At 60.0% G+C, this 57671-nt stretch carries 48 protein-coding genes, 1 pseudogene, 1 CRISPR repeat array and 1 riboswitch (1 of these 51 running past the window's edge); of the genes and pseudogenes, 29 read left to right on the plus strand and 20 right to left on the minus strand.

The features are described 5' to 3' along the window. Positions 1–133: 133 nt before the first annotated feature. The gene (locus B5F98_RS03375) at positions 134–1327 is read right to left on the minus strand and encodes an acetate kinase (protein WP_087234115.1); all 1194 of its coding nucleotides are present in this window, start codon (positions 1325–1327) and stop codon (positions 134–136) included. A gap of 427 nt (positions 1328–1754) precedes the next feature. Between B5F98_RS03375 and B5F98_RS03380 the strand changes: the two genes are divergently transcribed. The 7 genes from B5F98_RS03380 (at position 1755) to B5F98_RS03410 (ending at position 10468) form a co-directional block, all read left to right on the plus strand. Beyond that, the gene (locus B5F98_RS03380; RefSeq protein ID WP_087369613.1) at positions 1755–2888 is read left to right on the plus strand and encodes a nucleotidyltransferase family protein; all 1134 of its coding nucleotides are present in this window, start codon (positions 1755–1757) and stop codon (positions 2886–2888) included. A gap of 79 nt (positions 2889–2967) precedes the next feature. Continuing rightward, a complete protein-coding gene (locus B5F98_RS03385; protein WP_158099768.1) occupies positions 2968–3972 on the plus strand; it encodes an acyltransferase family protein in 1005 nt (334 codons plus the stop codon). Positions 3973–4021: 49 nt separating this feature from the next. Beyond that, positions 4022–5257 (plus strand): peptidase T, encoded by a 1236-nt coding sequence (gene pepT / locus B5F98_RS03390; RefSeq protein ID WP_087369615.1) that lies wholly within the window; start codon positions 4022–4024, stop codon positions 5255–5257. Between the two features lie 90 nt (positions 5258–5347). Then, positions 5348–6235: a rhomboid family intramembrane serine protease gene (locus B5F98_RS03395; protein WP_242961585.1), complete on the plus strand. Its 888-nt coding sequence runs from the start codon at positions 5348–5350 to the stop codon at positions 6233–6235. Between the two features lie 124 nt (positions 6236–6359). Next, a complete protein-coding gene (locus tag B5F98_RS03400; RefSeq protein WP_242961586.1) occupies positions 6360–8249 on the plus strand; it encodes a bifunctional UDP-sugar hydrolase/5'-nucleotidase in 1890 nt (629 codons plus the stop codon). A gap of 152 nt (positions 8250–8401) precedes the next feature. Continuing rightward, positions 8402–8653 carry a FeoA family protein gene (locus B5F98_RS03405; protein ID WP_087234105.1) on the plus strand — a complete coding sequence of 84 codons (252 nt, stop codon included), beginning with the start codon at positions 8402–8404 and terminating at the stop codon, positions 8651–8653. A gap of 3 nt (positions 8654–8656) precedes the next feature. Continuing rightward, positions 8657–10468, plus strand: coding sequence for a ferrous iron transporter B (locus B5F98_RS03410; RefSeq protein ID WP_087369617.1), 1812 nt, complete (start codon positions 8657–8659; stop codon positions 10466–10468). Between the two features lie 63 nt (positions 10469–10531). On the opposite strand, the gene B5F98_RS12660 is transcribed toward B5F98_RS03410, so the two are convergent. Continuing rightward, entirely contained in the window at positions 10532–10936 is a 405-nt protein-coding gene (locus B5F98_RS12660) for a DUF1273 domain-containing protein (protein ID WP_143482726.1), read from the minus strand. A gap of 228 nt (positions 10937–11164) precedes the next feature. On the opposite strand from B5F98_RS12660, the gene B5F98_RS03420 reads away from it, so the two are divergent. Further along, positions 11165–11416, plus strand: coding sequence for a helix-turn-helix transcriptional regulator (locus B5F98_RS03420; RefSeq protein ID WP_087369619.1), 252 nt, complete (start codon positions 11165–11167; stop codon positions 11414–11416). A 124-nt stretch (positions 11417–11540) separates the two neighbouring features. Here B5F98_RS03420 and metK read toward each other — a convergent pair whose 3' ends face one another. The 3 genes from metK to spoVAD all read right to left on the minus strand — a co-directional run bounded on the left by metK (position 11541) and on the right by spoVAD (position 14356). Continuing rightward, on the minus strand, positions 11541–12728 hold the full coding sequence (gene metK / locus B5F98_RS03425) for a methionine adenosyltransferase (protein WP_087369620.1): 1188 nt from the start codon (positions 12726–12728) through the stop codon (positions 11541–11543). A 79-nt stretch (positions 12729–12807) separates the two neighbouring features. Continuing rightward, positions 12808–12921: riboswitch (SAM riboswitch) on the minus strand. Between the two features lie 68 nt (positions 12922–12989). Then, complete coding sequence (gene spoVAE, locus B5F98_RS03430) at positions 12990–13346, minus strand: stage V sporulation protein AE (RefSeq protein WP_087229157.1); 357 nt, start codon at positions 13344–13346, stop codon at positions 12990–12992. Next, a complete protein-coding gene (spoVAD, locus tag B5F98_RS03435) occupies positions 13346–14356 on the minus strand; it encodes a stage V sporulation protein AD (RefSeq protein ID WP_087369621.1) in 1011 nt (336 codons plus the stop codon). Before spoVAD ends, spoVAE begins: the two co-directional genes overlap by 1 nt. A 158-nt stretch (positions 14357–14514) precedes the next feature. Between spoVAD and B5F98_RS03440 the strand changes: the two genes are divergently transcribed. The 3 genes from B5F98_RS03440 to B5F98_RS03450 are packed head-to-tail and all read left to right on the plus strand — an operon-like array spanning position 14515 to position 18325. Beyond that, the gene (locus tag B5F98_RS03440) at positions 14515–15132 is read left to right on the plus strand and encodes a hypothetical protein (protein WP_087229150.1); all 618 of its coding nucleotides are present in this window, start codon (positions 14515–14517) and stop codon (positions 15130–15132) included. After that, positions 15133–15879, plus strand: a complete 747-nt coding sequence (locus B5F98_RS03445; RefSeq protein WP_087369622.1) for an acyl-ACP thioesterase domain-containing protein — start codon at positions 15133–15135, stop codon at positions 15877–15879. A 1-nt stretch (position 15880) separates the two neighbouring features. Beyond that, entirely contained in the window at positions 15881–18325 is a 2445-nt protein-coding gene (locus B5F98_RS03450; RefSeq protein ID WP_087369623.1) for an HAD-IC family P-type ATPase, read from the plus strand. Positions 18326–18361: 36 nt separating this feature from the next. On the opposite strand, the gene B5F98_RS03455 is transcribed toward B5F98_RS03450, so the two are convergent. Further along, entirely contained in the window at positions 18362–19009 is a 648-nt protein-coding gene (locus B5F98_RS03455; protein ID WP_087369624.1) for an HAD family hydrolase, read from the minus strand. 137 nt (positions 19010–19146) lie between these two features. Here B5F98_RS03455 and B5F98_RS03460 point away from each other — a divergent pair, with 137 nt between their 5' ends. From B5F98_RS03460 to csn2, 7 genes and pseudogenes are all read left to right on the plus strand, one after another. Then, positions 19147–19917, plus strand: a complete 771-nt coding sequence (locus tag B5F98_RS03460; RefSeq protein WP_087369625.1) for an MBL fold metallo-hydrolase — start codon at positions 19147–19149, stop codon at positions 19915–19917. Positions 19918–19938: 21 nt separating this feature from the next. After that, entirely contained in the window at positions 19939–20400 is a 462-nt protein-coding gene (locus B5F98_RS03465; protein ID WP_087369626.1) for a GNAT family N-acetyltransferase, read from the plus strand. Positions 20401–20504: 104 nt separating this feature from the next. Further along, positions 20505–21093, plus strand: a pseudogene (locus tag B5F98_RS03470) (hypothetical protein). A 146-nt stretch (positions 21094–21239) separates the two neighbouring features. Then, on the plus strand, positions 21240–22439 hold the full coding sequence (locus tag B5F98_RS03475) for an NADP-dependent isocitrate dehydrogenase (RefSeq protein ID WP_087369627.1): 1200 nt from the start codon (positions 21240–21242) through the stop codon (positions 22437–22439). A gap of 358 nt (positions 22440–22797) precedes the next feature. After that, complete coding sequence (cas9, locus tag B5F98_RS03480) at positions 22798–26844, plus strand: type II CRISPR RNA-guided endonuclease Cas9 (RefSeq protein WP_087369628.1); 4047 nt, start codon at positions 22798–22800, stop codon at positions 26842–26844. Beyond that, complete coding sequence (locus B5F98_RS03485; protein ID WP_087369629.1) at positions 26841–27050, plus strand: hypothetical protein; 210 nt, start codon at positions 26841–26843, stop codon at positions 27048–27050. Before cas9 ends, B5F98_RS03485 begins: the two co-directional genes overlap by 4 nt. Before the next feature lie 93 nt (positions 27051–27143). Beyond that, positions 27144–27836, plus strand: coding sequence for a type II-A CRISPR-associated protein Csn2 (gene csn2 / locus B5F98_RS03490; RefSeq protein WP_087369630.1), 693 nt, complete (start codon positions 27144–27146; stop codon positions 27834–27836). A 71-nt stretch (positions 27837–27907) separates the two neighbouring features. Then, positions 27908–28669: direct repeats of the CRISPR family, unit length 36 nt; unit sequence GTTTGAGAGTCGTGTTGTTTTAGATGGTAGTCAAAC. A gap of 41 nt (positions 28670–28710) precedes the next feature. Here csn2 and B5F98_RS03495 read toward each other — a convergent pair. From B5F98_RS03495 to pheS, 11 genes are all read right to left on the minus strand, one after another. Continuing rightward, on the minus strand, positions 28711–31245 hold the full coding sequence (locus B5F98_RS03495) for an ATP-dependent Clp protease ATP-binding subunit (RefSeq protein ID WP_087369631.1): 2535 nt from the start codon (positions 31243–31245) through the stop codon (positions 28711–28713). Positions 31246–31335: 90 nt separating this feature from the next. After that, positions 31336–32058 (minus strand): CvpA family protein, encoded by a 723-nt coding sequence (locus B5F98_RS03500; RefSeq protein ID WP_087369632.1) that lies wholly within the window; start codon positions 32056–32058, stop codon positions 31336–31338. Positions 32059–32102: 44 nt separating this feature from the next. After that, complete coding sequence (locus B5F98_RS03505; RefSeq protein WP_087369633.1) at positions 32103–33281, minus strand: DUF5711 family protein; 1179 nt, start codon at positions 33279–33281, stop codon at positions 32103–32105. Between the two features lie 48 nt (positions 33282–33329). Beyond that, positions 33330–34085, minus strand: coding sequence for a tRNA pseudouridine(38-40) synthase TruA (gene truA / locus B5F98_RS03510; RefSeq protein WP_087369634.1), 756 nt, complete (start codon positions 34083–34085; stop codon positions 33330–33332). A 31-nt stretch (positions 34086–34116) separates the two neighbouring features. Beyond that, a complete protein-coding gene (locus tag B5F98_RS03515; RefSeq protein ID WP_087369635.1) occupies positions 34117–34923 on the minus strand; it encodes an energy-coupling factor transporter transmembrane component T in 807 nt (268 codons plus the stop codon). Next, entirely contained in the window at positions 34920–35783 is an 864-nt protein-coding gene (locus tag B5F98_RS03520) for an energy-coupling factor transporter ATPase (RefSeq protein WP_087369636.1), read from the minus strand. Before B5F98_RS03520 ends, B5F98_RS03515 begins: the two co-directional genes overlap by 4 nt. 15 nt (positions 35784–35798) lie before the next feature. Continuing rightward, positions 35799–36647 (minus strand): energy-coupling factor transporter ATPase, encoded by an 849-nt coding sequence (locus B5F98_RS03525; RefSeq protein WP_087369637.1) that lies wholly within the window; start codon positions 36645–36647, stop codon positions 35799–35801. Next, positions 36640–37527 carry a class I SAM-dependent methyltransferase gene (locus tag B5F98_RS03530; protein ID WP_087229100.1) on the minus strand — a complete coding sequence of 296 codons (888 nt, stop codon included), beginning with the start codon at positions 37525–37527 and terminating at the stop codon, positions 36640–36642. Before B5F98_RS03530 ends, B5F98_RS03525 begins: the two co-directional genes overlap by 8 nt. A gap of 119 nt (positions 37528–37646) precedes the next feature. Next, on the minus strand, positions 37647–39011 hold the full coding sequence (purF, locus tag B5F98_RS03535) for an amidophosphoribosyltransferase (RefSeq protein ID WP_087369638.1): 1365 nt from the start codon (positions 39009–39011) through the stop codon (positions 37647–37649). Between the two features lie 133 nt (positions 39012–39144). Then, positions 39145–41841: a phenylalanine--tRNA ligase subunit beta gene (gene pheT, locus B5F98_RS03540; protein ID WP_087369639.1), complete on the minus strand. Its 2697-nt coding sequence runs from the start codon at positions 41839–41841 to the stop codon at positions 39145–39147. Positions 41842–41861: 20 nt separating this feature from the next. Further along, positions 41862–42887, minus strand: coding sequence for a phenylalanine--tRNA ligase subunit alpha (gene pheS, locus B5F98_RS03545; protein WP_087369640.1), 1026 nt, complete (start codon positions 42885–42887; stop codon positions 41862–41864). A 422-nt stretch (positions 42888–43309) separates the two neighbouring features. Here pheS and B5F98_RS03550 point away from each other — a divergent pair, with 422 nt between their 5' ends. From B5F98_RS03550 to B5F98_RS03570, 5 genes are all read left to right on the plus strand, one after another. Further along, a complete protein-coding gene (locus tag B5F98_RS03550; RefSeq protein WP_143482727.1) occupies positions 43310–43966 on the plus strand; it encodes a hypothetical protein in 657 nt (218 codons plus the stop codon). Beyond that, a complete protein-coding gene (gene alr, locus B5F98_RS03555) occupies positions 43908–45038 on the plus strand; it encodes an alanine racemase (RefSeq protein ID WP_087369642.1) in 1131 nt (376 codons plus the stop codon). Before B5F98_RS03550 ends, alr begins: the two co-directional genes overlap by 59 nt. Positions 45039–45207: 169 nt before the next feature. Further along, positions 45208–45573 (plus strand): type II toxin-antitoxin system PemK/MazF family toxin, encoded by a 366-nt coding sequence (locus B5F98_RS03560; RefSeq protein ID WP_087229084.1) that lies wholly within the window; start codon positions 45208–45210, stop codon positions 45571–45573. Between the two features lie 687 nt (positions 45574–46260). Beyond that, the gene (locus B5F98_RS03565; RefSeq protein ID WP_087369643.1) at positions 46261–46662 is read left to right on the plus strand and encodes a ribonuclease III domain-containing protein; all 402 of its coding nucleotides are present in this window, start codon (positions 46261–46263) and stop codon (positions 46660–46662) included. A 3-nt stretch (positions 46663–46665) separates the two neighbouring features. Next, a complete protein-coding gene (locus tag B5F98_RS03570; RefSeq protein WP_087369644.1) occupies positions 46666–48405 on the plus strand; it encodes an NFACT RNA binding domain-containing protein in 1740 nt (579 codons plus the stop codon). A gap of 643 nt (positions 48406–49048) precedes the next feature. Here the strand turns inward: B5F98_RS03570 and gltX are convergent. Continuing rightward, entirely contained in the window at positions 49049–50557 is a 1509-nt protein-coding gene (gene gltX, locus B5F98_RS03575; RefSeq protein WP_087369645.1) for a glutamate--tRNA ligase, read from the minus strand. Positions 50558–50763: 206 nt separating this feature from the next. On the opposite strand from gltX, the gene B5F98_RS03580 reads away from it, so the two are divergent. The 5 genes from B5F98_RS03580 to tuf all read left to right on the plus strand — a co-directional run bounded on the left by B5F98_RS03580 (position 50764) and on the right by tuf (position 55609). Further along, positions 50764–51003, plus strand: a complete 240-nt coding sequence (locus B5F98_RS03580; RefSeq protein WP_087229075.1) for a ribosomal L7Ae/L30e/S12e/Gadd45 family protein — start codon at positions 50764–50766, stop codon at positions 51001–51003. Between the two features lie 70 nt (positions 51004–51073). Continuing rightward, a complete protein-coding gene (rpsL, locus tag B5F98_RS03585; protein WP_087229072.1) occupies positions 51074–51508 on the plus strand; it encodes a 30S ribosomal protein S12 in 435 nt (144 codons plus the stop codon). 178 nt (positions 51509–51686) lie between these two features. Beyond that, entirely contained in the window at positions 51687–52157 is a 471-nt protein-coding gene (gene rpsG, locus B5F98_RS03590; RefSeq protein WP_087229069.1) for a 30S ribosomal protein S7, read from the plus strand. Between the two features lie 18 nt (positions 52158–52175). Beyond that, positions 52176–54284: an elongation factor G gene (fusA, locus tag B5F98_RS03595; protein WP_087369646.1), complete on the plus strand. Its 2109-nt coding sequence runs from the start codon at positions 52176–52178 to the stop codon at positions 54282–54284. Between the two features lie 119 nt (positions 54285–54403). Next, positions 54404–55609: an elongation factor Tu gene (tuf, locus tag B5F98_RS03600; RefSeq protein WP_087229063.1), complete on the plus strand. Its 1206-nt coding sequence runs from the start codon at positions 54404–54406 to the stop codon at positions 55607–55609. Positions 55610–55781: 172 nt separating this feature from the next. On the opposite strand, the gene B5F98_RS12665 is transcribed toward tuf, so the two are convergent. Further along, entirely contained in the window at positions 55782–56297 is a 516-nt protein-coding gene (locus B5F98_RS12665; protein ID WP_143482151.1) for a hypothetical protein, read from the minus strand. A 32-nt stretch (positions 56298–56329) separates the two neighbouring features. Next, positions 56330–56785, minus strand: a complete 456-nt coding sequence (locus tag B5F98_RS12670; RefSeq protein WP_143482728.1) for a hypothetical protein — start codon at positions 56783–56785, stop codon at positions 56330–56332. Between the two features lie 200 nt (positions 56786–56985). Between B5F98_RS12670 and B5F98_RS03605 the strand changes: the two genes are divergently transcribed. Next, positions 56986–57671, plus strand: partial view of a mechanosensitive ion channel family protein gene (locus tag B5F98_RS03605; protein ID WP_087369647.1) — the 5' portion only. The gene runs 127 nt beyond the window's last position; the window shows 686 of its 813 coding nt (coding positions 1–686); the start codon lies at positions 56986–56988; its stop codon lies off the right edge, out of view.

Genomic DNA, 57671 nt, shown 5'->3' on the forward strand with positions numbered 1-57671 from the left:
TCTTGCTTGTTATAATTTGTCTTCACAAACAAATTGTAAAGCAAATGAAACGAGAGGCCAACCCCCAAAAAGGTTAGCCTCTCGTTTTGTTGTTCTGGCCTATTTTGCAACAGCCCCTTTGTATCTCTGGAATTTAGGCCAGCTCGGCGGTGTCCAGGGCGATCATCAGCTCCTCGTTGGTGGGGATGAGCAGCACCTTGACGGGGGAGTCGGGGGTGGAGACCACGGTCTCCTTGCCGCGGACGTTGTTGGCCTCGGGGTCCATGTGAATGCCCATGAACTCCAGGCCGGAGGCAATGGACATACGCTCGGCAGCGGAGTTCTCACCCACGCCGGCGGTGAAGATCACGGCATCCACGCCACCCATGGCGGCGGCATAAGCGCCGATGTACTTCTTCACGGAGTAGCAGAACATGTCCAGAGCCAGAGCGGCGCGCTCGTTGCCCTGCTCGGCAGCGGCGGTGAGGTCACGGAAGTCGGAGGACACGCCGGACACGCCCAGCACGCCGGACTTCTTGTTGAGCACGTTCATCATCTCTGCCATGCTCATGTTGTGCTTGTTCATCAGGTACTCCAGGATACCGGCGTCCAGGTCGCCGGAGCGGGTGCCCATGGGAACGCCGGCCAGGGGAGTGAAGCCCATGGTGGTGTCCACGCTCTTGCCGCCGTCGATGGCGGTGATGGAGGAGCCGTTGCCCAGGTGGCAGGAGATGAGCTTCAGCTCTTCCAGGGGCTTGCCCAGCATGGCGGCGGCCCGCTGAGCCACATACTTGTGGCTGGTGCCGTGGAAGCCGTAGCGGCGCACCTTGTCCTGCTCATAGTACTCGTAGGGCAGAGCATAGGTGTAGGCCTTGGCGGGCATGGTCTGGTGGAAGGCGGTGTCGAACACGCCCACCTGGGGCACGTCCTTGCCCATGACGGCCTCGCAGGCCTTGATGCCGGTGATGTTGGCGGGGTTGTGCAGGGGGGCCAGGGGGATGCACTCCTCCAGGGCGGCCATGACCTTCTCGTCGATCTTCACGGAGCAGGCGAAGGTCTCACCGCCGTGCACCACACGGTGGCCCACTGCCTCAATTTCCTTCATGGAGGAGATCACACCGTTTTTCTCGTCCACCAGGGCGTTGAGCACGGCCTGAATGGCCTCAGAGTGGGTGGGCATGGCCACGTCGGCGGCGTCGATGGTCTCCTTGCCGGGGGCCTTGTAGGTGAACTTGCCGTCGATGCCGATGCGCTCGCACAGGCCCTTGGCCAGAACTTCCTGGTTGTCGGTGTCCAGCAGCTGGTACTTCAGGGAAGAGCTGCCGGCGTTGATCACGAGAACTTTCATGATTGACACTCCTTCATATTGTGTAAGATAAAATTGTGTTTGCTTCTCTGGGAGAAGTATAATACAATTACTAGAAAACCGCATTTATTATAATGCGTACAGAACAAAGCCGCAAGGGTGAAATACCAAGACTTGAAAGGTCAGTTGGCTTTGTTCATGTTCACGGGTCTCGGGCAATCCGGCCCGAAACCCGTGAACCTTCCACTGGAACGTCCCAGAGTTCCAGTGGAAATACGCATTGTAACAATGTCCAAATTTCACAAAAAGCACTGCTTTTGTGAAATTGTGCGGCCTTCGCCGCACGAATAAACCGCTCAGCGGTTTATTCAGCAGACATTATTATAATGCCGGAAATAGGAATAAGCAAGGGCTTTTCTGACAGTTTGGTAAGATATGTGTAAAAATACACCCTGGGAGGGGATGAAGCATGGAAATTGTGGGCATCGTGGCAGAGTATAACCCCTTCCACAACGGGCACCGCCACCAAATCGCCCAGGCCAGGGCTCTGGCAGGGGCGGGGGCCGTGGTGTGCGCCATGAGCGGAAACTTTGTCCAGCGGGGGGACTGCGCCGTCACCGACAAGTGGACCCGGGCCCGGATGGCCCTGGAGGGTGGCGCAGACCTCATCTTGGAGCTGCCCACGGTGTGGGCCTCCTCCTCCGCTGAGACCTTCGCCCGGGGCAGTGTGGAAATCCTCCACGCTGCCGGGGCCACCGCTTTGTCCTTTGGCAGTGAGACGGGGGACGGGGCAGCCCTGGCGCAGGTGGCCCAGGTCCTGGACGACCCCGCCTTTTCTCAGGCCCTCCAGCCCTTTTTGAGCCGTGGCCTGCCCTTTGCCCAGTGCCGCCATCGGGCGGTCCAGGAGCTGCTGGGGGAGGAGGTGGCCTCCTGCCTTGGAAACGCCAACGACAATCTGGGGGTGGAGTACCTGCGGGCCGCCCGCCGCCTGGGGTGGAGCCCCAAGGTCTATCCCGTCCTCCGGGTGGGGGCGGGCCACGACGGGGGAGATCACCCCCAGTACCCCTCGGCCTCCCATGTGCGGGGAGAAATTCGCGCCGGGGCGGTGGCCATGGACAACCCCGCCTTTCTCTCCTATAACCAGCGGGGTATGTTGGCCCGGCTGCGCTGCTTGGAGCTGGAGGACTGGGAGCGCATCCCCGACTGCGGCGAGGGATTGGCCCAGCGGCTGTACCGGGCGGTGCGCCAGGGCACCAGCTTGGAGGAGATTTACGACCTGGCCAAGACCAAGCGTTACGCCCACGCCCGCATCCGCCGGGCGGTGCTGTGGGGGGCCCTGGGGCTGCGGGAGCAGGACCGTCCTGCCCAGGTGCCCTATCTGCGGGTGCTGGGGTCCAATGAGCGGGGGCTGGGTGTGTTGCGCAACCTGGACGGCTCTGTCCCTGTCATTACCAAGCCCACCCACGGAAAAGGCATCCCCCTCATGGAGCTGGAGGCCAGATGCACCGACTTCTACGCCCTGTGCCGGGAGACCGTCACCCCCTGCGGGGCGGAGTGGAGCACCAGCCCGGTGATCTTGCAAAAGAGCGGCAATCATGTATAATGGGGAGGATGCCAGAGAAAGGGGAGAGAAGATGGACAGCCGAGGAGAGGGGAGAGAACGCTCATTCTTTCTCACATTTATGACGGTGATCTCCTGTGTGGCCGTGGTGATTCTCCACGCCAACGGGGTGTTCTGGAGCTTTTCCTATGAACGGGTGTGGCTCACCGCCAATGCGTTGGAATCCGTGTTCTACTTTGCGGTGCCGGTGTTCTTCATGATCTCCGGGTCCACCCTGTTGGACTACCGGGACCACTACGACACCCGGACCTATGCCATCAAACGGGTGAAAAAGACGGTCATTCCCTTTCTGGTGTGGAGCCTGGTGGCCCTGGCCTTTCAGCTGATTTTGAAGGGCTATACCTTTGAAAGGGTGACGGTGTACACCGTGGTGGACACCATCCTCAACTCCCGACACTGGGGAGTATACTGGTTCTTTATGCCCTTGTTTGGGGCCTATCTGGCCATCCCGGTGTTCAGCCTCATCCCCAAGGAGCGGCGCAAGAGCATCTTCCCCTACATCATTGCCGTGGGCTATCTCTTCAATGAGCTGATTCCCTTTGTCAACCGCCTGTGGGGCAACGTCATTCCCGTCAGCGGGGAATTGGGCTTCCCCATCAGCCGCGGCTACCTGCTCTACCTCTTTGTGGGCTACTACATTTATCACTACCAAGTGCCCCTGTGGCTGAGACGGCTCACCTATGTGCTGGGTGCGGCGGGATTGGCGGTGCATATGGTGGGGACATGGTACTGCTCGTACCAGGCGGGGGAGATCGTCACCCTGTTCAAAGGCTATATGAATCTACCCTGCTTTTTCTATTCCACCGCCCTGTTCCTCTTTTTCCGCAACGTGAACTATCAAAAGTGGAACCGCCGGGTGACGGCTGCCCTCAACTACCTCAGCACCGAGACCTTCAACGTCTACCTGATTCACATGTTTGTCATCACCGGCGTGTCGGTGGTGTTCAAGGTCAGCTGGACCAGTTTTGTAAGCCGAACGGTGGGGGCCGTGGCGGTGTTTCTGGTGGTCACCCTCATCTGTAAACAAGTAAAAAAGCTTCCCCTGGTGCGGATCGTGCTCCCGTGAGCAGCCCGCACAGGTGAAACCATAAACCAATGAGAAAGGAAGAACCGTTATGCGTGCCTATGAACGCTTTTTGACCTATGCTAAAATCCATACCCAGTCCAGCGAGGACACCGGGGTCACCCCCTCCACCCCCATCCAGTGGGACCTGGCCCGGGTGCTGGAGCAGGAGCTCCGCGACCTGGGGGTGCAGGACGTGAAGCTGGATGAGCAGTGGTGCATCGTCACCGGCCACATCCCCGCCACCCCCGGCCTGGAGCAGGTCCCCGCCCTGGGCTTCCTGGCCCACATGGACACCGCCCCCGCCTTCTCCGGGGAGAACGTCAACCCTGTGTTCCATGAAAACTACGACGGCGGCGACGTGGCTCTGCCCCGGGAGGACCGAGTCATCCGGGCCGAGGAGTTCCCCTTCCTGGCGGACCTGAAGGGCAAGACCCTCATCACCGCCGACGGCACCACCCTGCTGGGCGCCGACGACAAGGCGGGCATCGCCGAGATCATGACCCTGTGCCAGCGGCTGCTGGCCGGAGAGATTGCCCACGGCCCTATCTGCGTGGCCTTCACCCCCGACGAGGAGATCGGAGAGGGCCCCAACCACTTTGACGTGGCGGGCTTCGGGGCCCAGTACGCCTACACCGTGGACGGCGGTGCCGCTGGCTCCATTGAGTACGAGAACTTCAACGCCGCCTCCGCCAAGGTGGACATCACCGGCGTGTCCGTCCACCCTGGCTCGGCCAAGGACATCATGGTCAACGCCATTTTGTTGGCCCAGCAGCTCAACGCCCTGCTCCCCGCCCAGGAGACTCCTGCCCACACCGAGGGGTATGAGGGCTTCTACCACCTGGACCGCCTGGAGGGTACCGCCGCCGCCGTGCGCATGGAGTACATCATCCGGGACCATGACCGGGCCAAGTTTGAGCAGCGCAAGGAGACCATGCGCCAGGCTGTGGCCACCATCCAGGCCCAGTATCCCACCGCCCATGTGGAACTGACCATGCAGGACAGCTACTACAATATGAAGGAGAAGCTCACCGACTGCATGTTCCTCATTGAAAACGCCAAGAAGGCCGCCCAGGCCGCAGGGGTTACCCCGGAGGTGGAGCCCATCCGAGGCGGTACCGACGGAGCCCGCCTGTCCTTTATGGGCCTGCCCTGTCCCAACTTGGGCACCGGCGGCTACAACTTCCACGGCCCCCTGGAGTGCATCACCGTGGAGGACATGGACGCCGTGGTGGACATCCTGGTGCACCTGGCAGACATCCACGGGAAAACATTTACAAATTGTTGATGTAATTTTCATTTGATCCGTTAGAATGGAGAGGTGCATCGGGCGCAGCGGCGCCCTAAGAAAAATCCCCTGCGGGGAGGAGGACTTTCGTTGATCTATCGAAATCGTGGCTATGGGCCCATTGATCGGTTCTGTGCCAAGCATCCCAATTTTGGCATTCCCAATCTGATGAAAATCATCGTCTTCGGCCAGATTGCCGTGTACCTGGTGAATATGCTCACCTATGTGATGTTCGCCCAGAACTTTGTGGGTTATTTGCAGTTTGTGCCCGCTTTGATTCTGAATGGTCAGGTGTGGCGTCTGGTGACCTGGGTGGTGGTGCCCAACGCATCCAGCCCGTTTATGTTGCTGCTGACCTGCTATTTCTACTACTGGATTGCCGCCATGTTGGAGCGGGAGTGGGGCACCGCACGGTTTACCCTCTTTTACTTGGGCGGTATGGTGTTGTCTGTGGTGCTGGGTATGGCGCTGGGCTTGGGCCAGATGAACCTGACCCATACCATTGCATCCCTGAACCTGAGCTACTACCTGAACCTGTCCATCTTCCTGGTGCTGGCGGTGCTGTACGGAGAGATGCAGGTGCTGCTCTTCTTTGTGGTCCCGGTGAAGATGAAGTGGATGGCCCTCATTGATGTGGTGCTGGTCATCGTGGATATGGTGGACTTGTTTAAGCTGGGCTATTGGATGTTGGCCTTGGTGCCTCTGGCCAGCTTTATCAACTTCTTCATTTTCACCTGGCCCTTCTGGCAGGCCAAGCTGGGAATTGTGCGCCACAAGACGGACCCCAAGGTCATCCACTTCAAGCAGGCCCAGAAACAGGCTCAGGAGACGAAGGGGTATCACCACAAGTGCGCCGTGTGTGGCATCACCGATGCCGACGACCCGGATATGGAGTTCCGCTACTGCTCCAAGTGCGACGGCTACTACTGCTACTGCGCCAATCACATCAACAACCACGTGCACATTCACAAAAATTGATCGTCTGCATGTCCAGTGGGCGGACGGCGGAGGAGAGACCCTCTGCCGCCCGCCCACTTGTGTTCTGTGCCAATTTCAGGTATACTAAGGAAAATCAAAACAGTTGAGTCAGGAGGAATGTCCCGTGAGACGACTTCTTTGTCTGGTGATGCTGCTGGCGCTGGCTCTGTCTCTCAGCGTGTCCCAGGTGTGGGCCGCCGACGAGACGGCGGAGGAAATCACCATTTTATATACCCACGATATGCACTCCAGCTTCCTGCCCAAGGAGGGGCCGGACGGGCACTCCAGAGGAGGCTATGCCCGGCTGAAAACCCTCATTGATGAGCAGAAGGAGGAGCACCCCAACGCCCTGGTTCTGGACGGAGGCGACTTCTCTATGGGCAGCCTGTTTCAGACGGCCTATTCCACTTCCGCTCTGGAGCTGCGGGCCATGGGCCAGATGGGGTACGATGTCACCACCTTTGGCAACCATGAGTTTGACTACCGCGCCTCCGGCCTGGCCGATATGCTCTACGCCGCTGTGGACAGCGGGGACCCTCTGCCCGCCATTGTGGACGCCAACTATCTGCCCCCCCAGGAGGATGAAGAGACCTGGGATGCTCTGTACACCTACGGGGTGCAGGATTACCGAATCCTGGAGCGGGGCGGCGTGCCCTACGTGATCTTTGGCATCACCGGGGTGGACTCCGATGAGTGCGCGCCCATGTCGGGAATGGAACTCCATGACCCAGTGGAGACCGCCAAGCGTGTGGTGAAGGAGGCCACGGAGCAGTGCCAGACTGCCTACGGGGCGGACCCGGTGGTGATCTGCCTGTCCCACTCGGGCACCGAGAAGGGGAAGGGGGAGGACTACGAGCTGGCCCGGAAGGTGGACGGCATCGACGTCATCATCTCCGGCCACACCCACACCACCCTGGAGCAGCCCATTGAGGTCAATGATACCTACATCGTCTCCGCTGGAGAGAACAGCAAAAATCTGGGTGTACTCACCCTGACCCGCACCCAGGAGGGGGTGGAGCTGAAGGACAGCCGCCTGGTGCCTGTGGACGAGCGCGTGCCCGAGGACCCGGAGATGGCGGCGTGGATTGAAGAGGCCAAGAGCCAAGTGGAGCAGGACTACCTGGCGGACTTTGATCTGGAGTTTGACCAGGTGCTGGTGAACAATCCCTACCAGTTCGACACGGTGGATGAGGTGTACGACACCCAGCACGAGTCCACCCTGGGCAATCTGCTGGCCGACGCCTACTACTGGGCGGGGAACCAGGCCAGCCAGGACCCGGTGGACGTGGCCCTCACCGCCTCCGGCGTCATCCGGGATACCTTCCCCAAGGGGCCCATCACCGTCTCCCAGGTGTTCAACGTGGCTTCTCTGGGCATTGGTGCCGATGGAGTGCCCGGCTATCCCCTGATCTCGGTGTATCTGACGGGCAAGGATTTGAAAAACGCCATTGAGGTGGACGCCTCGGTGCCGCCTCTTATGTCGGCGGCCCAGCTGTTCTACTCCGGGGTTGGATACTCCTTTAACACCAACCGGATGATCTTCGACAAGGTGGACTACGCTGTGCTCATGCGAGAGGGCGGGATCACCGAGCCCATTGTGGATGACCAGCTCTATCACGTGGTCACGGGGCTGTACATCGGGCAGATGCTGGGAGCGGTTGAGAGCTCTACCTTTAACATCCTCACCGTGACCCCTCGGGATGCCCAGGGCAATCCCATTGATATCTCCCAGCTGGAGGACTACATCCTCCACAACGACGAGGGCAACGAGGTCAAGGAGTGGTACGCCATCGCCTCCTACCTGCAATCCATGGGTGGCGAGATGGACCAGAAGTACGGACAGACCGACGGGCGCAAGCTGGTGTACTCCAGCTGGAACCCGGTGAGCCTGCTGAAAAATGCGGGGCTGCCCACCTCCTTGGCCATTCTGGCCCTGGTCATTGTGGTGGTGCTGCTGGTCCTAATGGTGGTGCTGGTGAGAAAATTCATTCTCCGCCGCATGAGAAGAAACTGAGACCTCACAGGAAGAAAGATGAAAAAGAGAAGGCCCCGTGCCCAGAGACAACCTCTGAGCACGGGGCCTTTTTGGTGAACCCTGGGGGTGTGCACCCCATAGGATGGAGTGCCGGATTCCCACCAGGGGAGCCGGGAAAGGAGAGAACTTCGATGGACCGACAATGGAATTTAGCGGCGCTGGCCGAGGGGGAGAGCGGATACGTGCAGTCCGTGTCCACCCACCTGGCCCTCAAGCACCGTCTGGAAGATTTGGGACTCATCCCGGGCACCCGGGTGACCTGTATGGCCCGCAGCCCGGCGGGGGACCCCTGTGCCTACCTCATCCGAGGGGCACTCATCGCCCTGCGTCAGGCAGACGCCCGCCAGATCGCCCTGTGCCCGGCCCACCAGCGGGGGGCGTGAGACATGGGCTCCTGTGTTGCCCTGGTGGGCAACCCCAATGTGGGCAAGTCCACGGTGTTCAACGCCCTCACCGGGCTACACCAACACACGGGAAACTGGGCGGGGAAGACGGTGGATGTGGCCACCGGGACCTTTACATGGCAGGGCAGCGAGGTGACGGTGGTGGACCTGCCCGGCACCTACTCCCTACAGACCTCCTCCCCGGAGGAGGACATCGCCTTGGACTACCTGCTCCACTCTCAGGCCAACGGGGTGGTGGTGGTGTGCGACGCCACCTGTTTGGAACGCAATCTCATTTTAGCCCTCCAGGTGCTGGAGGTGACAGGAAATGTGGTGGTGTGCGTCAACCTCATGGATGAGGCCCAGCGGCTGGGGGTGCAGGTGGACCTCGCAGCCTTGGCCGACGCCCTGGGCGTGACCGTGGTGGGGGTGTCTGCGGGCACTGGGGCGGGGCTGGATACCCTGCGGGAGGTAATGGCCGGGCTGGCCAAGGGGGAAGTCACCGGGCCTGTCCGCCCCGCTCAGCCCCCCATGGAGCGGGTGCACACGGCCCAGGCCTACGCCCGTCAGGCGGTGGACACCACCCCCACCCCCCAGGCTCGCCGTCAAGCGGTGTGGAACAAGCGGATGGTGAGTGGGTTTACCGCCATCCCTCTGATGCTGGTGCTCCTGGCCGGGGTGATGTGGCTGACGGTGGCGGGGGCCAACCTGCCCTCGTCTCTGCTGTCCCAGGGCTTTGACTGGCTGGGGCAGCAGTTGGAGGGGTGGATGGGGGACTGGGACCCCGCCCTTCGGGCCTTCCTCCTGGACGGAGTATACGGGGTGACCACCTGGGTGGTGTCGGTGATGCTGCCCCCCATGGCCATCTTTTTCCCCCTGTTCACCCTGCTGGAGGACCTGGGCTACCTGCCCCGGGTGGCCTTTGTGCTGGACCACGCCTTTCAAAAGGCCAGGGCCTGTGGAAAACAGGCTCTGACCATGTGCATGAGCCTGGGGTGTACCGCCTGTGGTGTGACGGGGTGCCGTATCATTGACAGCCCCCGGGAGCGCCTGGCCGCTATGCTCACCTCGTCCCTGGTGCCCTGCAATGGAAAATTTCCCACCCTGCTGGCCCTCATTACCCTGTTTCTGGTGGGGCAGGGGGGGAGCCTTGTGGGGGCGGCAGCCCTGCTGGGAGTGCTGCTGCTGGGGGTGGCCGCCACCCTGGGGTGTACCCGACTGCTCACCGCTACCGTGCTGAAAGGTACCCCCTCCGCCTTTGCCCTGGAGTTGCCCCCCTTCCGCCGTCCCCGGGTGGGGCAGGTGGTGGTGCGCTCCCTGCTGGACCGCACGGTGTTCGTGCTGGCCCGGGCGGTGGCGGTGGCGGCCCCCGCCGGTGGCGTCATCTGGCTGCTGGCCAACATCACCCTGGGGGACACCACCATTCTGGCCCATATCACTGGGTTTCTGAACCCTGTGGGGCAGCTCATGGGCCTGGACGGGGTGATTTTGACCGCTTTCCTCCTGGGCTGGCCCGCCAACGAGATTGTCATGCCGGTGATGCTCATGGCCTACCTGGCCCAGGGCAGTCTGGTGGATATGGACCAGCTCACCGGGGTGGGGGCGCTGTTGGAGGCCCAGGGCTGGACCATGACCACGGCGGTGTGCACCCTCCTGTTCACCCTCTTCCACTGGCCTTGCTCCACCACCTGCCTCACCATCTGGCGAGAGAGCAAGAGTATCAAGTGGACCCTGGTGGCGGTGGCGGTCCCCACTCTGCTGGGAGCGGGGCTGTGTGTTCTGGTCAATGCTTTGGGGAGTCTGTTGGGAATCTAGAAGAAAGGGGCTGTTGCAGACATGCGGTTTGCAACAGCCTGTTTCTGTTTTGCAGCGGCTTCTTCATAGCCTCCCAATGTAAGGAGATACGGAACGGGGTGGGTCCAGATTGAGCACCCGCTTGCCCATTTGCTTGGCCAGTGCTGCATATCTGGCTGCATGACCACAGGGATGGGTCACATATGTCACCACATAATCCGACTGTTTTAACATCCAGCGATTTCTCCAGTCCATGGCGAATTGCTTGGGAATGGTGTCAATACCGTCTGGAAGAATCAAATGGGAGTCATCTATGGCGTTCTCTCTCGTCTCTTGCCCATGGATGGGGAGATGCGCCAGAACAACCCCATAGGTGACGCTTGGATATTCCAGGCAAAGCTCACGGAGGACAGAACAAGCCATGCGCTCAAAACCGCCTTGGTTGCCTACATAGAATGTACGAACGCCGTGCTCTTCGATGAAATCCATGAGAACTCGGCGCAGTTGCGGCCTTAAATCAGGGGGACATTGACGATGCCCAAAAATGTACACGTTGACATATTGCTCCCTCCAAAGAAGTTACCTTTATTCGGGTATATGACAATTGTAAAACAAAATTATTCCACAAGTCAACCCGTATTCGGGTAGGTTCTCCCTTGTTTGTTGCTATCATCACATCAACCCGTAAATGGGTAATGATTGCAGAGGGAGAAGCCTATGGAATATTACGAGCTATATATTCAGCGCATCCGGGAGCTTTGCAGACAGCGGGGGATTTCCATCAATAAACTGGCCTCCATGAGCAATGTCAAGCAGTCCACCTTGGACAACATTGTGCGAGGGGTGACCAAAAATCCACGGGTGAAGACGCTGCACAAATTGGCGTTGGCCTTCAACATGACGGTGGCAGAGTTTTTAGATTTTGAGTCGCTCAATGAATATTCCTTTGAGGATGACGAAGAAGAGTGATTTACCTGGGGGAAACCCGTTGCAAATGATAGTGGCTGAGTCCAAACAGAAAGCTGGGACATGAAAAAATGAGTGAGAATCGCCTTTTGGCGGCTCTCACTCATTTTGGTTGATGGGATAGGGATTAGCCCTTGCAGGCGTCCAGCAGAGCCTGGGTCATGTCGGTCTTCTCCCAGGGCAGATCCAGCTCGGAACGGCCAAAGTGGCCGTAAGCAGCGGTCTGGCGGTAGATGGGACGGCGCAGGTCCAGACGGTTGATGATGGCGGTGGGCCGCAGGTCAAACACGTGATTCACGGCCTGCTCCAGCACCTCGTCGGACACCTTGCCGGTGCCGAAGGTGTCCACCAGCACGGACACGGGCCGGGCTACGCCGATGGCGTAGGCCAACTGCACCTGGCAGCGGTCGGCCAGCCCAGCGGCCACCACGTTCTTGGCCACCCAGCGGGCGGCGTAGGCGGCAGAACGGTCCACCTTGGTGGGGTCCTTGCCGGAGAAGGCGCCGCCGCCGTGGGGGGCGGAGCCGCCGTAGGTGTCCACGATGATCTTGCGTCCGGTGAGGCCGGAGTCGCCCTGAGGACCGCCCACCACGAAGCGGCCGGTGGGGTTGACGTAGATCTTGGTGTGCTCGTCCATGAGGTTTGTGGGGATGGTGGGACGGATGACGTACTCCACCATGTCGGCGCGAATCTGCTCCAGAGAGGCCTCGGGGCTGTGCTGGGTGGAGATGACCACAGCGTCCACCCGAACGGGGTTCTGGTTCTCGTCGTACTCCACGGTGACCTGGGACTTGCCGTCGGGACGCAGGTAGTCCAGAGTGCCGTCCTTGCGCACGGCGGTGAGCCGCTGAGCCAGCTTGTGGGACAGAGAGATGGCCAGGGGCATGAGCTCCTCAGTCTCCCGGCAGGCATAGCCGAACATCATACCCTGGTCGCCGGCGCCGCCGTCCAACTCGTCGGTCATCTCGCCCTCCCGGGCCTCCAGGGCCTTGTCCACGCCCATGGCGATGTCGGGGGACTGCTCGTCGATGTTGAGCACCACGCCGCAGGTGTCGCAGTCAAAGCCGTACTTGGCCCGGTCATAGCCGATGTCCCGGATGACCTCCCGGGCCACCTTGGCGATGTCCACATAGCAGGAGGTGGTGATCTCACCCATGATGTGCACCAGACCGGTGGACACGGTGGTCTCACAGGCCACACGGGCCACAGGGTCCTGAGCCAGAATGGCGTCCAGAACGGCGTCGGAAATCTGGTCACAGATCTTGTCGGGGTGTCCCTCGGTGACAGACTCCGAGGTAAAGAAACGTCTTGCCATAAGTAATCTTCCTTTCTTTGTACGGTAAAAGCGTCAAACAAAAAATCCGCCGGACAGTCCGGCGGATGGAGACAGCGTGTCCTCATCTTGCGCGCGAGTGTAACACTCGTCTCCGCCGGATTTGGCACCTTGCTCAGGTAAGCAGGTTGCCGTGGCTTCATTGGGCCGATCCCTCCGCCACTCTCGATAAGGCAATGTTCAATTGCGGGTAACATTATATCTTTACACCACTGACTTTGTCAATGGCAGAAACATGGAAAATCACTTCTTGGGCCGGGGTCGAAACAGGAAAGATGCCACAAGACCCAGGGTGATGGCCAGGGCGATACCCCCAGCGGTGGCGGTGAGTCCTCCGGTGAGCACCCCCAGCCAGCCCTCCTCCTCCACGGCCTTGCGCACCCCCTGGGCCAGGGTGTGGCCGAATCCGGTGAGGGGGACGGTGGCCCCAGCTCCTGCCCAGTCCACCAGAGGCTGGTACAGCCCCAGTCCGCTGAGGATGACCCCCGCCACCACGTAAAACACTAGAATCCGGGCGGGGGTGAGGCTGGTGCGGTCCAAGAGCACCTGACCGATGACGCAGAGAATGCCGCCCAGCAAAAAGGCGTTGAAGTATTCCATCAGCTTGCACCTCCTTCCAGCACAATGGCGTGGCAGATGCCGGGGATAGACTCCCCCTGCATGGTGGACACGGGGGAGAGCAGCGCCCCGGTGGGGCAGAAGAGGACCCGCTTCCATCGCCCGGACTGGAGGCCGGGCAGGACCATGGTGGTGAGCACGGCGGCGCTGCACCCGCACCCGGAGCCGCCGCAGTGGACGTCCTGGGCCTCCCGCTCAAAGAGGAGCAGGCCGCAGTCGTTGTAGTTGGACAGGGGACACCCGTCCCGGGAGAAGAAGTCGGAGACGATCTCCCACCCCAGCTGTCCCAGGTCCCCGGTGAGGATGAGGTCGTAATCGGCGGGACTGCGCCCGGTGTCCCGGAAATGGGCCCGCAGGGTGTCGTAGGCCGCCGGAGCCATGGCCGCCCCCATGTTGGCGGGGTCTTTGACCCCCTTGTCCATCACCTTGCCGATGGTGACGGCGGACACCACCGGGCCCTTCTCCCCTTGGGAGGAGAGCACCACCGCCCCGGCGGCGGTGGCGGTCCACTGGGCGGTGGGGGGCCGCTGGCAGCCGTACTCCAGAGGGGTGCGGTACTGCCGCTCGGCGGAACAGAAGTGGGAGGAGGTCATGGCGGCGGCGTGGTGGCCCCAACCCCCGGAGAGGAGCAGGGAGGCCAGCGCCAGGCTCTCCCCCATGGTGGAGCAGGCCCCATAGAGGCCCAGATAGGGCACCCCCGCCCACCGGGCGGCAAAGGCGGAGCTGATGCACTGGTTGAGAAGGTCTCCCGCCAGAAGAAAGTCCAGCTGCTGGGCCTCCAGCTTGGCCCGTTTCAGCGCAGACTCCAGGGCCAGCTGCTGCATGGTGGTCTCCGCCATCTCCCAGCTGGACTGCTGGAAGGTGTCGTCTTCACAGGTGTGGTCAAAAAAGCGGCCCAGGGGGCCCTCTTTCTCCTTGCGGCCTCCGGCGCTGCCGTAGCCCACGATGACGGGGGGGCGGGAGAGTTGATAGGTTTGGGACGAGCGGGGCATAGGCAAAGACTCCTTCAAGAAAATGTCTTGCCTCTAGTATGCGCACCGACAAGGAATTTATCACAAAAGCCAGGGAGTGCTAGAAAAATTCACAAAGGGGTGGTATAATGCACTCTGTTGGAAAATTTTTTGAGAAATGTTATGGGAGGAATCCTGTTATGTCGGAACAGACCAGATACATCGGCTATATCTGTCCCGTGTGCGGCAAGGCTGTGGTGGTGGAGCGCACCGCCTTTGCCCTGGCCGCCGGGGACCAGACCATCCCCTGTCCCTGCGGCAAGTCTCAGCTGGAATTTCACCAGCAGGGGGAGCACTGTCAGGTGACGGTGCCCTGTCTCTTCTGCGCCAAGGACCACCACACTGTGTGTTCCACCCGGGCCATGATGGAGGAGAAGCTGCTGGTGCTCTCCTGCTCCGCCTCGGGGCTGGGCTGCTGCTTCATCGGAGAAGAGGAGGCGGTGTTCGGCGAGATGGAGAAGCTGGAGCGGGCTGTGGACAAGCTGCGCATGGATGACCAGGAGGAGACCCGGGGCACCTTCCTGGACGAGATCGTCATGGGCGAGGTGCTGGCGGAACTCAAGGACATTGCAGGCCGCAAGGGCATCTCTTGCGGCTGTGGCTGCGACCAGTACGGTATCAAGGTGGGGTACTCCTCGGTGGATGTGGTGTGCGCTGGATGCGGTGCCACCCTGCGGCTGCCTGCCGCCACCCTGGACGACGTGGACGAAATTTGCGCCCGCTACACCCTCACCATTCCTGGAAAGAAGGAAGAGTAAATGAGTCATCAAATCACTGAAGTCACCTTCCGGGTGGGCTCCTTGGATGTGGACATGTTCAACCAGTGCCGACCCTCGGCGCTGCTGGGCTATTTGCAGGAGGCCGCCACCCAGGCGGCCATCCAGCTGGGGGCCTCGGGGCCGGAGATTTTTGAGCGGTATCACTGCCTATGGATGGTGTCCCGCAACTGGGTGGAGCTGTACGCCCCTCTGCGGTGGAACGATGCGTTCACCATTCAGACCTGGCACCGGGGCGGCACCGGGGTGGCCACCTACCGGGACTTTGACATCTTCCGGGACGGGAAGCTCATCGGCCAGGGTGTGGCCCAGTGGGTGATGGTGGACGCCGATACCCACAAGCTGTTCCGGCTGCGGGATGTCACCGAGTTCCAGGGCACCGACGGCGGGGAACGGAACAAGTCCATCAAGCTCCACCGGGTACCCATGCCAAAGGAATTTGGTGCGGCAGGGAAGCGGTATCTCGGGTATTCGGATACCGACATCAACGGCCATATCAACAACAGCCACTATGCCGACTATGCCTGTGATGCCCTCCATATGGAGCGTAATGGCAAGGGAAAGTACATCCGGGACATCCAAATCTCCTACATTAGTGAGTGCCGGGCGGGGGAAGAGCTGTCCATGGCCACCGCCGTGGAGGGAGAGCACCTCTTTGCCCGTGGCATCGGCCCAGAGGGTGAGGTCCGGTTTGAATACGCCATGACCTTGGCGGACGAGGAACAATAAGATGATAAAGCGAAACAAGAGACAGAGAGGGGACGGCCAGCTCCGGCAGCCCGTCCCCATGGATCGCTATTTTCCCACCCCGGAACAGGGCCTGACCCAGGCCCAGGCCGCCCAGCTGGCCGCCGCCGGATGGCACAACCGGGTGGAGGAGACCAACCTGAAATCCACCGGGGAAATCATCCGGGAAAACACCCTGACCTTCTTCAACCTGGTGTTTGTGGTGCTGGCGGCGCTGCTGGTGCTGGCGGGCAGCTTCCGGGACATGTTCTTTCTGCTCATCGCCGCCATCAACTCCCTCATCGGCATCGTCCAGCAGCTGCGCTCCCGGGCCACCCTGAGCAAGCTGGCTCTGGTGGCTCAGGCCCGGGTCAAAGTGGTGCGGGGCGGACAGCTGGGCACCGTGCCTGTGGACCAGCTGGTGCGGGAGGACATTGTGGAGCTGGGGGCTGGAGACCAGATTCCCGCCGACGGCCCGGTGTTAGTGGGCCAGGTGACGGTGAACGAGGCCCTCATCACCGGCGAGGCGGACCCCATTGTGAAGAATCCCGGGGACCCGCTGCTCTCCGGCAGCTTTGTAGTGTCTGGCAAGTGCCGGGCCCGGATGGATCAGGTGGGGGCGGCCAGCTACGCTGCTCGTCTGGCCCATGAGGCCAAGGCGGACCAGGGAGCGGGCAAGTCCGAGATGATGAAGTCTCTGGACCGCCTGATTCGGGTCATCGGCTTCGCCCTCATACCCCTGGGTATCGCCCTGTTTTGCAACGAATTTCTGGTGCAGGAGCAGAGCTTCTCCACCTCCATCACCTCCATGGTGGCCGCCCTCATCGGCATGATTCCCGAGGGCCTGTACCTCTTGACCAGCGTGGCCCTGGCTGTCTCGGTGATGCGCCTGGCCCAGCGGAAGACTCTGGTCCACCAGATGAGCGCCATCGAGACCCTGGCCCGGGTGGACGTGCTGTGCGTGGATAAGACGGGCACCGTCACCCAGCCGGACATGTCGGTGCAGGAGCTGGTGTGCCTGGACCCCCAGATCTCTCCCCAGCAGGTGGAGGGAGTGCTGGGTGCCTACTACCAGGTGATGGACGCCGACAACGACACCGCCAAGGCTCTGGCCCGGCGCTTCCAGCAGGGGAACGGCTGGCAGGCCCAGCAGGTGGTCCCCTTCACCTCCGCCAATAAGTGGTCGGCGGTGGTGTTCCAGGACCACGGCTCCTACGTGCTTGGAGCCCCGGAATTCATCCTCAAAGAGGGCTACCAGGCCATTGCCCACCGGGTGGAGCCCTACCAGCAGGCGGGCTGCCGGGTATTGCTGCTGGCCCAGTGCGACACGCCTCCCACCCAGGAGGGCGGCTTGCAGGGCGCGGTGGTCCCCGTGGCCCTGGTGGTGGTGGCAAACCCCATCCGCCCTGAGGCCCCGGACACCTTCCGCTACTTCGCTAAGTACGGGGTGGACGTGAAGGTCATCTCCGGTGACAACCCCCAGACCGTGTCACGGGTGGCCCAACAGGCGGGCATTGCCGGGGCGGAGCGATTTGTGGACGCTGCCACCCTCAAGGAGCCGGGGGACTATGACCGGGCCGTGCAGGACTATAACGTCTTTGGCCGGGTGACCCCGGACCAGAAGCGCAAGCTGGTGAAGGCCCTGCAAAAGGCGGGGCACACCGTGGCCATGACTGGCGACGGCGTCAACGACGTGCTGGCCCTGAAAGACGCCGACTGCGGCATCGCCATGGCCTCGGGAGCTGAGGCCGCCTGCCAGGTGGCCGAGCTGGTGCTGCTGGACTCCGACTTCTCCGCCATGCCCCGGGTGGTGGAGGAGGGCCGACGGGTCATCAACAACATCCAGCGGGCCGCCGCCCTCTACCTGGTGAAAAACATCATGTCGGTGTTTCTGGCCCTCATCACCCTCATTGCCGGGTTCCCGTACCCCTTTGTCCCCATTCAGCTCACCCTCATCAGCGCCTTGACCATCGGCATTCCCTCCTTTGTGCTGGCGTTGGAGCCCAACCATGAGCTGGTGCGGGGCCGATTCATGCACAATGTGCTCCGCCGGGCGCTGCCGGGAGGCCTGACCAACATCGTGCTCATTGTGGGCCTGGAGCTGTTCACCTACGCCTTTACCTTCCAGCGGGCTACCTTGTCCACCCTGTCCACCGTCACCATCGGGGCGGTGGGACTGCTGGTGATCTACTATGTGGCCCGGCCCCTGGACAAGAAGCGGTGGGCCCTGCTGGGGGCCATGACCGTGGCTATGGTGGTGGCCGTGGTGTGGTTTGGACCCTTCTTCGAGCTCACCGCCCTGGACCTCCAGTCCGCCCTGGTGGTGACGGTGTTCCTGCTGCTCACCCCCTCGGTGATCTACGCCTTTGAGACTGCCTTTGAGTGGGGCAGCCGCATCAAAGGGGAGTGGCTCAAGCGCAGAAAGCAGCGTGTTAAAACTGAACAATAAGAAAAACAGCCTCTGAGTGCACCTCAGAGGCTGTTTTTAGCCCAAAATCTGGGCCAGTTCTTCAAAACTGTGGGCGATGTGGGTGGACCCGGCCTGGGTCAGTTCCTCCTGGCTGCCATAGCCGAAGGTGACGCCGATGGAGTCCAGGCCGTTCTCCTGGGCCCCGTGGATGTCGTGGAGGCGGTCGCCCACCATGACGCACATGGCCTTGTCCGGGCACTTTTCCCCCAACCGGGCGAATACCTCCCCAATCACCTCGCCCTTTTTGGTGCGGGTGCCGTCCAGGCAGCTGCCTACAATCTGGTCAAAGTAGCCGTCGATGTGGAAGTGCTCCAGAATTTGACGGGCGAACACCTCCGGCTTGGAGGTGGCCAGACACACGGTCTTTCCCGCCGCTTTCAGCTGGGCCAGAAGGGGCTGGGAGCCGGAAAACACTTTGTTTTCAAAAATACCCTTCTGGGAGAAGTATTCCCGGTATTTCTCCACCGCTTTCTGGGCCGTGGGAAGGTCAAAATGGTAGAACTCCATAAAGGAGTCGATGAGGGGCGGGCCGATGAAGGGGGTGAGTCGGTCCGGGTCCTCGTGGATGCCGAAGGAGGCCAGAGCATAGGCCACCGAGTTGGTGATTCCCTCTTTGGGGTCGGTGAGGGTGCCGTCTAAGTCAAAGAAAATGTGGGTGTACATAAGTAGCTTCCTCGTTTGTATGGGATGGAACTATTATACCGGAAGTGGCGGGCAGGGACAAGACCAAGATGGAGTGGTTGAGTTCACCTCGTCCCTGTGCTATCATGGGGAGCAATGACATTCAAGGAGGGGAGCCCATGAAGCACCAAAACCCATGGTTCACCGTGGACCAGGTGGACCCGGATACCTATATCATCAGCGAATACCGCCACTGGGAGGAGACCCACTGCTATTTGCTCAATGGCAGAGACCGCACCCTGCTCATTGACACGGGGCTGGGCATCTGCCATATCTCTCCGGTGGTGGCGGCTCTGGCCCGGGGCCCGGTGACGGCGGTGGCCACCCACATCCACTGGGACCACATCGGCGGGCACCGCTACTACCCGGACTTTTACGCCCACGAGGCGGAGCTGTCCTGGCTCCAGGGGGGCTTTCCCCAGCCCATTGAGTTGATACGGGGCTATGTGACCGACCGCTGCCAGTTGCCTGAGGGCTACGACGTGAACACCTACGAATTTTTCCAGGGCACTCCCACCCGGGTGCTCCGGGGCGGGGAGACCCTTGAGCTGGGAAACCGGGCGGTTCAAGTGCTCCACACCCCCGGCCATGCCCCGGGCCATATGTGCTTCTGGGAGGCGGAGCGGGGCTACCTGTTCACCGGGGACCTCATTTACCGGGGGTTGCTCACCGCCTGGTTCCCCTCCACCGACCCCCAGGCCTATCTCAAATCCCTGGAGCAGGTGGCCCAGCTGCCTGTGCAGCGACTCTTTCCCGGCCACCATGACCTGGACCTGCCCCCAGAGCTGTGCTTGGAGATGCGGGACAGGCTGCGGGAGCTGGACCGGGCGGGGGAGCTGCGCCACGGAAGCGGCACTCATACCTATGGGGACTGGGCCATCCAGCTGTGATGGAGAGAGGAGAGACAAAACATGAAGATTCGAGATGTTCAGCCGGGAGACGGCGGGGAAATGGCAGAGCTGTTTTACAACACCGTCCACAGGGTAAACGCCCGGGACTACACGCCCCAGCAGTTGGCGGTGTGGGCCACCGGGAAGATGGACCTGGAGCAGTGGGAGCAGTCTTTTCTGGGCCACTGTGCCCTGGTGGCGGAGGACGAGACGGGCATCTTGGGCTTTGGGGACATCCACCCAGACGGCTATCTGGACCGACTGTATGTGCGCTGGGATTGCCAGGGCCAGGGGGTGGCCCGTGCGCTGTGTGACCGATTGGAGGGGGCGGTGTCGGGACCTGTGACCACCCACGCCTCCATCACCGCCCGCCCCTTTTTTGAGGCCCGGGGCTACCGGGTGGTGCGTCAGCAGCAGGTGGAGCGGCAGGGGGTAGCCCTGACCAACTTCGTCATGGAGAAGCCGGTGACAGAGATTGGATAATTTAGCACAGTGCTGTGCTTGACTGACAGGGGAAAAACGTGTAGAGTGTTCGAGTATCATCCCAACTCTGGGAACGAGACAAGAGAAAAGAGGAGTTTGCAACCATGAAACAACGCGAGAGTTTTTCCTCCCGGCTGGGCTTTTTGCTCATATCCGCCGGGTGCGCCATCGGGCTGGGCAACGTATGGCGGTTCCCCTACATCACCGGCCAGTACGGCGGGGCCGCCTTTGTGGTGGTGTACCTGCTGTTTTTGGTCATCATGGGCCTGCCTGTGATGGTGATGGAGTTTTCCGTGGGCCGAGGCAGCCAGAAGAGCATGGCCGGGTCCTTCCAGGCGCTGGAGCCGGAAAAAGGCGGTGCTGGTGAATACCGTGGCCATTCTGGTGCTGTCCATGCCCTGCGTGCTGGGCTTCAACCTGTGGAGCGGATTCCAGCCTCTGGGGGCTGGCACTTCCATCATGGATTTGGAGGACTTCCTGGTCAGCGACAACATTCTGCCTCTGGGCTCTCTGGTGTATCTGCTGTTCTGCGTCACTCGCAAGGGCTGGGGCTGGGACAACTTCCTGGCCGAGGCCAACACCGGTTCGGGCCTGCGCTTCCCCCGCAATGTGCGTTTCTATGTGACATTCCTGCTGCCCATTATCATGTTCATCATCTTTGTCATGGGCTATTGGAACCGCTTCTTTGCCTAACCAAAAGGGCCGGGATCTCCCGGCCCTTTTTCTGTGTAAAAATGTTGCTTCGCTAGTGTGCGAAAGTGCTTGAAATTTTGACGGCCCTGGGTTAAAATGAAAGCTACGAGTACACGCCCGAGGCAAGGGAAAAAGGAGCGATACCCATGAGTAAAATTCAGATGAAGACCCCCCTGGTGGAGATGGACGGGGACGAGATGACCCGCATTCTCTGGCAGCAGATCAAAGAGGAGCTGCTGGAGCCGTATATTGACCTGAAAACCGAGTATTACGACCTGGGCCTGCGCCACCGGGAGGAGACCGGGGACCAGGTGACGGTGGATGCCGCCGAGGCCACCAAGAAGTATGGCGTGGCGGTGAAGTGCGCCACCATCACCCCCAACGCCCAGCGGGTGGAGGAGTATAACCTCTCCCAGATGTGGAAGTCCCCCAACGGCACCATCCGTGCCATTCTGGACGGCACCGTGTTCCGTGCCCCCATCATGGTGGAGGGCATCAACCCAGTGGTGAAGAACTGGGAGAAACCCATCACCATCGCCCGTCACGCCTTCGGTGACGTGTATAAGGCCACCGAAATGCGCCTGACTGGCCCCGGTAAGGCGGAGCTGGTGTTCACCGCCGCCGACGGCACCGAGCAGCGCCAGACCATCCAGGACTTCAAGGGGCGGGGCGTGGTGCAGGGCCAGTTCAACCTGGACCAGTCCATCACGTCCTTTGCCCACTCCTGCTTCCAGTACGCCCTGGATGTCAAGCAGGACCTGTGGTTCTCCACCAAGGACACCATCTCCAAGCAGTATGACCACACCTTCAAGGATATCTTCCACGACATCTTTGAAGAGGAGTACAAGGAGAAGTTTGAGCAGGCGGGCATCACCTACTTCTACACCCTCATTGACGACGCTGTGGCCCGTGTCATCCGCTCCAAGGGCGGCTTCATCTGGGCCTGCAAGAACTACGACGGCGACGTCATGAGCGACATGGTGTCCACCGCCTTCGGCTCTCTGGCCATGATGACCTCCGTGCTGGTGTCCCCCGAGGGCTACTATGAGTACGAAGCCGCCCACGGCACCGTCACTCAGCACTACTATCGCCACCTGAGAGGGGAGCAGGTGTCCACCAACCCCATGGCCACCATTTTCGCCTGGACGGGCGCCCTGGCCAAGCGGGGCGAGCTGGACGACACCCCCGAGCTGGTGGAGTTTGCCCACCGCCTGGAGAAGGCCGCCATTGACACCATCGAGTCCGGTGTCATGACCGGCGACCTGGTGGGCCTGTGGGAGGGGAAGGCCCCTGCGCAGAAGGTGACTGGCCTGGAGTTTATGAAGGCCATTGCAGCGAAACTCTAATGTGATCCGTGGCACAGCAAATGTGCCGGATGCCGAATGAAAAAAGGATGCAGTCCGCCCAGGACTGCATCCTTTTTTTGAAACCTATGGAAATGGAAGAAGTTATATGGTATGATAGAAAAAATAACAGAAAAATATACGTAAAAAGTACAATATATTGTACTTTGACTGTGATAAAAAGAAAAAGAAGTCCACAAACGTGGACTTCTCGCTCACACACTGTGAGGCCAGTCGAGCTGGCGGGTTTGGCAAAGCCGTATTTGAACCTGTCGTGTTGTCATAGATGGTAGTCTAGACGCTTTGTAGTATAGTTCATTCACCTTCGGTTGTCAATCTTTTTAGAAAGAAGTGGGAGAAAATGAAGGAGCAGTATTATGTAGGCCTGGATATTGGCACCGAGTCGGTGGGGTGGGCCGTCACCGACACCCAGTATCAGATCAAGAAAGTACACGGGAAAGCCTTATGGGGAGTGCGGCTGTTTGATGAGGCGCAGAGTGCCCGGGACCGGCGAGGCTTTCGGGTGGCCCGGCGGCGTATCCAGCGGCGGCGTCAGCGTCTGGATTGGCTGCAAGAGCAGTTTGCCCAGGCGGTGGGAGAGGTGGACCCGGGCTTTTTCCAGCGCATGGAGGAGAGCCGATTCTGGGAGGAGGATAAGCGGGGGGAGGTACCTCTGGGGAAATATACCCTGTTTGGGGACAAGTCCTTTACGGATTGGGACTACCACCATACCTATCCCACCATCTACCACCTGAGAAAAGAATTGATCTTGTCCCAGCAGCCCCATGATGTGCGCCTGGTCTACCTGGCCATCCATCATATTCTGAAAAATCGAGGCCATTTTCTCTATGGAGATATGTCTCTGGACGCCATCTCCCTGGACAAGGGGGTGGAACGGCTCAATGGGGCTTTGGAGCGGGAAGAGGCGGATCCTCTGTCTACCCAGCGTTTGGGAGAGGTGCGGGAGATCCTTCTGGATCACAAAATACGTAAGACTGCCAAGAAGGCAAAACTGCTGGAGCTATTCGGGTTGAGCAAAGAGAAAACCACAACCACCTCTGTGGTGGAGTTATTGACGGGCAGCAAGGTGAGTTTATCCGCGCTATATGGGGAGGAGGTGTCCTCGGAGGAACTCCAGAAATTGAGTTTGGAAGATGACTTTGATGGGGTAGAGGGCCCTTTGCTGGCCGCTGTGGGTGATCGCATCGAACTGGTGTTGGCCGCCAAAGAGGTGTATGACTGGGCATTGCTGGAAAAGATGCGGGATGGGGAGCAATACCTCTCGTTTGCCAAGGTAAAAGTCTACGAAAACCACCGGCACCAGCTGGAGCAGCTGAAAGAGGTGGTGAAACGGTACGGCGGAGAGGACTGCTGCCGTGAGATGTTCCATGGGACCAGAGAGGGGAACTACCCCTCGTATGTGGGGAAGGACTGCAAGAGCAGTCGGTGCGATTACGATACCTTCTGCAAGTATGTGTTAGGCAAGATGAAGGGGTGGAAGGACGCCGACGAGACCACCAAGGAGATCTATGCCCGGTTGGAGCGGCGGGACTTTCTGCGCAAACCCACCAGCAAGGACAATGGGGTGATTCCCCATCAGCTTCATCAGATGGAGCTGGAGAAGATTTTGGCCAATGCCCAGGGATATCTGCCTTTTTTGTCCCAGCGAGATGAAAGCGGCCTGACGGTGGCCGAGCGCATTGTGCGTATGTTTGCCTTCCGCATTCCCTACTATGTGGGCCCCCTGCAATCCGGCGGCCCTCACAGCTGGGTGGTGCGCAGCGGGGAGAAGATTTATCCCTGGAACTTTGACCAGGTGGTGGATCTGGAACAGTGCAGGGAACACTTTATTACCCGCATGACCGCCAAGTGCACCTACATTGGGGAGGATGTGCTGCCCAAGGACTCTCTGCTGTATAGCCGCTTTATGGTGCTCAACGAGCTGAATAACCTGCGTATCAACGGAAAACCCATTTCGGTGAAGCTGAAACAGGACATCTATACCAATTTGTTTGGGAAAGGGCGGAAGGTGACCCAGGCGGGGGTGAAAAAGTACCTCATGGTCCACCATGGTATGACCCAAGAGGACACCATCAGTGGCCTGGCCGGCGATTTCCAAGCGACTTTAGCCCCCTGGCGGCAATTTGGCTGGTTGCTGAGCCGTGACGGCGGAGCGGAGATGGTGGAAGAGATCATCCGCTATAAAGTGTTGTTTGGGGAGGATAAGAAGCTGCTGCGGGGCTGGCTGGACAAGACATATGGGGACAAACTCACCCCCCAGGAACAAAAGCAGGTGTTGGGTGTGAAATGCTCCGGTTGGGGCAGGTTGTCCCGACAATTTCTCACCCAGCTGTTCCATGTGGACCAGAACACCGGGGAGGCGTTCTCCATCATGGATCTGCTGTGGAACAGCAATGAAAATTTGATGCAGCTGCTCAGCGGGCGGTATACCTTTGCCCAGCAGGTGGAGGAGTACCGCAAGCGCAAGCAGGCGGAACACAGCCAGACCTTGAAGGAGTATCTGGCGGAGTGTTACGCCTCTCCCGGCATCAAGCGGGGCATTGACCAGACCATGGCCATTGTGCGGGAGATCGCCAAAATCATGGGTGACCCACCCGCCCGGGTGTTTGTGGAGATGGCCCGGGGGGAGGAGAAGGACAAAAAGGGGAAGGTACCCAAGTCGCGAAAGGCGCAGTTGGTGGAACTGTATCAGAAGTGCGGAGAGGAGAGCAGTCCGCTCTTTGAGCAGCTGCAAGGGGAGCCGGAGGGAAATTTACGCCGGGACAAGCTGTATCTGTACTACACCCAGATGGGAAGGTGTATGTACAGCGGGGATGTGATCTCCATTGCGGAGCTGGACTCTCGCTATGACATCGACCACATCTACCCCCAGAGCAAGACCAAGGATGACAGCCTGGAAAACCGGGTGCTGGTGCGCCGGGAGCTCAACAGCAAGAAGGGAGATACCTATCCCATCAGCGGTGAGATACGGGAGCATATGCGGGCCTTTTGGACCATGCTCAAGGGGAAGGGATTGATCAGCGAGAAAAAGTATCAGCGGCTGACACGTGCCACCGGATTTGACGCGCAAGAGCTGTCCGGCTTCATTGCCCGCCAACTGGTGGAGACCCGGCAGTCCAGTAAAATTGTGGCCCAGCTGTTGGAGCAGACCTTTGGGGCGTCCACCGAGGTGGTGTATGTCAAGGCGGGGAACGTCGCCCAGTTCCGCCAGGATCAGCGGATCACCCCGGACGGACAGTCCATCCAGGCGGGGGAATGCAAGGGAAAAGCCTATCCCCAGGATCCCTTGTTTGTCAAGTGCCGGGAGGTCAACGACTTCCACCACGCCAAGGATGCCTACCTCAACATTGTGGTGGGCAACGTCTACCATGTGAAATTTACCCGCAGCCCTGCCAATTTCCTGCGGGAGAAGGACAACCGGTATAGCCTCAACCGAATGTTTGACTTTGACGTTCAACGGGGAGGAGAGGTGGCCTGGAAGGCGGGGGAGAGCATCCAAACGGTGCGCCGCACGATGGCCAAGAACAACATTCTCTTTACCCGGCGGGCGGCTATGGAGATGGGGGGACTGTATAAGCAGACAATAAGAAAAGCGAGAGAGGCAGGAGAGTACGAACTCAGCATAAAAAGTACAGATGATAGATTGGCAGATGTACAACGGTACGGGTATTATACTGGAATCAAGACTTGCGCTTTTTTTGCGGTTCGGCATACACCAAAAAAGAAAAGCGTGGTGACGCTTGAGCCCATTTTTACCATGTACCGGGAGCGATATGAGCGAGATCCTATTGGGTACTGCACGGATATTTTGAAGCTGCACGAACCACGCATTCTGGTTCCTTGCATCAAGATCAACGCCCTGGTGGCCTTTGACGGGTTCCGTATGCACATCTCCGGCCGAACAGGCAGTCAAATTATCTATAAGAATGCCAATCAACTGGTCATTGAGCCCACATGGCAGCAGTACATCAAAGGCATTGTCAAATATCTGGAGCGGTGCAAAGTGGCGGGGCGGGAGCTGGAGCTGACCCAGTTCGACGGGATTACAAAAGCCAAAAATGTTTTACTATATGATGTGCTTCTGTCAAAGCTGGAAAATCATCTGTACTCTGTGCAATATGACTCGATTGCAAAAGTGTTTAGGGACAAACGAGAAGCATTTGTTGACCTGAGGGAGGCAGACCAGTGTCGTCTGCTCATCCAAATTCTCATATTATTTAGAAATAGAGCGACTGATATAGATATTAGTTTGATAGGTGGGCCAAAAAATAAGGGAAGAATTCGGACCTCCAATATGGTAAATCCAAAAAAGACAAAGCAATTTACTATCATAAATCAGTCTGTCACTGGCTTCTATGAGCAGACCGTGGATCTGCTGCGCGTATGAGCTGGCGGGTGGTGGTGGACACCGCTCCGGACAGATTTGAAAAGGAAGAAAAAATTGCACTTTTGCAGCTTCTGAACCGGGAAGTACGGGTAGATGGCAAGAGGCAGTATCTGCTCTACGCCCTGCATCTGTACTGCGCCAGCCTGTTTCGGGCGCTGCAGGGTGGCGATGTGTCAGAAATCACATGGGTGGAATATGAGTGGTAGATTTATGCGGGTGATCGTGTTTTTTGACCTGCCTGTGGGCACATCGGCCCAGCGGCGCAGCTACAACCAGTTTCGCAGAATGCTGGTGATTTTATGAAGCTGATGCACCCTTTGCTGTCCCGCCCGTTGGAATTGGGACGGAACCGGGTCCCGGTGCTGGCAGTGGAGTCTCCCCAGCTCTTTCGTCAATGGGTGTTGGATTTATCCGGTCAGAGCCAAGGGGAGGAGGGAAACTGGGTGCTCTCTTGCCAGGACGAGGTGTTGGACTGCGGCCAGCACCTGCTGGTGGTCAGCGACCTTCTCCACCTCTCTCTGGAGGACCGGAAGCTGCACCATCGCTTTCAGACACTGGTACACTCTCTGATGTGGGAGGAACTGGAGGTGGAAAGTACACATCTCCAGCAGAGCATTCAGGGCTATCTGGCCCGTTTGGCGTCCCAAATTCCGGTTCCCGTGGAATATGAGGAGGGGGATGCCGTGTGGCCTCTGCTCAAAGGGTTGAAATTTCAGCCGGTGCTGGATGGTGTGTCTCCGCTGGAGCGCTTGACCCAATACCTGGAGCTGTACCATCAACTGATGCCCAGGCCCTGTGTCCTGTTGGTGGGGATGCACCTGTACTTTTCCCGGCAGGAGTTGGAGCAGTTTTACCAGATGGCCCTTTATGAGAAGTGGAATGTCCTGGTGTTGGAACCACACCAGTGCCCTCCACAGCCCCAGGAGCAGTGGTGCATCATAGATCACGATGGCTGCGAGTTAAGGGTTGATTCCCCGGGAGAAATCCCGTAAAATAGAATTGGTCAAGAGAAAACCATCTAAAACAACACAGCGCAATGTCGTGGCGTACACTCTCATTTGAGGTTTGAGAGTCGTGTTGTTTTAGATGGTAGTCAAACACACGCTTTCTCGCATACACGGTTGTTGCCGTTTGAGAGTCGTGTTGTTTTAGATGGTAGTCAAACCCTCCAAAGAATTCCAGGAGACTCAGGACAGTTTGAGAGTCGTGTTGTTTTAGATGGTAGTCAAACGCACGTAGTCCTTCCCCTCTGCCTCATAGAGTTTGAGAGTCGTGTTGTTTTAGATGGTAGTCAAACTTTGGCCGGACTCCTTGAAGGACTGCATGGGTTTGAGAGTCGTGTTGTTTTAGATGGTAGTCAAACCTCAGCGCCTACATCATGTCGCTCATATCGGTTTGAGAGTCGTGTTGTTTTAGATGGTAGTCAAACCAAGAGCGAGAATGAGCGCACCGCAAAGGAGTTTGAGAGTCGTGTTGTTTTAGATGGTAGTCAAACCGGACGACATCACCGCCCATGCCATCAGCCGTTTGAGAGTCGTGTTGTTTTAGATGGTAGTCAAACCTGGAGGGGACAGGACTCTGGGGAGCGTCTGTTTGAGAGTCGTGTTGTTTTAGATGGTAGTCAAACGAGGCCATGGAAAACTTACAAAGGGCCGAGGTTTGAGAGTCGTGTTGTTTTAGATGGTAGTCAAACGGTCTGCTCCAGCTGGACAAAGGACACTGTGTTTGAGAGTCGTGTTGTTTTAGATGGTAGTCAAACACGGGAGTGGTCCGTCACTCCAACATCAGAGTTTGAGAGTCGTGTTGTCTTAGATGCAAGGGGAAAAAACCTGCGTGCAGCCTTTTCGCTGCACGCAGGTTTTCACTTTATTGGAACGTAGGTGTCAGCACCACCTTGCCCTCCACACACTTGACGTCCAGGGCCACAATGGGCTGGTCGTAGTGGTCGATGAGCAGGGTGGCGATGGCGTCCTCCAAATCCTTCTGAATCTGGCGGCGCAGGTTGCGGGCGCCGTAGACGGGGGAGAAGGAGGTGTCCACCAGGTAGTCCAGCACGCTCTGGTCGTAGGTGAAGGTGATGCCCTTGTTGCGCAGCACCTGGCTGAGCTCACCCAGCATGATCTTGGCGATCTCCTGGAAGTTCTCCTGAGAGAGCTGGTTGAAGCAGATAATCTCGTCCACCCGGTTGATGAACTCAGGGCGCAGGAAGGACTCCAGGCCCTTCATGGCCTTGTCCTTGGCCAACTGGGTGGGGGAGCGGTCAAAGCCCAGAGAGCCGCCCTTGACGTTGCTGCCGGCGTTGGAGGTCATGACGATGACGGTGTTCTCGAAGTTGACCACCTTGCCGTGGGCGTCCGAGATATGGCCGTCGTCCAGGATTTGCAGCAGCACGTTGAGCACGTCGGGGTGGGCCTTCTCGATCTCGTCAAAGAGGATGACCGAGTAGGGCTTGCGGCGGATTTTCTCGGTGAGCTGTCCGGCGTCGTCATAGCCCACATAGCCCGGGGGAGAGCCGATGATGCGGCTGACGGCGTGCTTTTCCATAAACTCGGACATGTCCAGACGGATGAGAGACTCGGGGGAGTCGAACAGGTCGGCAGCCAGCTGTTTCACCAGCTCGGTCTTGCCCACACCCGTGGAGCCCACGAAGATAAAGGACACGGGCTTGCGCTTGGCGGAGATGCCCACACGGCCACGGCGGATGGCCCGGGCCACGGCGGACACCGCCTCGTCCTGGCCCACAATGTGGGTCTTCAGGCGGTCCTCCAGATGGGCCAGACGCTCAAACTCCTGCTCCTGAATCTGGCTGGCGGGGATTTTGGTCCACAGCTCCACCACACGGGCCAGATGGGCCACGGTGAGCATGGGGTCACCCTTGGCTTTCAGCTCCTCCAGCTGGGCATTCAGCTGGGCCTGACGGCTCTTGAGCTCGGCCAGACGGCGGTAGGCCTTCTGGTTGCACTCCTCCTGGAGCTGCTCCTTCTGGGCGGTCACCTGGGACAGCTTGGTCTCCAGGTCCTGGAGCTGGCTCCGGCGCTCCTCCTGGCGGGTCTGGAAGGCGGGGTCCTCCCGGTTGGGGGCCTCGTTGTCGTCCCGGCTGATGGCCATTTCCAGGCTGTCCCGCTGCCGCTGGAGCTTCTGCTCCTGCTGCTGCAGATCTTGGATTTGGGGATTGTCGGCCCCGGTGGCGGCCAGCACCACGTCCACCTCTTTGGCGTAGTCGGCCAGCTCCTTCTCGATCTCCGCCATACGGGCCAGGTCCTTGTTGTGGAGGTTGACCTCCGAGGCGGCCTCGTCGATGAGGTCGATGGCCTTGTCGGGGAGGTAGCGGTCGGTGATGTACCGCTCACTCATGGACACCGCCAGACGGCAGATGTCCGGGGTGATGACCACGTGGTGGTAGCCCTCATAGTAGGGGGCGATGCCCTGAAGGATTTGGGTGGCCTCCTCCATGGAGGGCTCCTCCACCATCACAGGCTGGAAGCGGCGCTCCAGGGCGGTGTCCTTTTCGATATACTTGCGGTACTCGGTGAGGGTGGTGGCGCCGATGACCTGAATCTCACCCCGGGACAGGGCGGGCTTGAGGATGTTGGCGGCGTTCATGGAGCCCTCGGCGTCGCCGGCACCCACGATGGAGTGCACCTCGTCGATGACCAGAATGATGTTGCCCAGCTTGCGGATCTCCTCAATGAGGCCCTTCATGCGGCTCTCAAACTGGCCCCGGAACTGGGTGCCTGCCACCAGAGCGGTGAGATCCAGCAGGTACACCTCTTTGTCCAGCAGTTTATAGGGCACCTGCCGGTCCTGGATTTTCTGGGCCAGGCCCTCGGCAATAGCGGTTTTACCCACGCCGGGCTCGCCGATGAGACAGGGATTGTTCTTTTGGCGGCGGTTGAGAATCTGAATGGTGCGCTGAATCTCATTGTCCCGGCCCACGATGCGGTCCAGCTTGCCCTCCTGGGCTTTGCGGGTCAGGGAGATGCAGTAGTTTTCCAAAAACTTGCGCTTGGGGGGCTTGGGCGGGCCAGAGGGCTTTTCCTCTTTGCCGCCCCGGGGGCCGGAGCCCTCCTGGGGGGGCTGGGAGCCGAAGAGCTTACTGAGGAAGGGGAAGGTGGCGGTGCGCCCCTCGTCCTCCTCCTCGTCGGGGTTCTCCGGGCGGTCCTGGGCCAGCTGCTCCAGACCCTCGACGCCGCCGAAGGCGGACATCATCTCATGGGAGAGAGAGTCCAGGTCCTCGTCGGAGATGCCCATTTTCTGCATCATATCGTCCACAGGCTTGAGCCCCAGTTCCCGGGCGCATTTCAGGCAGAGACCTTCGTGTTTGGTCTCGCCGTTTTCAATTTTCGTGATAAAGATCACTGCCACGTTCTTGTGGCAGCGAGTACAAAGTGTCGGCTGCATGGTTAAACTCCTTTCGGAAGGTATCCTTTTTGGGGTACCCTACCAGAAGAATGTGAACTAGGCATGAAGAATCTGAAATTTCCCTGAAAATCACAGGAGAAGCCGATCCAACAGAGCGCCCAGTCCCTTGGGGGTGAACAGGGAGAGGACCGGGGTGGTGGGGTTGGCGGGGATGATCTCCGCCAGCTGACCCAGCCACACCAGCACAAAGACGATGAGCACTGCCTTCAAAAGCCCTGCCAACAGTCCGCCCGCGGTGTTCACCGTGGCCAGGATGGGCAGGTGGAAGGCCAGGTCCAGAATGTGGCTGAGCAAAAACCAGATCAGGAGAATGAGCAGGAAGGACAGGGCGAACAGGGTGGCCTTGGCCACCAGGTTGGCCAGGTAGTCCGCCAGCGCGCTGGCTACCGTGGTCCCGCCCTCACTGGGGATGGACGCTTCGTTCTTGGCCTGGTCCAGGAAGTAGGAGAAACCGGCGAACAGGCCCTGCTCCTTCATGGACTCCAGCAGCTGGTCCAGGGTGTAGTCGGGCTCCGCCTGCTGGGTGATGTTGCCGGGAATGCTCAGGCCGGGGTCACCGGAGTCGGTCTCCTCCCCCTGGGGCTCGGCCCCACGGATAGCCTGGTAGATGGCAGGCTCCATAATGTGAGCCACAGGGCCGTGGAACTGGGTGGAGATGAACTGTGCCCCGAAGAAGGCCAGAAACAGGCCCAGCAGTCCGCACAGGGTGAGGATGAGGCCCTTTTTGGCGCCACGCCAGGCGAAGAAAGCCAGGATAACGACGATGGCGGCATCGAAAATATAAGCGGTCATGGAATCCTCCTTAACTATACGCCCTCAGGGGCAATCTCATTCGTTTAAGGCACGTAGAAGCTGGCACTGTCTGCGGAGATGAGCACGGCAGAGCCGTCCTCCATGAGCAGCACCTGACGGGCGCCCTGGGTGCTGTCCAGGGTGGCGTACAGCTCCAGGTCCTTGGTGTAGATGTTCAGCTGCTTGCCTGTGAGCACGGCGATATACCGCCCGGCAGCGGACAGGGAGAGCACCTGCTGGTCGATCTCCAGGCTCTTGTGGGAGCCGTCGGAGGAGACCACCCACAGCTCGCCCTGGCTGCCTGCCCGGTACTTGGCCAGCAGAGCCACGGCGAAGCCGTCCCCGGCCAGGGAGTAGCGCTTGAGGTGCATGTCGTTCCAGTCGATGACGGCGTTGTTGCCCTCGTGGTCGGTGAGGGTCAGGTTCTGGTCGGAGATGGACCAGACCTGGGAGACGGTGTGGCGGGTCTCCAGAACCACCGAGGAGCCCAGATCACTGGTGAGGTTGGGCTCAAAGTTCCCCGAGTCCGTGGTGTTCAGGGTGTACAGGGAGAGGGTGGAGTTAAACACGCCGTCGGTTTGCCCCACATTGAGGATGGACAGGGTTTGGCCGTCGTCGGACAGAGCGGCGTCCATGACATAGGCGGAGGAAAGGTTGACGCTCATCATGGGCTCATAGTCGGTGCTGTACACCGTCACAGAACCCTTGTAGCCGCTGGTCTGGCTGACTACGGTGAGCTGTCCGTTTTGGTTGAGGTGGGCGGAGAGGAGGGAGGTCAGGTCGGTGGCCGACCAGATCACCTCCCGCTGGCCCAGCACGTACAGGGAGGAGCCCCCGGCGTCATAGATCACAGCCAGAGAGCCGTTGGTGTCCACCACGGGGTTATCCATGTCCACGGACAGGTCCACATACTGGGTGCCGCTGCCGGAGTACAGGGAGATGGAGGTGGAGGAGCACACCAGCAGGTCTCCGTCCAGCACGGCGAAGGTGTCGTCCAGGCTGCCGTCGTGGGGGAAGGAGTCGGCCTGGCCGCTGTCGTTGAGCACCAGGGAGCGGTAGTGGAGCCACCGCTTGAAGTTGTCCAGGGACAGCCGATCCCGGAACACCACCACGGCCACGGCCCCCAGGACCACCAGGACGGCCAGGAGAAAGAGCAGAACCCGCACCAAAAACTTGGGCTTTTTGGGCTGGGTGTTGGATTGGTTATTCGTTGTGTCTTCCATAATCGTATACCTCAAAAGGCGGCGGCGCACACAGGCGCCGGAGTATCGTCACAGTACGTCCTCGTCATACCACAGGTTGGTCATATACAGCCCGTCCGGCGGGGCGGTGGGCCCGGCCAAGGTGCGGTTGCGGGAGGAGAGGATGTCCGGGATATCCTCGGGGGCCAGCTTGCCCTCGGCGGCATAGATGCAGGTGCCCACCATGGCCCGGACCATGTTGTACAAAAAGCCGTCGGCGCACACCCGACAGTCGATGATCTGTCCCTTGCGCTCAATGTCGAAGTAGTGGACGGTGCGCACCGTGGTGCGGGTCTCGGTGCCCACCGAGCGCACGGCGGCAAAGTCGTGGGTGCCCACAAACTGGGCGGCAGCCGCCGCCATAATGGACTCGTCCAGATGGCGGGGGTAGAACCACACCCGGTTGACATAGAAGGGGTCCCGGATGCGGGAGTTGTAGATGCGGTAGGTGTATTCTTTTTTCAGACAGGAGCCGATGGCGTTGAAGTCATCGGGCACCAGGGTGGCCTTGGACACCACAATGTCGTCGGGCAGGCGGGTATTCACCGCCAAAGGCAGCCGCTCCAGGGGGATGCCGGAGGTGGTGCGGAAATTGGCCACGTAGGTGCGGGCGTGGACCCCGGCGTCGGTGCGGCCCGCCCCGGTGACTTTCACCGGGTGATTGACCACAAAGGACAGGGCCTTTTCCAGAGTCTCCGCCACGGAGACGGCGTTTTTCTGCACCTGCCAGCCGTGGTAGGCGGTGCCGGTATAGCTCAGGCGCAGGGCAATGTTACGGGATTGCATAGGAACACCTCATAGATAAAATGGGGGGCGCTCATAGACCCACGTGGGCCAGCAGGCCCACCGCCACGGCCACCACCACCAGGCCCAGGAGAAACAGCCAATCGGCGGGGCGCAGGTGTAGCTCCCGCATCCGGGTACGGCCCGTCCCGCCGCAGTAGCAGCGGCACTCCATGGCGGTGGCCAGCTCGTCCGCCCGGCGAAAGGCGGAGATGAACAGGGGCACCAGCAGGGGAATGAGGGCCTTGGCCTTGCGGATGAGGCCGCCGGAGTCGAAGTCGGCCCCTCGGGCCCGCTGGGCGGACATGATCTTGTCCGTCTCCTCAATGAGAGTGGGGATGAAGCGCAGGGCGATGGACATAATCATGGCCAGCTCGTGCACCGGCACCTTCACCTTCTTCAGGGGGGAGAGCAGGCTCTCCAGACCGTCGGTGAGGGCCAGGGGGGAGGTGGTGTAGGTGAGCAGGAAGGTGGCACAGATGAGCATGAGAATGCGTACCACCATGAAAAAGGCGTGTAAAATGCCCTCATAGGTGATGGTGAAAACCCAGAAGGACACCAGAGGGGTGCCGGGGGTATAGAACATGTTCAAGACAGCGGTGAAGATCAGCAGGAAAATCACCGGCTTCATGCCCCCCAGCAGGGTTTTGGCCCGGATGTGGGCCACAGCGCAGCCCCACACCAGCAGGGCCAGCATGATGCCGTAGGTGACAAACCAGTTGGCCAAAAACAGGGCCACCACATACACCAGAAGCCCCGCCAGCTTGATGCGGGGGTCTACCCGGTGGAGAAAGGAGTTGCCGGGGAAAAATTGCCCCAGGGTAATGTCCTTGAGGTTCATGCCTGCGCCCCCTTTCGGGCCAGCAGGATGGCATCCCGGGCCTGTTCTACGGTGTACACCGAGGCGGGGACCTGGTAGCCCATGTCCCGCAGCCGGGCGAACACCCGGGTCATCTCGGGCACGCCCAGGCCCATCCGCTCCAGCTCGGCCCCGTGGGAGAACACCTCTTGGGGGGTACCGGAGTAGGGAATGGTGCCGTCCCGGAACACCACCAGCCGCTGGGCCTCCCGGGCCACCTCGTTCATGGAGTGGGACACCAGAATGATGGCGGCCTTTTTCTCCCGGTGGTAGGCCCGGATGTTGCCCAGAATCTGAGCGGCTCCGGCGGGGTCCAGCCCGGCGGTGGGCTCGTCCAGAATGAGCACCTTGGGCTCCATGGCGATGACCCCCGCAATGGCCACCCGGCGCTTTTGGCCGCCGGACAGGTCAAAGGGGGACTTTTCCAGGGTGTGGTCGGACAGGCCCACAAAGCGGGCGGCCTGCCGTACCCGGCGGTCCACCTCGGCCTGGTCCAGCCCCATGTTGGTGGGGCCGAAGGCAATGTCCCGGTACACCGTCTCCTCAAACAGCTGGTACTCCGGGTACTGGAACACCAGGCCCACCTGGAAGCGCACCTGACGGGTGCGCTCCTTGGAGCCCCAGATGTCCTCTCCCTCAAAGAGCACCTGCCCCGAGGTGGGGCGGAGAAGACCGTTGAGGTGCTGCATCAGGGTGGATTTGCCCGAGCCGGTGCGGCCAATGACCGCCAGATATTCCCCTGGGGCCACGGTCAGGTCCACGTTTTGCAGGGCCACGTGCTCAAAGGGGGTGCCTTGACTATAGATATGGGTGAGTTGTCTGAGTTCAATGATAGGCGTCATAGATACGGGCCTCTCTTATCGGGGTAGAATGTGGGCCAGTGCCTGGGCGCAGTCCTCGCAGGTGAGGACGTCCAGGGGCACGTCCAGCCCGGCCTGGCGCAGCTCGTACAGCAGCGCCACCGAGTCCGGCACTTCCAGCCCCAGGCGGCGCAGCCCCACCACGTTTTGAAAGACCTGGGCGGGGGGGCCGTCCATGACCACGTGGCCGTTGTCCATGACCACCAGCCGCTGGGCCCGGGCCGCCTCGTCCATGTGGTGGGTAATGAGCACCACCGTCATACCCAGCTCCCGCTGGAGACGGCATACCGTGTCCAGCACTTCCCGGCGTCCCACCGGGTCCAGCATGGCGGTGGGCTCGTCCAGCACAATGCACCGGGGACGCATGGCCAGCACGCCAGCGATGGCCACCCGCTGCTTCTGGCCGCCGGAGAGCAGATGGGGAGCGTGGCGGGCATATTCCGTCATGCCCACGGCCTCCAGGGCCTCGTCCACCCGGCGGCGGATTTCCGCCGAGGGCACCCCCAGGTTCTCCGGGGCGAAGGCCACGTCCTCCTCCACCACGCTGGCCACAATCTGGTTGTCCGGGTTTTGGAACACCATACCCACCGTGCGGCGGATGTCCAGCAGCTTGTCCTCGTCGGTGGTGTCCATGCCGTCCACGTATACCTTGCCCGCAGTGGGCAGGAGGATGGCGTTGAGGTGCTTGGCGAAGGTGGACTTGCCCGAGCCGTTGTGGCCCAGAATGGCCACGAAGGAGCCGGCCTCAATGTCCAGATTGACTTGGTCCAGCACCGTGGGGGCTACCCCTTCGGCGGTGGTGTAGCGAAAGGTCAGGTCTCTGGCCTGGATGATGGGATTAGCCATGGTAGACATGCTCCACGGAAGATGCCACCCAGCGCCCGGTGGCGCCGCAGGGGAGCGCCAGCCCGGTCTGGGTCACCGGCAGGCCCAGCTCGTCGGACACGGTGCGCCCGCCGAACTTGCCGCCGATGACGGTCTGCAAAATATAGGTCAGCACCGACGGGGCCAGGCCCGTGGTGTAGGAATTGAGAATTACAAAGAGGGGGTCATCGCTGAGGACGTTGGACACCAGCTCCACAAAGGGGTACAGGTTCTCCTCCAGCTTCCACACCTCACCGGAGGGGCCCCGGCCATAGGAGGGGGGGTCCATGATGATGGCATCGTAGCGGCGGCCCCGGCGGATCTCCCGCTCCACGAACTTGGCGCAGTCGTCAATGATCCAGCGGATGGGCTTGTCCTCCAGACCCGAGGACTTGGCGTTTTCCCGGGCCCACTGCACCATGCCACGGGCGGCGTCCACGTGGCACACGCTGGCCCCGGCCGCGGCGCAGGCCACCGTGGCCCCGCCGGTGTAGGCAAACAGGTTCAGCACCGAAATGGGGCGGCCCGCCCGGCGGATGAGGTCCTGGGCAAAGTCCCAGTTGGCCGCCTGCTCGGGGAACACGCCGGTATGTTTAAAGTTCATCAGGCCCACGTTCAGGGTCAGTTCTTTATAGTGAATCTGCCACCGCTCGGGCACCTGCTTGGAGGCCCACTGGCCGCCTCCGGTGTGGGAGCGGGAATAGCGGGCGTGGGCCGTCTTCCAGCCCTTGTTCTGGCGGGGGGTATTCCAAATGGCCTGGGGGTCCGGGCGCACCAGCAGGTGAGAGCCCCAACGCTCCAGTTTTTCTCCACGGCCGCAGTCCAGCAGCTCATAATCTTTCCAATTTTTGGCCAACCACATGAGCACATTCTCCTCATTATATAATCAACGTATTATACTACACAGGTGGGAATTAGTCAAACCCGTGGGGGACGAAAAAACACCCCACGGAAGGGGGAACATTCCGTGGGGTGAGGGGATTAGACTTCGATGGGGTACTTGCCGGTGAAGCACCCGTCGCAGAACCCGCAGTCGGCCTGGGGGGCGATCTGGTGCAGGGCCTCCAGAGACAAGAAGTGGAGGGAATCGGCCCCAATCATCTCCCGCATCTCCTCCTGGGTGTAGTTGCAGGCGATGAGGGCGTCCCGGTCGGGGATGTCGGTGCCGAAGTAGCAGGGGGCAATAAAGGGCGGGGCAGAGGAGTACATGTGTACCTCCGTGGCCCCCGCCTCCCGGAGCAGGGAGACAATCTGCTTGGAGGTGGTGCCCCGGACGATGGAGTCGTCCACCATTACCACCCGCTTGCCCGCCACACAGCTGGCCAGAGCCCCCAGCTTGATGCGCACCGCCTGTTCCCGGCTCTCCTGGCCGGGGGTAATGAAGGTGCGGCCAATGTAGCGGTTTTTCACCAGGCCCACCCCGTAGGGAATGCCGGACTCCTCAGCAAAGCCCATGGCGGCATCCAGCCCGGAGTCGGGCACGCCGATGACCACGTCCGCCTCCACAGGGAATTCCCGGGCCAGCAGCCGCCCGGCGTTGCGCCGGGCCAGGTGCACCGACTGGCCGCACAGCACCGAGTCGGGGCGGGCGAAGTAGATATACTCAAAGATGCACATATGGCTGGAGGAACCCTGACAGTTCTCCCGGATGGAGCGCACCTGGGTGCCCTCCACCACCACGATCTCGCCGGGGTCCAGCTCCCGCTCGAACTCTGCCCCCACGGCGTGGAGGGCGCAGCTCTCCGAGGCGAAGATCACCGCATCGCCCCGGCGGCCCATGCACAGGGGGCGGAAGCCCCAGGGGTCCCGGACGGCGATGAGCTTCTGGGGGGACATGACCAGCAGAGAGAAGGCGCCCCGCAAGCCCTTGACCGCCCGGCACACCGCCTCTTCGGCGGAGGCGCAGCGCAGCCGCTCCTGGGCGATGGCGTAGGCGATGAGCTCGGAGTCGGTGGTGGTCTGGAAGATGGCGCCCCGGTACTCAAAGAAGGTGCGCAGTTCCGCCGTGTTCACCAGGTTGCCGTTGTGAGCCACCGCCAGGGTGCCCTTGACGTACTTGAGGGTCAGGGGCTGGGCGTTTTCCCGCTGCCCGCCGCCGGTGGTGGCGTAGCGCACATGGCCCACGGCCATGGTGCCATTGAGACGGTCCAGCACGTCGGGGTGGAACACGTCTCCCACCAGGCCCACATCCTTGTGGAAGGAGAGCACACGCTGGTTGATGGTGGCGATGCCACAGGCCTCCTGCCCCCGGTGCTGGAGGGCGTACAGGCCGTAATAGGTGGTGCGGGCACAGTCCCCGTGGGGGTCGCTGATGCCGAACAATCCGCATTCCTCGTGAATGGACATAGTCATTCCTCCTGGGAAAAAATCAAATGGGCGCTGCGACCACAATGGCCACAGCGCCCTTGCTGTCGTCATACGCCCATTATAGCGGAGTAGACGGGAGCTTGTCAATCTGCGAATTGCCGAAAAATGGCTCTTAGCGCAAGGTGGCGCCCAGCTCAGAGGCCAGGGCGGCCAGAATGTGCTGCACCTCGGTCTCCGCCTCCTCGCCGGTGAGGGAGCGGTCGTCGGCCCGGAGGGTGAGGTTGAAGGCCACGGACTTCTTGCCGTCCTCCACGCCCTTGCCCCGGTAGATGTCGAAGAGGGTCACGTGTTTCAGCAGGCCGTGGGCGGCGTTCTGGATGCAGGCCTCCAGGGCGCCCACGGTGACGGCCTCGTCGCACACCACAGCGATGTCACGGGTGACGGCGGGGAACTTGGGCAGGGGGGTGTACACGGGGTCAGCGCCCTTGGCCTGGGCCAACTCGTCCAGGGCCAGCTGCGCGCAGTACAGCTCGCCGTCCACGCCGTAGTTCTGAGCCACCAGGGGGTGAATCTGGCCGAAGAAGCCCACACAGTCAGAGCCCACCCACACCTCGGCATAGCGGCCGGGGTGGTAGGACACCAGCTCGGTGAGGCCGGAGCCGGTGCGGAAGGTGACGTCGCTGGCCCGCAGGTCCTTCAAAATGGCCTCAATGCACCCCTTCATGGTGTAGAAGTCCATGTCGGAGCCATAGGCGCCCAGGGTGAGGGTCTTGGACTCCACCGCCAGGCCATCCTCGCCGCCGGGGGCGTAGGTGCGGCCCACCTCGTACAGGCGTACGTTCTGGTTGCGGTAGTTGTAGTTGCGGGTGAGAATCTCCAGCATGGAGGGGAGGGTGGTGGTGCGCATGATGGAGGTGTCCTCGCCCAGGGGGTTTAAGATCTTCAGAGAGTTACGGCCCAGGTAGTCCGCGGGCCAGTTGATTTTGTCGTAGCAGGTGGGGGAGATGAAGGAGTAGGTGATGATCTCATCATAGCCCATGGTGCGGCACATGCTGCCCAGCTGACGCTCCAGCAGCTCCTCATCGGAGTAGCCGCCCAGGGTGGTCTGGCCCCGCATGAGGGTGCAGGGGATGTTGTTGTAGCCGTAGAACCGGGCCACTTCCTCGGCAAGGTCTGCCATGCCGATGACATCGCCACGCCAGGAGGGAACGGTGACCTGGTTGCCTTCCACCTGGAAGTCCAGGCTGCGCAGGATGCGCACCATCTCCTCTTCGGCCACATCGGTGCCCAGCAGGGCATTGATGCGGTCGGGCTCCAGGGTGAGCACCCGGGGCTGGGGCACGTAGTTGAGGATGTCGATGATGCCATCCACCACGTCACCGGCGCCCAGCAGTTCCACCAGCTCACAGGCCCGCTGCACGGCGGGGAGGGTGTTCATGGGGTCCAGGCCCTTCTCAAACTTGGCGCTGGCCTCGGTGCGCATACCCAGGGCCAGAGCGCCCTTGCGGATGGTGGCGCCGTCAAAGCAGGCGGACTCGAACACCACGTCCACGGTGTCGTCCACGATCTCGCTGTTCTCGCCGCCCATGATGCCAGCCAGGCCCACGGCCCGGGTCTCGTCGGCGATGACCAGGTGGTTGGCATTGAGGGTGTGGCTCTTGCCGTCCAGGGTGGTCAGCTCCTCGCCCTCCTGGGCACGGCGGACGATGATCTTGCCGCCGTGGACATAGCGGTAGTCAAAGGCGTGCATGGGCTGGCCATACTCCAGCATCACGTAGTTGGTGATGTCCACGATGTTGTTGATGGGACGCACGCCCATGGAGCGCAGCCGCTCCCGCATCCACTTGGGGGAGGGGCCAATCTTCACGTTGCGCACCATCCGGGCGGTGTACCGGGGCACCAGATCGGCGGCGGGGGTCTCCACATCCAGCAGCTCCATGAGGTTGCCCTGGGCTCCGCCCTTCACCACGGGCTCGTGGAGGGTGAGGAGGGCGCCAAAGGTGGCGGACACCTCCCGGGCCAGGCCGATGACGGACAGGCAGTCGGGGCGGTTGGGGGTGATTTCAAACTCCACCACGTGGTCGTCGGCGTTGATGATGGGCTTGATGTCGTCGCCGGGCTGGCAGTCCTCCCGGAGCACGAAGATGCCGTCGGGGATGCAGTGGGGGAACTCTGCCTGCTGGGCGTGGAGGTCCGCCAGGGTGCAGATGGCGTCGGTCTTGGTGTTGTAGGCCACCAGATCCCCCTCGTGGAGGTTGGGGCAGCCGGTGTCGGGGGCGGCGGTGCCGTCACCGGTATCCAGGCAGGTGTGGAAGGTGCCGTCGGGCTGGGAGGTGCACTCCAGGACCTTGGCGGCCACCACGGGGCCGTAGATCTTGTCGCCGGGCTTGATATCGGCGGAGATGGAGGGCTTGGCGGGGTCCAGGGGCTTGTAGTCCCCCAGAATGGCGGCGGGGGTGATGGCGGCGTAGGGGAAGTCCCGCTCGTCCAGGCCCAGCTCCAGCAGGCCGCACATCATGCCGTTGGACAACACGCCACGCAGCTTGCCCTTCTCAATCTTCTTGCCACCGGGCAGGGTGGACTTGTGCAGGGCCACAGGCACCAGGTCGCCGGGATGGACGTTCCAGGCGCCGGTGACGATCTGCACCGGCTCGGCCTGGCCGGCGTCGATCTGGCAGACCCACATGTGGTCGGAGTCGGGGTGGCGCTCCATGGACAGGATGCGGCCCACCACCACGTTGGAGATCTCGGCGCCCAGGTCGTGGGTCAGCTCCACCTTGGACCCGGACAGGGTCATGGCCTCGGCAAAATCATGGTCATTGGCGTCTACGGTGACAAATTCACGCAGCCAGTTTCTGCTTAAATTCATGGTAATGTTCCCCTCTTTCCTTAAAACTGCTCCAGGAAGCGCACGTCGTTTTCAAAAATCAGGCGCAGGTCGGCGATCTTGAACCGACGCATGGCGGTACGCTCCAGGCCGATGCCGAAGGCCCAGCCGGAGTACTCGTTGGGGTCGATGCCGCTCATCTCCAGCACCCGGGGGTGAATCATACCGGCGCCCAGCAGCTCAATCCAGCCCTCGCCCTTACAGGTGGGGCAGCCCACGCCGCCGCACTTGTGGCACTGCACGTCCATCTCGCAGGAGGGCTCGGTGAAGGGGAAGTGGTGGGGACGGAAGCGGGTCTTGGTGCCCTTGCCGTAGAGCTTCTCCACCACGGTGTTCAGGGTGCCCTTCAGGTCGGCCATGGTGACGTTCTTGTCAATGACCATGCCCTCCACCTGGTGGAACATGGGGGAGTGGGTGGCGTCCACCTCGTCCTTGCGGTACACACGGCCGGGGGCGATGATGCGGATGGGCAGCTCCATGGTGTCCATGGCCCGCACCTGCATGGGGGAGGTCTGAGAGCGGAGCATCACCCGGCTGTCCTCATCAAAATAGAAGGTGTCGGACCAGTCCCGGGAGGGGTGGTTCTCCTCGGCGTTGAGGCGGTCGAAGTTCAGCTCGGCCAGCTCCACCTCGGGGCCGTCCAGCACGGTGAAGCCCATGCCGATGAAGATCTCCTTGATCTCATCCAGGGCGATATACATGGGGTGACGGTGGCCCATCTTCACGGGCTTGCCGGGGATGGTCACGTCCAGGGCCTCGTCCTTGAGCCGCTGCTCCAGGGCCTGGGCCTCCAGCTTCTTGCCCTGGGTCTCCAGAGCGGCCTCCAGGTCTGCGCGCACCTGGTTGGCCAGCTGGCCCATGACGGGGCGCTCCTCGGCGGAGAGCTTGCCCATCTGCTTGAGCACGCCGGTGAGCTCGCCCTTCTTGCCCAGGTACTGCACCCGCAGGGCGTCCAGGGCTGCCAGGCTGTCGGCGGCCTCGAAGGCGGCAAGGGCCTGCACACGAATGTCGTTTAATTGCTGCTTCATCTATTCTCTTCCTTTCGGGTAAAATATGAAATGAAAAAAGCCTTTCCTCCCTACAAACAGGGACGAAAGGCCAGCCTTCCGCGGTACCACCCGCATTTGTGCGCCATGCGCACACTCTCTTTGCCCCATAACGGAGGGCACACCGTCCTGCTCTCACAGGCCGCTCCCGGGCGAACCAAGCGACACACACCAAGGCGGCTTTCAGCCGGTGACCGCCTCTCTCTTCAGATATGCCAGCACGCTATTTTCCCGTTCTTCGCATTTGCACTAAAAACTTTTATATCACAATATAGGTTGAAAAGCAAGAGGGAAAACTTTATAATGGGGCGTGCACGATCTGACATACCCCCATCTCGTCTTCATATATATGGAGACAGGGGCGGCGGTTTCCGCCCCTCAAGTACGGGAAAGGGGGGAGCGCATTGCGCAGAGAATTGGCCTGCGGAGCGCTGATGATGACGGTGCTGCTCACAGGCTGCTCCAAGCAGGACCAGCAGGCGCAGCAGCAGGGCGTGCTGCTGCGGGGCCAGTACCAGGCCATGAGCGGCTGGTCGGGCACCTTCCGGGTCAGCGCCCATTTGGGCCAGCAGCTCTATGAGTTTACCTTGGAAGGAACGGCCCAGCAGGAGGGAGAGACGGTACTCACCGTAGTGGAGCCAGAGTGGATGGCAGGAGTCACCGCCCGGATGACCGATGAGGAGGCTGTCTTGGAGTATGACGGAGCGGGGATGACCTTGGGCACCCTCAACGGGGACGGCCTGAGCCCCATAGCCGCCATACCGGAGATGCTGGACCAGGTGGCCCAGGGCTACATAGCCCAGTGCAGCTGGGCGCAGGAGGGGGAGGACACCTTCCTGGAACTGAAGAGCCGGGACCCGGAGCAGGAGCAGGGAGCGGGCACGGAGTACACCATGTGGTTTGCCCCGGACACCTTTGCCCTTCGCATGGCGGAGGTACAGGTGGAAGGAGTCACCGTGCTCACCGTGACAAGTGATGATTTTACCATGGAGATGAACGAGGATGAATCAACAGACCATGCGGACCTGGACGGAGATCCGTCTGGACAATCTGGAGCATAATTACCAGGTACTGCGGGCCTGCGCCCCCCAGAGCAAGTTCCTGGGCGTGGTGAAGGCCAACGCCTACGGACACGGGGCGGAGGAAGTGGCCCACAAATTGCAGCAGCTGGGGGCGGACTATCTGGCCGTGGCCTGCCTCAACGAGGCCACCGAGCTGCGAGGGGCGGGCATCACCATGCCCATTCTCATTCTGGGTGCCACCCCGGCGGAGTTTGCCCCCCAGGTGGTGGAGCACGACCTGACCCAGGCGGTGTTTACCACCCAGCTTGCTCAGGCCCTGTCCAAGGCCGCTGCGGCCCAGGGCAAGCGGGCCAAAATCCACGTCAAGCTGGACACCGGCATGAGCCGTCTGGGCATTCTGGCCCACGACCCGGCCCAGGCTGCCCGCCAGGTGGACGCCCTGTGCGCCCTGGATGGGCTGGAGGCGGAGGGGATTTTCACCCACTTTGCCAACGCCGACGGGGACGAGGGGTACACCATGGAGCAGTTTACCCGGTTTTTGGACACCCTGGATGTGTTGAAAAATACCTATGGCCGCACCTTCCAGCTGCGCCACTGCGCGGCCAGTGCCGCCGTGCTCAACTTCCCCTGCACCCACCTGGATATGGTGCGCCCGGGCATTGCCCTGTACGGCTACCTGCCGGACCCCTCCTGCCAGGGGCTGGACGCCGGGGAGCTGTGGCCGGTGATGACCTTGAAGACCCGGGTGGCGGCGGTGCGGGAGCTGCCGGGGGACACCCCGGTGAGCTACGGCTGCACCCAGCACATGCCCGCCTCCGGCGGCCGGGTGGCGGTGCTGCCGGTGGGCTATGCCGACGGCCTGCACCGGGTGTTGTCCGGCCAGGGCACCGTGCTGGTGGGCGGCCAGGAGCGGCCCATTGTGGGCCGGGTGTGCATGGACATGTGCATGGTGGCCCTCCAGGAGGGGGACCAGGTGCAGCCGGGGGACGAGGTGGAGCTGTTCGGCGCCCACCACTCCCTGGAGGATATGGCCCAGCTGGCGGGGACTATCCCCTACGAGCTGCTGTGCGCCGTCTCCCCCCGGGTGCCCAGATTGTACCGGGGCGCATAAGATAACACGGGGGGTCGCCCCCGAGGGAGCGGCGAGAGATGGAGCGGCACCCGGTGGCGAAGGAATCCTGTTCCACCGGTATAAGATCCGCCCCACCGTGGGAGAATGATAGTACCCGGCAGGCATGGCAAGGACCGGGCACTATAAATCCGGCGGAGTGTGAAATCCTGTGGACAACAGTGTCAAACGCGGCGATATTTATTACGCCGACCTCAGTCCGGTGGTGGGCAGCGAACAAGGGGGCGTTCGCCCTGTCCTGATCGTGCAAAACGACACCGGAAACAAACACAGCCCCACTGTCATTGCAGCGGCCATCACCTCTCAGACGGGGAAGGCCCGACTGCCCACCCATATCACCCTGGCAGCCCACAGCTATGGCCTGCCCAAGGACTCCATCGTGCTGTTGGAGCAGATTCGTACCCTGGACAAACGGCGGCTACGGGAACATATGGGCCGGGTGGACGAACAAGTGATGAAGAAGGTGGATGGGGCCATTGCCGTGAGCTTCGGCCTGTCCAACCAACAACTGGTTTGATGCGGCGGCCTGCCTGGTTCCTCCAGGCAGGCCGTTTCAGCGTGTCGAAACAATTCGACACGCTTCTCAAAAATGCCAGCATTTTTGAGAGGGGTTGCAGCCCGCTGCATGCATAATCGGGTCAAAGGGCGACCCGATTCCACACTGGCGGGCTGAGAAGTGTTTTTTTCGATGCACATGTCCCCGAAAAAAACAGATTTCAATTTATTTTCCCGCCCTCGGGCGGGAAAACTCTGCCGAGGGCTTTTTGGATGATGCAAGAAACCATATCCTTCTTGTGTGCAAATGAGCTTTTTTGGCAGACTGGCCCTGTGTGTGGACGATTTTGGGGTTTACAAAAGGTTCACAACTGGTTCCCAAATTGTCTATCATTCGACATGGGGGTTCTGGTATCATAGGCCATGTCAGGAAGAGATGTCCAGGCAGAGCAGTGACCTCCCCTGACAGCGACGAACGAACAACCGGGGCTGCTCTGGCAGCAGTCGGAGCCCCCCGGACAAACAACTCCAGAGACACCCTCTCTGTTTAGCCTGTCGGAACGGCCAAGCCTTTCCTGACAGGCTTTTTTGTGCCGGGAGAAGGGGGAAAACGGAAAACACTTGCCAAGTTCGCCTGGACGGGGTAGACTATGAAGAGATGCCGAATGTCCGGGGACGCCCGGGCCAACCTAGAGAATGGAGAAATCATATGGATTACTTTCACCTGTCAGTGGGACAGGATATCCTCCACCCCATGAGCAGCCTGGCGCTGGCCCATCTGGGGGATGGAGTGTATGAGCTCATGGTGCGCACCTGGCTGTGCCTGAAGGGCAAGGCCACCAACAAGGGGCTGCACCGTGCGGCGGTGACCTATGTCTCCGCCCCCGCCCAGGCCAAGCGGGTCAAGCTGATTTTGCCCATCCTCACCGAGGAGGAGCAGGACGTGTACCGCCGGGCCCGCAACAGCCACACCGCCGCCATCCCCAAGGGGGCCAGCGTGGGAGAGTACCACGCCGCCACCGGGCTGGAGGCCCTGTTCGGCTGGCTGTACTTGCAGGGCCGTCTGGACCGGCTCAATGAGCTGTTTGAACGGATGATGACGGAGGAATGAGCCATGCCCTTGGATGCAATTGTCATGACCGCCCTGGCCGGAGAGCTGCGGGAACGCATCACCGGCGGAAAGGTGGACAAGATCTATCAGCCCACCCGGGATGAGGTGGTGCTGCACATGCGCACCGGGCAGGGAAATGTGAAGCTGCTGCTGTCGGCAAACCCCGCCCACCCCAGAGCCCAGCTCACCACCGTGACCCGGGAGAACCCGGAGACGCCCCCCATGTTCTGTATGCTGCTGCGCAAGTATTTCCTGGGCGGCCGCATTCTGGAAATCAAACAGCCCCCCATGGAGCGGCTGCTGGAGTTCCGCTTTGAGACCCTCAGCGAATTGGGGGACCGGGTGGAGCGGGCCCTGGTGCTGGAGTGCATCGGCCGCAAGTCCAACCTCATTATGCTGGACGGGGCGGGGCGCATCACCGACAGCATGCGCCGGGTGGACGGGGATATCTCCGCCCAGCGCCCGGTGATGCCCGGCCTCTTCTACCAGTATCCCGTGCCCACGGGCAAGCTGGACTTCACCGCCATGGCAGAGGAGGAGCTGGAACAGCTGGTGTCCAGCCAGGCGCCCCAGGGAGAGGGCCAGGACAAGTGGCTGCTGGACACCTTCAGTGGCATCTCCCCCCTGGTGGCCCGGGAACTGGCCTTCCGGGCCGACGAGACCGCCCAGGGCCTGGCCCGGGAGGTGCTGCGGCTGCGCTCTGTCATCCTGGAGGGCAAGTATGAGCCGGTGGTACTGAAAAAAGAGGGCAAGGAGATGGACTTCTCCTTCCTGCCCATTCTGCAATACGGCCCCGAAGTGGAATTGACCCGCTGTGAGACCTTCTCCCAGCTGCTGGACGACTACTACGCCGCCCGGGAGGCCCAGGAGCGGGTGAAACAGCGGGGGGCGGATTTCATCCGGTCGGTGACCCAGGCCCGCAACCGCACCGCCAAGAAGATCGCCAACCAGGAGGCAGACCTGCGCCGAGCGGGCAACCGGGAGCAGATGCGGGAGTATGGGGACATCATCACCACCAACTTCTATCAGATGCACCGGGGTCAGTCGGTGCTGGTGGCCCAGAACTACTACGACCCGGAGTGCAAAGAGGTGGAAATCCCCTTGGACCCCCTGCTCACCCCCCAGCAGAACGCCGCCAAGTACTATAAGGACTACAAAAAGGCCCAGAAGGCGGAGGAGATGCTGGCCATCCAGCTGGAGAAAAACCGCACCGAGCTGGAGTACCTGGACAGCGTGCTGCAAATGATCACCCTGTCCGAGGGAGACCGGGACTTGCAGGAGATCCGTCAGGAGCTGATGGACAACGGGTATTTGCGCCAGCACAAGCGGAAAATGACCGCCAAGGGCAAGGTGAAGATCATCCACGCCAAGCCCATGGAGTTTCGCTCCTCCGCTGGTCTCACCATTTTGGTGGGCAAGAACAACAGCCAGAACGACCGCCTGACCTTGAAGGACTCGGACAAGCGGGATTTGTGGTTCCATGTGCAAAAGCTCCACGGCTCCCACGTGATTTTGAAGACCGGAGGGGTCCAGCCCGACGACCAGTCGGTGACGGAAGCGGCCATGCTGGCCGCCTGGTTCTCCCAGGCCAAGGACTCGGCCCAGGTGCCGGTGGATGTGACCCCTGTGAAAGCCATTAAGAAGCCTGCGGGGGCCAAGCCCGGTTTTGTCATCTACAACACCTATAACACGGTGTATGTCACACCCCAGGAGGACCTGGTGAAGAAACTCCGGGTGAAATGAGCAAAGGGGACAGCTTCCAATTCGGCGGCTGTCCCTCTTTTCTGTACTAGGCGCAGATTTGCTAGCGTGGCAAATACGCTCCGCTGGGCCCGATTTCTCCGCGATGAGAAATCGGGGAAAGAATCGCCTAGGGCGTTCCCCCTAGGTACCCCCTGAGGTCTCCTTGCATGGCGCTGGAGCATCCCCCACCGACGCTGAGGGAGGAAGGATTGTCTGGTTCTTCTTGCTCCGCTGCCGCTGATATATTCCCCGTATTGCCACGGTGATTCCTTGGGTACAGCGTCGGTGCATGGTGGAGACTTGCAGTTCCCACCCACCACCGGCCCTGTCCTTCTGGGGCAGTTCCTTCCACTCTGGAAGATTGAGCGGTAGCGGATGTAGCGGCATAGAGGATCGGCTTACCCCTGGGCCGGTTGGGATTTATCCAGAGTCAAAGGACTACTGACCCAAGCAGGGTACCTAGGGGTGCAACCCCTAGGCGGCTTTTTCGTCTATTTTTGGCCGCTCAAAAATAGACCCCTAGCGGAGCGTCCCCGCCAGACTGGCAAGTCTGCATAAAGACATTGGAGAAGAGCAGATGATTGACCATAGAAAAACAGCGGAAGCAACCAAATGGCTGCTTCCGCCGTAGTTATAGAGGGAATCAGCCTTTCAGCTTCTGGATGCCCAGCTCCATGCGGCGCAGGGTCTCCTCCTTGCCCAGAATGTAGCACAGCTCCACAGCGCCGCCGGGGGTGACAGTCTTGCCGGCGATGGAGATGCGCAGGGGCCACATGAGGGTGGCGTTTTTCACGCCCAAAGACTCGGCCAGGTGGATGAGGGTGTCGTGGATGCTCTCCTGAGTCCAGCTCTCCAGAGCGGAGAGGACGGGGACGGTCTTTTCCAGCATCTCCAGGGACACCTCAGAGTTGGTCTTGGACTTTTTGTTGGTGAACAGCTCCACGCCGTACTCAGGGAGTACATCGAAGAAGTCCACCTTCTCGGGGATGTCGGTGAGGCGCTCACACCGGGCCTGGAGCAGGGAGGCGATGACGTCGGCGTCATAGGCCTCGTTGGTGACGGCCTGGCGGATGTAGGGCCGGGCCACCTGGGCGAAGGCCTCGGGGGTCATGGAGCGCAGGTAGGTGGCGTTGAAGTAGTTGAGCTTCTCCATGTCGAAGGCGGAGGGGGACTTGGAGATGCCGGAGATTTCAAAGGCCTTCACCAGCTCGTCCAGAGTGAAGAACTCCTGCTCGCTGAGCTCACCGTGGGGGGCCCAACCCAGCAGGGAGACGTAGTTGACCACAGCCTGGGACAGATAGCCCATCTGGATGAGGTCCTCGTAGGAGGGGTCGCCCTTGCGCTTGGACATCTTGCGCACGGCCCCGGTCTCGGGGTCGGTGATCATCACGGAGGAGCAGTGCACGTAGGTGGGAATGGCCCAGCCGAAGGCCTCGTACAGCAGGTTGTACTTGGGGGCAGAGGAGAGGTACTCGGCGCCGCGCACCACGTGGGTGATGCCCATGAGGTGGTCGTCCACCACGTTGGCGAAATTGTAGGTGGGCAGACCGTCGCGCTTTAAGAGCACCTGGTCGTCCAGGGTGTCGTTGTCCACGGTGATGGCGCCGTACACGGCGTCCATAAAGGTGGTCTGGCCCTCGTGGGGGATGCGCTGGCGGATGACATAGGGGTCACCATTGGCCAGACGAGCGGCCACTTCCTCGGGGTCGAGGTTGCGGCAGGGGTCCTCTTCCTTCTGGAAGTTGCCCTCTTCCTCCTCGGTCTCCTCGTGCTTGTCGCAGAAGCAGTAGTAGGCGTGGCCACGCTCCACCAGCAGCTTGGCGTACTCGGCGTAGAAGGAGCGGCGCTCGGTCTGGATGTAGGGGCCCACGGGGCCGCCCACGTCGGGACCTTCGTCCCAGGTCAGGCCGCAGGAGCGCATGGTATTATAGATGATTTCGGTGGCGTCCTCCACCAGACGGCCCTGGTCGGTGTCCTCAATGCGGAGGATGAACTTGCCGCCGGCGTGGCGGGCGATGAGGTAGGTGTACAGGGCGGTGCGGAGATTGCCCACGTGCATGTAGCCCGTGGGAGAGGGGGCGAAGCGGGTGCGCACCCCGTCGTGGGGGATGCGGGCTTCCATATCGTCAAACCATTGCTGATTGAGAGCCATGTCAATCAAAACCTCCAGTTTACAGTGTGTCCCCATTATAGCCTCCAGGGGACGGTTTGGCAAGAGGCAGACAGATTGCACAAGGAAATGGCGGGAAAAAGAGTAAAAAATAGATAGGTGAATCTGGGCGTTTTTCCTTGACGAGAGGACGATTTTGTGCTACAATCCCAAATTGTGCTGATATGCCAAAAAGGAGGTCTGCTTGGATGCTGACCAAACTGGAACAAGCCGGCAAGGTTGTGGGCGTCAAGCAGGTTCGCCGGGCCCTGAAAGATGGGCGGGCGACGGGAATCTATCTGGCACGAAATGCCGATCCCGCCCTCACCGAGCCACTGGCTCAACAGGCCCAGGAGCAAGGGGTGGAGGTCCACTGGACGGACACCATGAAAGCTCTGGGACACGCCTGCGGCATCGCCGTGGGAGCTGCGGTAGCGGCGACCGTATAATTTTCTTGATTTTAGCGAATAATCTTATGAGAGTTCGTTAAAATATATATTCATTGAAAGGAGGAAAATCATGCCTACTTTTAACCAATTGGTGCGCAAGGGCCGTGAGAAGACTACCTACAAGTCCAACTCTCCCGCCATGCAGCATGGTCTGAACACCCTGAAGAACAAGGAGACTGACCTGCCTTCCCCTCAGAAGCGCGGCGTCTGCACTGCCGTTCGTACTTCCACTCCTAAGAAGCCGAACTCCGCTCTGCGTAAGATCGCTCGTGTGCGTCTGACCAACGGCTACGAGGTGACCGCCTACATCCCCGGTGTTGGCCACAACCTGCAGGAGCACTCCGTGGTGCTGATCCGCGGCGGCCGTGTTAAGGACCTCCCCGGCGTGCGTTACCACATCATCCGTGGCACTCTGGATACCCAGGGCGTCAATGGCCGTATGCAGGCCCGTTCCAAGTACGGTGCCAAGCGTCCCAAGGCCGGCAAGGGCGGCGCTAAGAAGTAATTCTTACCCCACCTGTGCATCTAACTTGCTTACTGCGCTGACTGCGCAAGGCAAACTGCGCCTTGCCGAGCGTTTATTCCATATATATGGGTAGACCTCGGACAGGCATGACACAAGCCCCGGCCATCGGGGCCTGAGTACCTATGAATTCTATTTTATTAAGAAGGAGGGAAGCAAAGTGCCCAGAAGAGGAAACGTACCCAAGCGGGAGGTTCTGCCCGATCCGCTGTATAATTCCGTCTTAGTCACTAAGCTCGTTAACAGCATCATGCTGGACGGCAAGAAGGGTGTTGCCCAGAAGGTCGTCTACGGTGCCTTTGACATCATCAAAGAGAAGACCGGCCAGGAGCCCCTGGAGGTGTTCAACGCTGCCATCGAGAACATCATGCCTTCTCTGGAGACCAAGTCCCGTCGTGTGGGCGGCTCCACCTATCAGGTGCCCATGGAAGTGCGTCCCGAGCGCCGTCAGACCCTGGGTCTGCGCTGGCTGACCACTTACTCCCGCAACCGCGGTGAGAAGACCATGAAGGAGCGTCTGGCTGGCGAGATCATGGACGCCGCCAACAACACCGGCTCCGCCGTGAAGAAGCGTGAGGACACTCACAAGATGGCTGAGGCCAACAAGGCCTTCGCTCACTACCGCTGGTAATCCGGGAGGAACAGAGATATGGCTACTAGAAAGACTTCTCTGCAGAATACCCGTAATATCGGTATCATGGCTCACATCGATGCCGGTAAGACCACTACGACCGAGCGTATCCTGTACTACACCGGCGTGAACTACAAGATCGGTGAGACCCATGATGGTACCGCCACCATGGACTGGATGGCTCAGGAGCAGGAGCGTGGTATCACCATCACCTCCGCTGCTACCACCTGTTTCTGGGCTGGTTCTGCTCAGCAGTTCCCCCAGACTCGTATCAACATCATCGACACCCCGGGCCACGTGGACTTCACCGTTGAGGTGGAGCGCTCCCTGCGCGTGCTGGACGGCTCTGTGACCGTCATGTGCGCCAAGGGCGGCGTGGAGCCCCAGTCCGAGACTGTGTGGCGTCAGGCCGACCACTACCGGGTGCCTCGCATGATCTACGTCAACAAGATGGACATCATGGGCGCCGACTTCTACAACGTGCTGCACATGATCCACGATCGTCTCAAGTGCAACGCTGTGCCCATCCAGCTGCCCATCGGCGCTGAGGACACCTTCCGCGGCATCATCGACCTGGTGGAGATGAAGGCCGACGTGTACTATGATGATCTGGGCAAGGACATGCGCGTGGAGGAGATCCCCGCCGACATGATGGAGCTGGCCCAGGAGTACCGGACCAAGCTCATCGACGCCTGCGCCGACATCGACGACGAGATCATGATGCTGGCTCTGGAGGAGGAAGAGATCCCCACCGATATGATCCGCAAGGCTCTGCGCAAGGGTACCATCGACAACCTGCTGGTGCCCGTGGTGTGCGGTACTTCTTACCGCAACAAGGGCGTGCAGAAGCTGCTGGACGCCATCGTGGACTTCATGCCCTCCCCCCTGGACATCCCCGCCATCAAGGGCGTGGATCCCGAGACCGAGGAAGAGGACGAGCGTCCCGCCGACGACAACGCCCCCTTCTCCGCTCTGGCCTTTAAGATCATGACCGACCCCTATGTGGGCCGTCTGTCCTTCATCCGTGTCTACTCTGGTAAGCTGACCACCGGTTCCACCGTGCTCAACTCCACCAAGAAGCAGAAGGAGCGCATTGGCCGCATCCTCCAGATGCACGCCAACCACCGTGAGGACATCGAGGAGGTCTTCTCCGGCGATATCGCCGCCGTTGTGGGTCTGAAGAACACCACCACCGGTGACACCCTGTGTGTGGAAGATCACCCCATCATCCTGGAGTCCATGGAGTTCCCCGAGCCCGTTATCCGCGTGGCCATCGAGCCCAAGACCAAGGCTGGTCAGGAGAAGATGGGCATCGCTCTGGCCAAGCTGGCTGAGGAGGACCCCACCTTCAAGACCTACACCGACGAGGAGACTGGTCAGACCATCATCGCCGGCATGGGCGAGCTGCACCTGGAGATCATCGTGGACCGTCTGCTGCGTGAGTACAAGGTGGAGGCCAACGTGGGCGCTCCCCAGGTCGCCTACAAGGAGACCATCAAGAAGAGCGTGGAGCAGGACACCAAGTATGCCCGTCAGTCCGGCGGTAAGGGCCAGTACGGCCACGTCCGCATCACTGTGGAGCCCAACGAGCCTGGCAAGGGCTATGAGTTCCTCAATGAGATCACCGGCGGTGTCATTCCCAAGGAGTATATCCCCGCTGTTGACGCTGGTATCCAGGGCGCCATGCAGGCCGGTGTTCTGGCCGGCTACCCCGTGGTTGACGTGAAGGTCCACCTGACCTTTGGTTCTTACCACGAAGTGGACTCCTCCGAGATGGCCTTTAAGATTGCCGGTTCCATGGCCTTTAAGGAGGCCTGCCGCAAGGCTGGCGCCTGCCTGCTGGAGCCCATCATGAAGGTTTCCGTCATCGTGCCCGAGGACTACATGGGCGACGTCATTGGTGACCTGAACAGCCGCCGTGGCCAGATTCTGGGCATGGAAGCTCGTCCCGGCGCCCAGCAGATCGACGCTCTGGTGCCTCTGAGCGAGATGTTTGGCTACGCCACCGACCTGCGTTCCCGCACTCAGGGCCGTGGCCAGTACTCCATGGAGCCCCACAGCTATCTGGAGATCCCCAAGAACATCGCTGAGAAGATCATTGCCCAGCGTGGTCGTAAGGACGACTAAAAATCTTAAGAGCTGGGAAAAAATCTGTTGATTTTTTCCCGGCGATAGGATAAAATAGGCCCATAATGGGTCTGGATGAATGAATCCAATTTTATTGAAGTATAAGGAGGAAACTCAAAATGGCTAAGCAAAAGTTTGAGCGTACTAAGCCCCACGTCAACATCGGCACCATCGGCCACGTTGACCACGGCAAGACCACCCTGACCGCTGCCATCACCAAGTACCTGGCTCTGAAGGGTCAGGCTCAGTACGAGGACTATTCCAGCATCGACAAGGCTCCCGAGGAGCGTGAGCGTGGTATCACCATCAACACCGCCCACGTGGAGTACGAGACCGACGCTCGTCACTATGCCCACGTTGACTGCCCGGGCCACGCCGACTATATCAAGAACATGATCACCGGCGCTGCTCAGATGGACGGCGCTATCCTGGTGATCGCTGCTACCGACGGCCCCATGGCTCAGACCCGTGAGCACATCCTGCTGGCCCGTCAGGTGGGCGTGCCCGCCATGGTCGTGTTCCTGAACAAGTGCGACCAGGTCGACGACGAGGAGCTGCTGGAGCTGGTGGAGATGGAGGTCCGCGAGACCCTGTCCGAGTACGAGTTCCCCGGCGACGAGATCCCCGTCATCAAGGGTTCCGCTCTGAACGCTCTGACCTGCGAGTCCGGCGACATCAACGATCCCGACTTCGCCTGCATCAAGGAGCTGATGGACGCTGTTGACAGCTACATCCCCACTCCCGACCGTAAGGCTGACCTGCCCTTCCTGATGCCCGTTGAGGACGTGTTCACCATCACCGGCCGTGGCACCGTTGCTACCGGTCGTGTGGAGCGTGGCCAGGTCAAGATGGGCGACAAGGTGGAGATCGTTGGTCTGTCCGAGGAGAAGAAGGACACCACCATCACCGGCATCGAGATGTTCCGCAAGCTGCTGGACTACGCTGAGGCTGGCGACAACATCGGCGCTCTGCTGCGTGGTATCGACAAGAAGGAGGTCGAGCGTGGCCAGGTTCTGTGTGCTCCCGGCTCCATTCACCCCCACACCAAGTTCGTTGGCCAGGTGTACGTCCTGTCCAAGGAGGAAGGCGGCCGTCACACCCCCTTCTTCAACAACTATCGTCCTCAGTTCTACTTCCGTACCACCGACGTGACCGGCGTCATCACTCTGCCCGAGGGCACTGAGATGTGCATGCCCGGCGATAACGTCGACATGAACGTTGAGCTGATCACCCCCATCGCCATCGAGAAGGGCCTGCGCTTCGCTATCCGTGAGGGCGGCCGTACCGTTGGCTCCGGTGTTGTTATCGACGTCATCAACGACTAATTTTTAGTTGTTCCCAAAAGAGCGGCCTTCGGGCCGCTCTTTTATTTTACACAGCAAAAATAATTTAAAAACAAAAAGTGAAATACGAAAAATACCGAGAACTGACAGTTCTCGGTATTTTAAACTTTCCATTTTGAAACATGATTGCAACAACACGGGTGAAAAGAGAACATCAATCTGAGGAAGAATCCGGGTCAGGTGTTGCTAGACCATTCTTGGTAGATTCAGGAACCTGTATCACTAGGTCGCTTTCATCCGATAGATATTTTTGAGAACTACTTTTGGACAAATCATAACTTTGCATGGACTGTATAAAGTCGGTGCTGCTTTGATCACCACCGGAAGGGAACAGATGTTCTGCGATTTTACTAGGAAGTATAATGATAACACTTAGTATGCTAGCCAGACCTGTGAGAGCAGCACCTAGATCGGCCAAAGAAATATTTTCTTTTTTGGAAACATTTAAAATTGTCTGCCCTCCAAAATAAATTGTGATAACATAGGTACTACATACAATCAAAAAAAAGAAAATTTTAAGAATGAGTTGAGATATATCCGTACGGCGCTGATTATTTACATAATGTTGGAGCAGTTTGACATATTCTCGATCACGGTTTAGGTGATTACGAGAATACTCTAAATTTTTGGTATCTATCAAACTTCTTGTATCCTTTTTTTTAACAGTCATAGTAAATCATCATCTTTCGTATAGAGATAGAATCAGCTGTCATATGTGTCCATGTTGGGGTTGGACATTGCGTTTACAATACTAGCAACTTCTACACGAGACATACCTTTGCGCTTGATAACAACTTCACTTCCAGCCAGTTGAGCAGGTGTTTCAGCGGTAAATCGTGTGATATCACGTAGAGTTTTCCCAGACTGTCGCCCAACATAAAGCTCAGCGTTATGTTGAAAGACGATATAGCGAGGCTTTTTATTTTGGCTAGAGGTAGAAACGATTTTAAAGTCTGGTGTTGTGGAGGAAGTACGGATGGTTGGGGAGGAATGGGATACAGATACCTCTGCGTTTCTTAGAGAAGTAGTGGGCCTAAAATCTGAAGTAATAAAAGAATGTCTTTTGTGCTGATTACGTTTTGGGTTGTTTTGATGATAGCTTTTTTTTCCTAATCTCATATATATTCTCATCTCCTTTGTATAGATGGTAATAAACATTTCTATGCACCTCCAGTTTACCATATTGGAAGATTTACTTCAATCAAGAACCTGAATTTTGTATACACTCCTTAGAAAATCTTTCTCTAGAAATTCAAAAAGTGAAAGAAAGGGTAGGATTAGTTTGGTGTATTTTTCATTGAGGATACCCTTTGTCTATGGTAATATGATTATATAATAAATAGAAACGAGGGTTGCTTATGCCATGGAACAATCTCACGGAATTGCTGAGCCAGTTGGTGGACTTTGCCGTGGGGAAGATTCTGATTATTGTGCCGGTGGTTGTGGTCAGCTTGATCGCCATCAAGATCATCATGAAATTGGTGGACCGAATGCTGGGCCGCCTTCCCACAGACGAGACCATCAAAACCCTGGTCCGCACTTCCATCAAGATTCTGCTGCTGGCGGTGGCGGCCATTGTCCTCATGAGCTGTCTGGAGATTCCAGTTACCTCCTTTGTGGCCCTGCTCTCTGTGGCAGGCTTGGCACTGTCCCTGTCCATCCAGAACTTCCTGTCCAACGTGTTTGCCGGCCTCCAGCTGTTGGCCTCCAAGCCCTTCAAGGTGGGGGACTACGTGGACGCGGGCAATTGCTCCGGCACCGTGTATGAGATTGGCCTGTTCTATACCAAGCTCACCAGCGTGGACAACAAGCTCATCCAGCTGCCCAACAGCACCATTGTGGGTTCCAATGTGGTCAACTACTCCAGCCAGACCCACCGCCGGGTGGAGATCAAAGTCACCGCCTCCTATGATGCACCCACCGAACAGGTGAAACAGGTGTTGTCCAAAGTGGTGGAGGACAATCCCCTGGTGGACCGGGAAAAGCCCATCATGGTGCGGGTGAACAATTACCAGGATAGCGCCATCGAGTATATCATCCGGGT

The sequence above is a fragment of the Pseudoflavonifractor sp. An44 genome (assembly GCF_002161675.1).
GTDB lineage: Bacteria > Bacillota > Clostridia > Oscillospirales > Oscillospiraceae > Enterenecus > Enterenecus faecium.

Coding starts and splice junctions, on each gene's coding strand:
- B5F98_RS03515 (WP_087369635.1), bottom strand. CDS start 34,923: ATGAACCTCAAGGACATTACCCTGGGGCAATTTTTCCCCGGCAACTCC.
- purF (WP_087369638.1), bottom strand. CDS start 39,011: ATGTCCATTCACGAGGAATGCGGATTGTTCGGCATCAGCGACCCCCAC.
- B5F98_RS03410 (WP_087369617.1), top strand. CDS start 8,657: ATGGGCTCCTGTGTTGCCCTGGTGGGCAACCCCAATGTGGGCAAGTCC.
- tuf (WP_087229063.1), top strand. CDS start 54,404: ATGGCTAAGCAAAAGTTTGAGCGTACTAAGCCCCACGTCAACATCGGC.
- pepT (WP_087369615.1), top strand. CDS start 4,022: ATGCGTGCCTATGAACGCTTTTTGACCTATGCTAAAATCCATACCCAG.
- B5F98_RS03505 (WP_087369633.1), bottom strand. CDS start 33,281: ATGGAAGACACAACGAATAACCAATCCAACACCCAGCCCAAAAAGCCC.
- cas9 (WP_087369628.1), top strand. CDS start 22,798: ATGAAGGAGCAGTATTATGTAGGCCTGGATATTGGCACCGAGTCGGTG.
- B5F98_RS03530 (WP_087229100.1), bottom strand. CDS start 37,527: ATGTGGTTGGCCAAAAATTGGAAAGATTATGAGCTGCTGGACTGCGGC.
- spoVAE (WP_087229157.1), bottom strand. CDS start 13,346: ATGGAATACTTCAACGCCTTTTTGCTGGGCGGCATTCTCTGCGTCATC.
- B5F98_RS03445 (WP_087369622.1), top strand. CDS start 15,133: ATGAGTCATCAAATCACTGAAGTCACCTTCCGGGTGGGCTCCTTGGAT.
- B5F98_RS12670 (WP_143482728.1), bottom strand. CDS start 56,785: ATGTTTATTACCATCTATACAAAGGAGATGAGAATATATATGAGATTA.
- B5F98_RS03580 (WP_087229075.1), top strand. CDS start 50,764: ATGCTGACCAAACTGGAACAAGCCGGCAAGGTTGTGGGCGTCAAGCAG.
- B5F98_RS03475 (WP_087369627.1), top strand. CDS start 21,240: ATGAGTAAAATTCAGATGAAGACCCCCCTGGTGGAGATGGACGGGGAC.
- gltX (WP_087369645.1), bottom strand. CDS start 50,557: ATGGCTCTCAATCAGCAATGGTTTGACGATATGGAAGCCCGCATCCCC.
- B5F98_RS03385 (WP_158099768.1), top strand. CDS start 2,968: ATGACGGTGATCTCCTGTGTGGCCGTGGTGATTCTCCACGCCAACGGG.
- rpsL (WP_087229072.1), top strand. CDS start 51,074: ATGCCTACTTTTAACCAATTGGTGCGCAAGGGCCGTGAGAAGACTACC.
- metK (WP_087369620.1), bottom strand. CDS start 12,728: ATGGCAAGACGTTTCTTTACCTCGGAGTCTGTCACCGAGGGACACCCC.
- pheS (WP_087369640.1), bottom strand. CDS start 42,887: ATGAAGCAGCAATTAAACGACATTCGTGTGCAGGCCCTTGCCGCCTTC.
- truA (WP_087369634.1), bottom strand. CDS start 34,085: ATGCAATCCCGTAACATTGCCCTGCGCCTGAGCTATACCGGCACCGCC.
- B5F98_RS03460 (WP_087369625.1), top strand. CDS start 19,147: ATGAAGCACCAAAACCCATGGTTCACCGTGGACCAGGTGGACCCGGAT.
- pheT (WP_087369639.1), bottom strand. CDS start 41,841: ATGAATTTAAGCAGAAACTGGCTGCGTGAATTTGTCACCGTAGACGCC.
- B5F98_RS03495 (WP_087369631.1), bottom strand. CDS start 31,245: ATGCAGCCGACACTTTGTACTCGCTGCCACAAGAACGTGGCAGTGATC.
- B5F98_RS03485 (WP_087369629.1), top strand. CDS start 26,841: ATGAGCTGGCGGGTGGTGGTGGACACCGCTCCGGACAGATTTGAAAAG.
- B5F98_RS03440 (WP_087229150.1), top strand. CDS start 14,515: ATGTCGGAACAGACCAGATACATCGGCTATATCTGTCCCGTGTGCGGC.
- alr (WP_087369642.1), top strand. CDS start 43,908: ATGAATCAACAGACCATGCGGACCTGGACGGAGATCCGTCTGGACAAT.
- B5F98_RS03420 (WP_087369619.1), top strand. CDS start 11,165: ATGGAATATTACGAGCTATATATTCAGCGCATCCGGGAGCTTTGCAGA.
- B5F98_RS03455 (WP_087369624.1), bottom strand. CDS start 19,009: ATGTACACCCACATTTTCTTTGACTTAGACGGCACCCTCACCGACCCC.
- B5F98_RS03375 (WP_087234115.1), bottom strand. CDS start 1,327: ATGAAAGTTCTCGTGATCAACGCCGGCAGCTCTTCCCTGAAGTACCAG.
- spoVAD (WP_087369621.1), bottom strand. CDS start 14,356: ATGCCCCGCTCGTCCCAAACCTATCAACTCTCCCGCCCCCCCGTCATC.
- B5F98_RS12660 (WP_143482726.1), bottom strand. CDS start 10,936: ATGGATTTCATCGAAGAGCACGGCGTTCGTACATTCTATGTAGGCAAC.
- B5F98_RS03520 (WP_087369636.1), bottom strand. CDS start 35,783: ATGACGCCTATCATTGAACTCAGACAACTCACCCATATCTATAGTCAA.
- B5F98_RS03570 (WP_087369644.1), top strand. CDS start 46,666: ATGCCCTTGGATGCAATTGTCATGACCGCCCTGGCCGGAGAGCTGCGG.
- B5F98_RS12665 (WP_143482151.1), bottom strand. CDS start 56,297: ATGACTGTTAAAAAAAAGGATACAAGAAGTTTGATAGATACCAAAAAT.
- B5F98_RS03450 (WP_087369623.1), top strand. CDS start 15,881: ATGATAAAGCGAAACAAGAGACAGAGAGGGGACGGCCAGCTCCGGCAG.
- csn2 (WP_087369630.1), top strand. CDS start 27,144: ATGAAGCTGATGCACCCTTTGCTGTCCCGCCCGTTGGAATTGGGACGG.
- fusA (WP_087369646.1), top strand. CDS start 52,176: ATGGCTACTAGAAAGACTTCTCTGCAGAATACCCGTAATATCGGTATC.
- B5F98_RS03500 (WP_087369632.1), bottom strand. CDS start 32,058: ATGACCGCTTATATTTTCGATGCCGCCATCGTCGTTATCCTGGCTTTC.
- B5F98_RS03565 (WP_087369643.1), top strand. CDS start 46,261: ATGGATTACTTTCACCTGTCAGTGGGACAGGATATCCTCCACCCCATG.
- B5F98_RS03525 (WP_087369637.1), bottom strand. CDS start 36,647: ATGGCTAATCCCATCATCCAGGCCAGAGACCTGACCTTTCGCTACACC.
- B5F98_RS03405 (WP_087234105.1), top strand. CDS start 8,402: ATGGACCGACAATGGAATTTAGCGGCGCTGGCCGAGGGGGAGAGCGGA.
- B5F98_RS03465 (WP_087369626.1), top strand. CDS start 19,939: ATGAAGATTCGAGATGTTCAGCCGGGAGACGGCGGGGAAATGGCAGAG.
- B5F98_RS03380 (WP_087369613.1), top strand. CDS start 1,755: ATGGAAATTGTGGGCATCGTGGCAGAGTATAACCCCTTCCACAACGGG.